The following is a 57671-nucleotide window of genomic DNA, read 5'->3' as shown; positions in this document are numbered from 1 at the left end:
TGAAGCGCACCAGCGAGATTCCCGTGCTCACCGACTTGAACGAGCGCTTCCGCATCATGGACCGCTACCCCGACTACGTGCAGATTCTCACGCTGGCCTCGCCGCCCATCGAGACCCTGGCCGACCCCAAGAACTCGCCCGAACTCGCGCGCATCGCCAACGACGGCATGGCCGAAATCTGCGCCAAGCATCCCGACCGCTTCCCCACCTTCGCGGCGTCAATGTGCATGAACAACATGGACGCCTGCCTCGAGGAGATCGACCGCGCCATCAACAAGCTCGGCGCCAAGGGCATCCAGATATTCTCGAACGTCAACGGCCGCCCGCTCGACGAGCCGGAGTTCCGCCCGCTGTTCGCCAAAATGGCCAAGCTCGACCTGCCCATCTGGCTGCACCCGGCGCGCCCGTCGACGATGCCGGACTATGCGTCGGAGAGCAAGTCGCGCTACGAAATCTGGTGGACCTTCGGCTGGCCTTACGAGACCAGCGCGGCCATGGCCCGCATCGTCTTCTCGGGAATGTTCGACCAGTTCCCCGACATCAAGATCATCACCCACCATTGCGGCGCAATGATCCCCACGTTTGAAGGCCGCACCGGCTTCGGCATGGACCAGCTCGGCGCGCGCACCCCCGACGACGAACGCGACCTCATCAAACACAGCCTGAAGCGCCGCGTCGGCGACTACTTCCGCATGTTCTACGGCGACACCGCATTGTTCGGCGCGCTGGCCCCGCTGCAGGCCGGCGTGGCCTACTTCGGCTGCGACCGCATCCTGTTCGGCACCGACATGCCGTTCGACCCCGAGAAGGGCAACGGCTTCATCCGCGAAACCATTCGCTGCGTGGACAACCTGCAGATTGCCCCGGTCGAGCGCCAAAAGATTTACGAGGATAACGCCCGCCGCCTGCTGAAGCTGCCGAAGAAATAAGGTGTCGGCTTGGTAGCCGCGTCATCCCGGCCCGCCGGGATGGCGCGGGCCTTCCGCCCAATCGCCCCGCCCGCCCGACCGACCACGCGTCACAGAGCCGCGCGCGTCAGCAAGCGGACACGGTTGGTAATAGCAACATCTCCACTCGGCACAACCACACTTCCGCGCCGCCGCCAACTCCGTGTAGAATGGCAGAACTATGGCGCTACTGGATCAACTGTCACAGGAAATGACCGCGGCCATGAAGGCGCGCGATGAAGCCCGCCTCTCGGCGCTGCGCATGATCAAATCCGCGCTGATGAAGCAAAAGGCGGATTCACCCAAACCCCTCGACGAGGCCGCCGAGATGGCCGTGCTCAAAATGCTCATCAAGCAGCGCATCGACGCCGCGGAAATGTATCGCGCCAACGCCCGCCCCGAGGCCGCCGCCAAAGAAGAAACCGAGCGCGCCATCATCGAAGCCTACCTGCCCGCCGGCGCCAGCGAAGCCGAGATCGAAGCCGCCCTCGCGGAGGCGCTAGCCGAAGTCGCCGCAGCCAGTAATCCGCCGGGCAATACAATGAGCATCAAACAAATGGGCGCCGTAATGAAAGCCACCCAAGCCCTCCTGCAAGGCAAGACCGTAGACGGCAAAGCCCTCAGCGAAAAAGTCCGCGCGCGGCTGTCGGCATAGACTCGTGCAATTCAGCCAGTCTTCGTTTCCCTTGTCAAGTAATTCGCGCAGTTCAGGCCGTCCCCATTTATTCCACTCACAGACAAATACAAAATGGACGGCGCGCTGCGCGGCGGCGCCTGTGCGCGGCTCGCGTCCCGGCAGGATGGGACTGCGCGCGGGCCTTCGGCAGAGTGGAAGCTGTGTTCATTGCTCCGTGAACCCCGGGCTTACGCCCGGGGCTACTTTCTCACCGCCCCTACCGGGGCTCCGCGCGGTGTGAAGATAACGTCTCGTCCCCGGCTTTCCCGGCATCAGGAAGCCCGGAGGCAGACGGGATGTATTTCTTGATTAGGACAGCAATCTGATTTGGAACTGTGTGTGCCATGGCGCGGGTTGCTCGCGTGATCGCCGGCGGCGGACCGCATCATGTTGCGCGGCGGTTTGCCTGGTGGGGCAGGCATTCCTGCCTGCCCTGTCTTTCATCCCGAGGGGACAGGTCTGGAGACCTGTCCCTACTTAAATCGTTTCCGCTGCCGTGACAGTGCCACGACCGTGAGGGAGTGGAGGTGGGTTCTCCTCCGTTACGAAGGCCACCACCGCTCCCTGACGGTCGCGGCACTGTCACGCGGCGCACGGCGGGAGTAAAAACTAGAGCGCGCGGCTGCGGCGGGGGCCAAGAAGGATTCGTCGAATAACGGAATTTATCTGGAAAATTTGGGCGCGGACGCGCGGATGGATGATTCCGCCAGATGGTCGCGGCGCGACGCGGAATTTTGCTCCTGCCGCAGGCCGGATTTCTGGGCACGTTAGTCGAAACTGTGAAAGTGGATACTTCGGGCTGGGCCGATTTTTCCGCCAACTTTGCAGGCTGAAAACGGGCGCGAAGTTAAGGCATTTTTATTGCTTCGGCGAGCGCAGCAAGTCCTTCAATTCGTCCATGAATTCCTTCACGTCTTTGAAGTCGAGGTAGACCGAGGCGAAGCGCACGTAGGCGACCTTGTCGAGTTCGCGCAGCCGGGTCATCAGGATTTCGCCGATCTTGGTCGAGGCCATCTCGCGGTCCGGCGACTCCATCACGCGCATCTCGACGGCGTTGACGACCTCTTCGAGCTGGCTCGTGCTGACCGGGCGCTTCTCGCAGGCGCGCAGCAGGCCGGCCTGGACTTTCTGCCGGTCGAAGCGCTCGCGACGCCCGTCTTTCTTGACGATCATGTAGGGTATCTCGTCGATGCGCTCGTAGGTGGTGAAGCGCCGCTCGCACTTCAGGCACTCGCGGCGGCGGCGGATGGACTGCGCCTCCTCGCTCTCGCGCGAGTCCACGACCTTGCTCTCCACGTGTTCACAAAACGGGCACTTCATTCCGGCGGCCTCTCCTCATAGATCGAATGGATGCAGCTTCGTTCCTCTTCGTTCGCTTCGTTCTTTAGGCGGGCCAGTATAGCATAGGCGCGCCATCCAGCCCGCTTTCGCAGGAGTCCGGCAAAGGCGGAGAGCCGTCCTACGATTTTCATGGCAACCCTGTGAACAGGGGTTAGAATGAATAGAGGGATCGACAGCGCACTGCAGTTCCGCCACGCATGTAGGTGCCGTGGTCGCCCTTGGTGGAGGAAGGCTTCCATGCTGCGCAAGCTGGCTCACATCGTTCTCTGCTTCGCTCTACTCAACACCACAGCGCTCTCGGTCGCACAGAACAATGCTGCCACGGTGCCCGGTGGGGAAGCCGGGACCATGTCCTCCGAAGCCTCCAGCATTGACGCCTTGCTCACAAAATCCTTCCTGGAAATTTTGGGGGTGGCCCCCACCGTCCGCTTCACGTCGCAGCAGTATGTGCAAGTTCGCAAGCGCATGGAGAGCCGCGAGAAGACCCGCAAGGACGAACTGCAAGCCGCCATCAAGAGTATCGACGATGAGATCAAACAGGGTGAGCGCGACCTGAAGAAATTGAACGAGCAGTCCTCGTTTGATACCGATGAGATCGCCCAGCAACGCAATGTGATTCACTGCGCCATGCAGCGATTGCGCACGAAGCAGGCCGACACGCGCATTGCGCTCGAAACGGGCGTCCCCATTGAATATGAGAACCTCTACGCAAAACTTGAACTGCTCGAAAAATGGCCCGCAGCGCGCATGGAGATCGCCCGACAAGTGGAGCGCGGACAGGCTCGCCAGCGCCGCTGGGGCGACGTGGAGGACATCGGCTTCCGCAACAGCGCCAAGAATCAGGAAGACGACATCAAGGACGGGCAGGAAGCGATCCAGCAGATGAAGCAGTCCGGCCTGATGCCCAAGGCCATCGAGGACGCGGAGATCACTGAGTACGTCAACCGCATCGCGCAGAACATCGCGCGCAACTCGGACCTGAAAGTTCCGCTGAACGTAACGCTGCTCAACTCAAACGAGATCAATGCCTTCGCGCTGCCCGGCGGATTTCTGTTCATCAATCACGGGCTGCTGCTCGAAGCCGGGAGCGAGTCGCAGTTCGCCGGCGTGATCGCGCATGAGATTTCTCACAACGTCGCGCGGCACGGGCATCGCCTGTTGAAGCGCGCCACCATATCGAGCGTCATCTATCAGGCCGCGCAGATCGGCGCGCTGATCTTCACCGGCGGCGCTGTGGGCATCGGCGCTTACTACGCGCTGCAATACGGATTCCAGGGCCTGGGGCTGATCCTCAGTTTACAACTGCTGGGCGTGAGCCGCGACTTTGAACTGGAGGCCGACCAGCTCGGCGTGCAGTACGCGTGGAAGTCCGGCTATGACCCGGAGGGCTTCATCGAGTTCTTCGACATCATCGCGAAGAAGGAAGGCTACGTCGCCAAGACCAGTTTCTTCCGCACGCACCCGGCCTTCTACGACCGCATCGTCGAGAGCAGCCGCGAGATCGCATTTCTCGCGCAACCAGACCAGTCGATTGAGAATACCGCCGAGTTCGACCGCATACGCGTAAAGCTAAAGAAGCTCTCGACCGACCTGGACAAGGAAGAGAAGAACCGACCGACGCTCTACAAGCATATCCCCGGCTGTGAACCCAGCAGCACACAGACGCCGCCCGAAGCGAGGCCGCAGTTCGGCGGCGCGAGACTCTGATGGCACATGGTGAGATAAGGCGGGATGGTCAGCGAAGAAGCCTTATTAGTTCGCGCAAGCTGATCCTGCTGTTGATCGGTCTGGGCGTGGTCGCCTATCGCTTTCACTTTTATCCTGCGGATCAAACCGTGCACGATGTGCCCGCGACAACCCGCACCTCTGCCAGCGCGAATGCTTGTGGCGATTCCGGGGATTGTTTCTCCGGTCCGGTAACGCGCGTAATTGACGGAGACACCCTCGACATTGCTGACCGCCGCGTGCGATTGGTGCTGGTGGACGCCCCAGAGCGCGACACATCCGAGGGCCCCGCCGCCACGCAACTACTTGCGCGACTGTGTCAGCCGGGTACGCTTGCGGCGGCATGGCCCGATGCCCGCCAGCCCCGCGACAATTACGGACGCACGCTAGCCGTGGTGCGCTGCGGCGATGAAAATGTTAATGCGCGGATGATTCGCTCCGGGCACGCGCAACTGTATCGGCGATTCTGTCGCGCCAGCGCCTTTGGCGCGGAACCGTGGGCGCGGAAACTCGGCTGCCCATGATGCCGCTCTTGAATTTGCTGGAGCCGCCCGTTATGTTCAATAGGTTCGTTGTTAATGGATGGCGTAGCCAGTGCCAACCAATTGCGGAGACAGCTTGAAAATTCCCGTCGAGATTAGCGTGAATGGCGTGCGGCATCGCTCCGAGGTGGAGCCGCGCCTGCTGTTGGTCCATTATCTGCGCGACGGGTTGGGCCTCACGGGCACGCACATTGGCTGCGAGACCGGACTGTGCGGCGCCTGCACGATTCATCTGAACGGCGAGGCGGTGAAGTCCTGCCTGCTCCTGACCGCGCAAGCCGACGAATGCGAGGTGCGGACCGTTGAGTCGCTCGCTGTAGCCGGCACGCTCGATCCGCTGCAGCGTGCCTTCAAGGAAGAACACGGCTTGCAGTGCGGTTTCTGCACGCCGGGAATGCTGATGGCCGCTCACGATCTGTTGACTCATCATCCACATCCCTCCGACGATGAAATTTGCCGCGGCATCGATGGCAATCTCTGCCGCTGCACTGGATACCAGATGATCATCGCGGCGGTGCGCCGCGCGGCCCAATCCCTGCCTGCGGCGGCTCCCAGCAAGGCAATCGCGAGCAAGAAAGACCAGGAGGCCAGTAAATAACCATGGCCACCAGCAAGCGTCCCGCCCGCAAAACCAATTCCGCGAAGCGAAGCAACGGCGCATCCCCTGCAAAGACAGCGGCGACTCGCTCCGCACCATTCTCCGGCCAGTCCATTCTGCGCAAGGAGGACCAGCGCCTACTCACCGGGCAGGGACAGTTCGTCGATGACATTCGTCTGGCCGACACCGTCCACATGGCGATGCTGCGCAGCCCCTACGCGCACGCCCGCATCGTACGCGTCGATGCCAGCCGTGCTCGCGCGCTACCGGGCGTACTCGATGTTCTGACCGGCCCGGACGTGAAGGATGCGCTCGGCGTCATTCCTGTCCTGGCGCGCATGCCTGATTTCAAGTACCCGCTGCATTACTTCCTTGCCGTGGACCGCGTGCGGTATGCGGGTGAACCAGTGGCCGCCGTGGTGGCCGAAGACGCTTACACGGCGCGCGACGCAGTCGAATTGATTGATATTGAGTACGAGCCGCTGCCGGTAGTGATCGACGCCGAGAAAGCCTTGGAGAAAGACGCGCCGCGCCTGCACGAAGAACTGCAAAACAATGTTGGCGGAACCTACTCCGTAGTTTCCGGAGATGTGCTGGAAGCATTTCGCCACGCCGATCACATCGTGAAAGCGCGCATCGTGAATCAGCGGCTGGCCCCCTCCGCCATGGAGTGCCGCGCGGTACTCGCGAGTTTCCAGCCAAGCGACGGCACGCTCACGCTGTGGACTTCCACGCAGATCCCGCACTTGTTACGCAATTTTCTCGCGATCACTTTGCAGATTCCCGACAATCGTATGCGCGTGATCGCGCCGGACGTCGGCGGCGGCTTCGGCAGCAAGCTGAACGTTTATCCCGAAGACGCGCTCGCGCCATTTCTGGCGATGAAGCTGCGTCGGCCCGTGAAGTGGGCCGAGTCGCGGCGCGAGAATATGCGGACCACCACGCATGGTCGTGCTCAGGTGCAGAAGGTGGAGATGGCGTTCGCCAAAGACGGGCGCATCCGCGGCATGCGCTGCCGGAGCATCTTTGATGCCGGAGCCTACTTCCATATGTTCACCGCCGTCGGTCCCACTTCCACGGCGAACCTCGGCTCGGGCTGCTATAAGATTCCGGCGTACTCCTTCGGCGTAACTGAAGTCTTCACCAACAAGATGTCTACTGACGCCTATCGCGGCGCGGGGCGGCCCGAGGCGATTTTCCTGATCGAGCGCATGATGGACATCGCCGCGCAGCAGATGGGTATGGACCCGGTGGCGCTGCGCCGCAAAAATTTGATCACTCCGCAGGACCTGCCGTTCATCACGCCGACGGGCCGCGTCTATGATACGGGCAACTACCCGCGCGACCTGCGCTCCGTGATGGATGCGGCGGGCTACGACGATTTGCGCCGCAAGCAGGCGGCGTGGCGCGCCGAGGGCCGGCTGATGGGCATCGGCATCGCCAGCTATGTCGAGAACTGCGGCCCCGGCCCCACCAGCGGCAAGCCTCCCGGCGGAGGATGGGAGTCCGCCACGGTGCGCGTCGAGCCGTCGGGACGCGTTACAGTTCTCACCGGCACATCACCGCACGGGCAGGGTGAAGAGACCACCTTCTCGCAGATTGTGGCCGATGAGTTGGGCGTGCCGATGGATCGCATCGCGGTGATCCACGGCGATACTCTGGTAGTGGCGGCCGGCATCGGGACATTCGGGAGCCGCAACACATCGGTGGGCGGCAGCGCGATCCTGCTCTCCTGCCGCAAGCTGAAGGAGAAGATCACCGCCATCGCCGCGCACCTGCTGGAGACTAAACCTGAACGCATGATCTGGCGTGGCGGAGAGTTGCTCGTAAAGGGCGCGCCGAGCAAATCAATAACCATTGATGAGGTGGCGCAAGCAGCGTATCGCGCACGCCATCTGCCGCGTGGCGTCGAACCGGGCCTGGAAGCCAACAGCTTCTACAACCCGCGCTCGCTCACCTTCCCCAGCGGCGCGCACCTGTGCGTGGTGGAGGTGGACCGCGACACCGGCGAGGTGAAGCTGCTCGACTATTACGCCGTTGACGATTGCGGTCGCGTGATCAATCCGCTCCTGGTGGAGGGGCAAATTCAGGGCGGCATCGCGCAGGGCATCGGCCAGGCGCTCTACGAAGAGATGCTCTTCGACGAGAACGGGCAGATGCTGACCGGCGAGTTCATGGACTACGCGCTGCCGCACGCCGCGCACACTCCGCCCTACCACTGCACGCGCAGCAACACGCCGACCGAGGCCAATCTGCTCGGCGTGAAAGGCGTGGGCGAGTCTGGCACGATCGGCGCCACGCCCGCCGTGGTCAACGCGGTGATGGACGCCCTCGCGCCTTTCGGCGTGCGCCACATCGACATGCCCCTGAAGCCCGAAAAAATCTGGAAGGAGATGAGAACAGCAGAAGACAGAAGTCAGGAGACAGGAGTCAAAATATGAGCGCACCCAATCTTCATCAAGGCGCATTCATCGCACGCAGATTGACGGCGTGGCGACCTGGTTTTCATTCTGTCTCCTGTCTTCTGTCTCCTGTCTTCTAGCTCTTATGTTCCCCGCGCCATTCACTTACGTCCGCCCGGCCAGCCTCGATGAGGCGTTGCAGTTCCTCGCCCATCATCCCGAGGACACCAAGGTGCTCGCAGGAGGGCAGAGCCTGATCCCGCTGCTGAAGTTGCGGCTGGTCTTTCCCCGCTTTGTGCTGGATATCGGGCGGCTCGAAGAGTTGCACGGCATCCATGAACACGGTGCGGCGATTGAGATCGGCAGCTTGCTGCGTCATGTCGAGATCGAGCGGTCGGAGCTGCTGCGTCGCGCCGCGCCACTCTTGGCGGAGACCGCCGCGGAGATTGGCGACGTGCAGGTGCGCAATCGCGGAACCATCGGCGGCAGCCTCGTCCACGCCGACGCCGCGGGGGATTTCCCCGCCGCCGCGCTCGCCTTGGACGCGCAGATGGTGATTCGCGGCAAGGCCGGCGAACGCGTGGTGGCGGCACAAGACTTCTTTGTGGACTTGATGACCAGCGCGCTCCAGCCCGATGAAATCCTGACCGCGGTTCGTCTCTCGGACATGCGCGCGCGCTTCGGCCCGCGCACCGGAACCGCTTACGTGAAGTTGCGCCAGCAGGCCTCCGGCTTCGCCATCGCCGGCGCCGCGGCGCTCATTTCATTGGACGCATCGAAAAAAATCACGCACGCTCGCGTGGCCATCACCGGAGTCAACGGTGTTCCCTACCGCGCGATGACGGTGGAAGCAAAGCTGCTAGGTGAAGTGGCTGGCGATTCGTTAATTGCCTCCGCGTCGCAACATGCCGCCGACGGCATTGACCCACTCTCCGACATCCACGCCAGCGCGGACTACCGCCGCGACATGGCTTGCGTGATCACCCGGCGCGCGCTGCTGAAATCTCTTGCCCGGACTCGAGGTTGAATGATGGGAAGTGGTTTCTCAATTCCCGATAACCATGTATTTTCTTTCGTTGTTCTTACAAATGCAACGAAAGTGCCAGACTTTGCGAGTCCGATCGAATTGGGCAGTGAATTCTGCGTCCTTTGCAATCCCCATAATGATATCGGAATAGATTGGGTTCCCTGGGTCGGACACGAACGGTCCCGCCAGATTGCAACCAGCAACTTCGCACTGGGCATTGTAAGGGAAATATCCAATCCGGACCCGCTTTACCAGCATCTCCACAAATTGCAAGTGGAACTTCACATGCTACTCAGTGCAATCTTTCTTCAAGGTTTTCCAGACTATGGAAAGGGATTCTTCATAACGGGAGCGAAGTATGGGGGAGACTTATACAATGTGTCATCAAGCGACCGTATTCTTGAGCGGAAGAATCCATACGTTTTCGCCAAACCTTTGAACGTCGACCAAATTCGGCAGGCCATTGGAATGCTTCCAGCGATAAAATCCGTTTACCAGAGCGATGATACATTTCGATTAAGAAGAGGGTTTGGTGCGTGGCGCATTGCAACTGAGGAAAAATTCGGGGATGAAAGATTGCATCAGTGTATAAGGTCGCTGGAAGCATTGGTCCCTCCCGACAAAGGATGTAACGCCAATGGATTTGCAAACCACTGCGAGCTTTTTACTGGACGATCCGGCACCTCACACCGGTTACTACAGGACCTGTACAGAATACGTAACCACACGGAGCATATGATAGAGATAGCTGAGGTGTTCTTTGCGGACCGTCCTGAAAGGGACCGAAAACGGCTTGTATGGCAGCGCGTTGTTCAGGCAGAACTTCTGACTTCAAATGTCTATACTAAAATTTTTTCCGAGCCATTACTGTTTGAGCAGTTCGGGACAGACTCGCAGAGAAAGTTGTTTTGGCTGGCAGCCAAGAAAACTCCTACTTTATGGCGAAATCAAATAAACCTGCTAGAAGTTTTAGACGAAAACTTTGATTTTCCATCAAGCTTCGATCTGGAGTCTACTCAATACTGAGCCTGGCCGATAGCATCTTGCAATCTAACCACAGTTGCTAGCGATACTTGGTTATCTTATGAACAACGCAGCACGGGTTGAGGTCGAAAGAATCGGGGAACAGATTCGCCGCGCCTACGAAGGGCCGTCGTGGCATGGGCCAGCGGTGAAGGAAGTGCTGGCGGGCATCACGGCTAAACAGGCGCATCAGCGGCACGGCAATGCACACTCGATTATTGAACTCGTGCTGCACATCTTGGCGTGGAAGTCGATCGTGCGCAGCCGCGTGCTGGGCGAGCCAGCCGGAGAGATTCCCGCGAACGTGGATTGGCCCAAACCGCAGGGCGAGGGGCAGGTGGCGTGGGACGCAGCGCTGGCGCGGCTGGAGAGAAGTCAGGCTGAGTTGCTGGATGTGCTGAGTGGTATCGAAGATGCTCGGCTGGCGGAACCGCTCGCGGGCACGCCGTGGAAGTTTGGTGATCTGGCGGCCGGCGTGGTCGACCACGACGTCTACCACGCCGGGCAGATCGCACTGCTCAAGAAACTCTAATCCAAATAACGCTTCACGGCGTCGTCCCACTTGTTCTGCGCCTTGAGGATGAACTCGATGGCCTCGCGGACCGCGCCGCGACCGCCGGACTTTTCTGTCACGATGTGGGCGACCTTCTTGACGTCATCGCAGGCGTTGGCCGGGGCCACGGCGAGGGCGGCGCGGCGCATCATGGGCAGGTCCTGCCAATCGTCGCCGATGTAGCAGAGGATCGCATCGGTCAGCTCGTGTTCGTCAAGCAGCTTGATGTACGACTCGATCTTGTTGTGGCTGCCCTGCTCGACGATGCTGATGCCCAAATCCTTGGCGCGCCAGGTAACGCTGTCGGAGGCGCGGCCGGTGAGGATGCCGGTGCGCAGGCCCACGCGATGCGCGAAGGTGATGGCCACGCCGTCAGAGACGTCAAACGTTTTCATCTCGCGACAGCCGCCGCTGCCGTCGGGGATCAGATAAATCCGCCCGTCTGTCATCACGCCATCGACATCCATGAGAATGAACTCCACGCGCTTGGCGCGCTCCACGGCGTCGGGAGTTTGGAGTTGTAGAGGCATGGATGACCTTCAGGAAGTAGAGGAAGCAAAGGAGGCAGAGAAAGCAAAAGATTGCTTGCTCGTCATCTCCCGCGTTTCGTGCTGTTGCGTTTCCTCTGCCTCCTCTGCTTTCTTTGCTTCGTTCTTTAATCCTGTTCTCAAATCCACTGCGTTCTCCACAGATCGTGCAGGTGGAGCAATCCTTCGATGCGGCCGCGCGCATCGACTACCGGCAACGCCGTAATCTTCTTCGACTCCATCAGCTTCAGCGCGCGCGTGGCGATCTCGTCGCGTCCAATGGTCGTGGGATTCGCCTTCATGCAATCGCGCGCCGTGCGGCCCCGCCAGTCGCCCGGAGATTTGGGGAACCAGCGCCGCAAGTCGCCATCTGTGATGACGCCAGCCAGGCGTTTCTGTTGATCCGCCACCAGGGCCAAGCCAAATCCTGTGCGGGATATTTCGGCGATGACCTTCGCCATCGGCGTGGTTTGCAAGACAATCGGCACCGCCTTGCCGGTGTGCATCAATTGCTCGACGCGGCGGATGCGGCGGCCCAGCTCGCCTCCCGGATGCAGCTCGGCGAAATGATCCTCGCGGAACCCTTTGCGCTCCAGCAGCGCCACAGCCAGCGCGTCGCCGAGCGCCAGCGACGCCGTAGTGCTGGCTGTGGGTGCGAGGTTCATCGAGCAGGCTTCCTTGCGGATGCTGACGTCGAGCAGCACGTCAGACGCGCGGGCCAGCGTGGACTTCAGGCCGCCGGTCATGCCGATCAACGGGATGCCCAGCCGCTTGATGCGCTCCAGCAGGCGCAGCAACTCCTCGGTCTCGCCGCTGTAGGAAAGCGCCAGCACCAGGTCGCCTTCGACGAGTTTTCCCAGGTCGCCGTGGATGGCCTCAGCCGGATGGAGAAAGAAGGACGGTGTGCCGGTGCTGGAAAATGTTGCGGCGATCTTCTGCGCGATCAAGCCGCTCTTGCCCATGCCAGTTACGATCACGCGGCCCTTGGTGGCGGCGAGCAACTCAACGGCTGTCTCAAACTCACCATTCAAGCGGCGCAGCAGCGCGGAGATGGCCGCGGCTTCGGTGCGCAGAACTTCGCGCGCGGTGGCGATGGGTGAGGCGAGTGACGAGCGACGAGTGACAAGTCGCGAGCGCGCCGCTCGGGACTTTATACGCTTTGATGCTGGTCTGGAAATCTTGTCACTCGTCACTTGTCACTCGTCACTTTTGCAGGGGTCCGCTTGCTTACGCGCGCGGCACTGTTACCGCCAGGGCGCCGGAATCACAGCCAGGGGCGGACGACACGATCAATCGCCAACAAGCGTTCGAGCAGCGGCTCCAGTTGCGCAAGCGGCAGGGCATTCGATCCATCCGAGAGCGCCTCGGCGGGGTTGTCATGGACTTCCATGAAGATGCCGTCGAGGCCCGCCGCCACGCCGGCGCGCGCCAGCGGCTCGATGAACTCGGGCTGCCCGCCGCTGGCATTGCCAGCGCCACCGGGCAACTGCACGCTGTGCGTAACGTCCAGCACCACGGGATAGCCGGTCTTGCGCATGACGGGGAGCGAACGCATATCCACAACCAAATTATTATAGCCGAATGATGACCCGCGCTCGGTGAGGATGATCTTCTTGTTGCCCGTGCTGACCACTTTCTCGATGGCGTGCAGGAATTCCTGCGGCGAGACGAACTGCCCCTTCTTCAGATTCACCACCGCGCCGGTCTGGCCCGCCGCGACGAGCAGATCGGTCTGGCGGCACAGGAACGCGGGAATCTGGATCACGTCGCAGACCTCCGCCACGGGCGCAGCCTGCCCCGCTTCATGAATGTCGGTGAGGATCGGCAGGCCCGTCTCATCCTTCACGCGCTTCAGCGCGGCAAGACCCTTCTCCAAGCCAGGCCCGCGGTAAGAGTGCACGCTGGTGCGGTTGGCCTTGTCAAACGACGCCTTGAAGATATACGGCACGCCCAGCCGCTTGGCGATGGCGCTGATCTCGCGGGCCATGCGCAGCACATGCGCGTCGCTCTCAATCACGCACGGCCCCGCGATCAGGAAGAATGTATTGCCGTTGCGCCAGGGCATATCGAATTGCGGTTTGGATGGTTGCTCCATCATGTCCTCGAACCTTGAGTATAAACGAGAATTATTTTGCTGCAGCATTTCCTGCGGCACTGGATAATCGTAAATGATGAAAGTCTATACCTATTCCGAGGCGCGCAAACGTTTAGCCATTGTCCTGGAACAGGCAGGGAAGGAAGGCGAAGTGCGTATTCGGCGACAGGATGGACAAGTGTTCGCGGTGCGGCCCGAACGCTCGAAATCCTCCCCGCTGGACGTCGGGGGACTGAACCTGCGCCTGACCCGCAAGGAAAATGTGAATTACGTGCGCGCCGGAAGAAAACCCGTTCCAGAAGTTCGTCCGCTTGCATCCCGGTCAGCCCGACCGAAGCGCCGCTCTAACTTACACGCGGATGTTGGATAGCGTGCCATTCATGTGCGGGTTTTACGCTTTAAGTCTGTTGCAAAGCCATGCCGCCTCATGGCCTCTTCCAGCGGGATGGATTTTCCGTCTTTGAGATAACGGGCATATGCCTGCTCAGCGAAATGAACGTCCTCTATGTCCTCCAAGTGCCGCAGGATGGCCTCGCGGGCATAATAGGTCTTGGTGCGACCGGTGCGCTTGGCGAGCCGCTCCAAACGCTTTTCAATATTAACCGGCAGTCGAATGGCAAGCATGATGAGCCTCCTTGCTATACAAGTATAGCAGAACGCTCCGATATATTTGGCCAGTTCTAATCCACCGCAATGACGGATTGGGTCTTAGGCGTAGTCGATGACTCTGTGGCCGTGCCCTCCCGCTGCGCGCGGTGCTCGTTGGAGGCGGCGATGAAGGCCGCGAAGAGCGGGTGCGGCTCCAGCGGTTTCGACTTGAACTCAGGATGGAACTGGCAGCCGACGAACCAAGGGTGGCCCTCAACCTCGACGATCTCGACGTAGGTGCCGTCGGGCGTGGTGCCGGTGAGCTTCAGGCCGTGGGCGACGAGCGTCTCTTCGTACTCGCGGTTGAACTCGTAGCGGTGGCGATGGCGCTCGGAGATTTCGAGCGACCCGTAGGCGCGGTGCGCGGTGCTGCCGGGCGTGATCTTGCAGGGCCACGCGCCCAGGCGCATGGTGCCGCCCAGCTCATCGACGCCGCGCAGCTCACGCAGCTTGTAGATCACGCGGTGCGGCGTGGCCGGGTCGAACTCGGAGCTGTCGGCGCCTTCGAGGCCGCAAACGTTGCGGGCGTACTCGATGACGGCGGTTTGCATCCCTAAGCAGATGCCGAAGTAAGGAACCTTGCGCGTGCGCGCATACTCGATGGCGCGGATCATGCCCGCCACGCCGCGCTTGCCAAAGCCGCCGGGCACCAGGATGCCGTCGTAAGATTTAAGTTGCTCTTCCCAGTTCTCGCCTTCGACGCCTTCGGCTTCAATCCATTTCAAATCTACTTGCAGATTATTGGCCAGCCCACCGTGGATCAACGCTTCCTTCAAGCTCTTGTAGGAGTCTTCATAGTCGACGTACTTGCCGACAATGCCGATGGTTACCGTGCCCGCCGGATTCTTTATGCGGTGGACGATCTCTGCCCACTTCTCCATGCGGCGCTCGCCTGCCTGCAGGTTCAGATGGTTGAGAATGATCTCGTCGAGGCCTTCGCTGGCGAGTGAGAGGGGCACTTCGTAGATGCACTCGACGTCGCTGGCGGTGATCACGGCTTCCTTGGCCACGTTGCAGAACAGCGCGATCTTCTCTTTGAGTTCCGGCGACAGGTAGCGGTCCGTGCGGCAAAGCAGGATATCGGGCTGGATGCCGTTTTCGAGCAACTGCTTCACGCTGTGCTGCGCCGGCTTGGTCTTCAGTTCGCCGGCGGCGGCGATGTAGGGGACCAGCACCAGGTGCAGAAAAACCGTGTCCTGGCGCGGAAGTTCCTGGCGCATCTGGCGCAGCGACTCGATGAACGGCAGCGATTCAATGTCGCCGACGGTTCCGCCGATCTCTACAATGACCACATCCACGTCGGCGGAGACTTTCTTGATGGCCGCCTTGATTTCGTTGGTTACGTGTGGAATCACTTGCACGGTTTTGCCGAGGTAGTCGCCACGGCGCTCCTTGGTGATGATCTGCTCGTAGATACGGCCGGAGGTGAGATTATTGTCGCGAGTGAGGCGCGCATGGGTATAGCGCTCGTAATGGCCGAGGTCGAGATCGGTCTCGGCTCCATCGTCGGTGACGTAAACCTCGCCATGCTGGAAGGGGCTCATGGTGCCGGGGTCAACGTTCAGGTACGGATCAAACTTCTGGAGCGTGACCTTCAGACCGCGGCTCTCCAGCAGCGAGCCGACCGAGGCAGCCGCCAGACCTTTACCCAGCGAGGAGACCACCCCGCCCGTTATAAACACATACTTGGGTTTCATGAAACCTCCCGAAACACTCTAATCGCTACGGCCTGCCAGGCCCTTTCCCAGGTGGGGACACCGCTGAGGACGATTCAATTTTAGGTGGAATTGAGCCTTGCCAGTCAGCACTGTGGCCAGGATCATAGGAAACTTTACCTTCAGAAATGGAGGCAGGCAAAAAGGAATTCTAGCACATCTACAGGCAAGCCGGGACCGCTTCATTTGCCGTTGTAAAAAATATATATATTTTACTTGCGCGCCGCTGAGGTAAGCGGTACGATGAGGCCAACTCGGAAGCCCAAATGGGGGCCAAATGGCGATAGCCCGGAAGACAAGCCGTACACTCATCTTCATGCTGGCGGTGATTTGTGTCTCGCGTTTTGTTGCTTGGGGAGCCGAGCCGGAAGTCGCAATTGATGAAGAGCAGATTGGAGTTCAGGCCGATTCCGACGTGCTCGAGCCGACCACACAACGGCCTATCCGCGTGGAAGTACCGCTGGTTCTGGTCCAGGTCAGCGTGGTTGATCCTTACAACCGATTTGTAACCGGGCTCGACAAGGAACATTTCCGCGTATTGGAAGACAAGCAGTCCCAGGACATTCAGCACTTCTCGAATGAAGACGTGCCTCTCTCTGCCGGAATAATTTTCGACGCCAGCGGCAGCATGTCAGACAAGCTGGACAAGGCACGCATGGCGGTGATGCAGTTCTTCCGCAGTTCCAATCCGGAAGACGAGTTCTTCCTGATCAGCTTTAACGACCGCCCCACGCAACTGATGGATTTCACTTCGGATGGCGGAACCCTGCAAAGCAAGCTGAATTTCGCCGAAGCGAAGGGCCGCACCTCGCTGCTGGATGCCATCTACCTGGGATTGCATGAGATGCGCAAGGCCAAGCATTCGCGCAAGGTGTTGCTGGTTATTTCCGATGGCGGCGACAACCACAGCCGATATTCCGAGAGTGAAATCAAGCGCGCCGTACGCGAGTCGGACGTGCAGATTTACGCCGTCGGAATCTTTGAGCCGTACTCCAGCCGCAGCCGCACGCCGGAGGAATTGGCCGGTCCCGGCCTGCTAACGGAAATCGCGGAGATGACTGGCGGTCGGCAGTTCCCTGTCGAGAATCCCAATGATCTGCCCGACATTGCCCGCAAGATCGGACGCGAGCTGCGCAACCTTTACGTTCTGGGCTACACTCCCACCAATGACACCCGCGACGGCAAATGGCGCAAGATTCAAGTGCAGTTGAAGCCGCCTCGCGGTTTGCCCCCATTGCAGCTTTTCAATAAAGCTGGTTATTATGGACCTCAGGAGTAATTCGGAGCCACCGCTCCAGCTCCTTTCGACTTGACGAAAAATTAAGCATTCATGGTCATGTCGCGCGAGGGCCTTATGGGTCGGCTCAGACGGTTCCTACTTCTCATCGTTTCATTTCTCTGCTTCAGCCTGACTCCGTCCGGATCGCCTCCTGCTACTGCGGGACAATCACAGCCCATCCCCCCAGCACCCTCTACGAATGAATCCTCTACGGCGGTAGTGGATGTCCCGGCAAAGAGAAAAACGGCAGGGGAAGAGACAGACGATTACGTCATCAGCGTGGAGGCGGAACTGGTGGTATTGCATGCCACCGTTACTGACAAGAATGGCAAGCCAGTCGCCGACCTCAAGCGGAACGAGTTCCGCGTTTTTGAGAATAAAGTCGAGCAGAAATTGAAGGTCTTCAAGCGCGAGGACATCCCGGTCGCCGTGGGCATCCTGGTGGACAACAGCGGCAGCATGCGCGACAAGCGCAAAGGCGTGAACGCCGCCGCACTGAAGTTCGTCAAAAGCAGCAATCCGCTCGACGAAGTCTTCATCGTCAACTTCAACGAAGAGTCCTTCCTCGACGCCGAATTCACGGGCAACCTGATCCTGCTGGAAGAGGCGCTCGAGAAGATCGACGCCCGCGGCGGCACCGCCTTCTATGACGCCATCGACATGTCGCTCGACCACCTGAAAGAAAAAGCGACGCTGGATAAGCGCGTGGTCATCGCCGTTACCGACGGCGAAGATAACGCCAGCAAGGGCACACTCGAGCAACTTGTCCAGAAAGTGAATCGCGCGAATGTGATGATCTATACGGCTGCGCTGCTGGGTTCAGATGACAAGCGCGCCGCCCGTCGCGCCAAGCGCGCGCTGGAGGCCATCGCCAAAGCCAGCGGCGGCACCGCGTTCTTCCCCAAGAATCCCGCCGAAGTCGAGCAGATGGCCACCATCATCGCCGACGATATTCGTAACCAGTACGTGCTGGCCTACACCCCCACCAACGCCGCCAAGGATGGTTCGTTCCGCCGCGTGGAGATTCAGCTCAACGCCCCTAAGCGCGGCAAGCTGAACATCCGCGCCCGCACCGGCTACTACGCCCCCACCGCGCAAGCGCCCGCTCGCTGATTCCCCGCCGTTCAGCTTCCAAGCCGCTAATAAAAATTACCTTGACACGGCCCCGGGGGGGGGCACTCGTCACGACTTAACCCCCTTGGTCAGTTCCATATTATTTGAGATATGCTGGAGGTAAGAATGTCGTATAAGGGTAACCTGCGATCCACTGCTCATGTATCAAAAAAGAATAGATTGAGATTTTGGATGCTTGTCCTTACTTCACTCTTGCCATTTTCCCATGCCCAAACAGATTGTCCAGGGGTATTTGTCGGGATTGGCACGTTTCGAACGAATGGAAATCATGTTCAGGGTAAGTCCGTGTTTTGGTCATCAGATCCCAATCGAATATTTTGGACGGCAACTTTTAGGGCGAGGCTGTACTTTATCGGATCTAGTGGAACTGTATTAGTCGCTACCGGCAGCACAACCAACGCGCAAATAGCCGGATCAGACACTGCAACTACCGGGGCGGTAGTCAATCTAAACGCAGCACTAGAACCGCGTGGAAACGGAAGCTATCAACTGGTCGTTGATGCTGGTGCTACGACCCAATGTCAAGGGAACAGCCAAACTTATCCATTAATCTCAGTCACTCCACGTCCCATCCAACGGCCGACGATAGACACGAGCGGAATTAACGGAGTGCTGGAGGAAAACGGAAATGAAAAGTCGCAATGTGTTCTTAAGAGTATTCTGTCTCCTACTCGTTTTTGTGTTCTTGGGGCTACCTGGATTTGGCTATCCGGTGGGGGGCAAGCCGCTGGGCCGTCTTCTCAGTGAAGCCGATGAAGTCGTCGTAGCTAAAGTTCAGAGCGTTGTAAGGTCGGGTGACGTGATCGACGTTGCACTCCTGATTGCCAGATCGATAAAAGGGGATGCTCAAATAAATGCGACTTTCATCGCTAGCTGGTCGGTATCGTCGAACGATCTTGGCAACGAAACCGGGTTAGCTGGAAAATCAGGGATTTTCTTCCTTAAGAAGAAGACAGAAGTTGCTTGGAAGATACTTCCCGTCTTGAACGGTTCCATACCCCTTGATATCAGCTTTATCAACCTGCCAATTAAGCCACTTTCCTGCGCGGCAAATGCAACACCGCTAGATAAGCTAATAGAGGAAATTGTTTCTGGCATAGTAGATCCTAGTACCCCAAGGGCAGGAGAAATGTTTCTCGCGGCGCTCGGGGACATTGATCCAGTCCGGCTTAAGGCGGTCGGAAATGGGCTCTTGAATTCTTCCATCCCATCTGTCAAAGCAATAGGGTTGGGGCTTCTTCTCGACAAGGGTGACCGAAGCGCATTGTTAGGATTAGGCAACGGACGAGAGATGGGGCTCAGCTCCGAGCAGATGAGTACTCTGGCAAGATCAGTTGCTCGTTATCGTGATTCTGACGCAGCTGCAATTCAATCGCTTGGTACCATGGCTGGCGGCGCAGAACCTTTAAGGTCCGCAGCAGTCGCCGCACTGAGGGCAATTCACACCAGGAAAGCTCTTCCTTTTCTTGCCGAACTGCTTAACGGCAATTCGTCCGAGTTGCGCTACGCAGCAGTGGCGGGCATAGCATCGTTCGCCAATGGCCTCCCCGTGCAAACTCTTGAAAACTACACGAGCATGGCTTTTGCGTCGTCAAATCCCGCCGTTGTGTATGCCAACGAAGAAACCAGGCTGCATTTCCCGACAGTAGATACGTTCCTCCAAGACGAACAGAAGTACATTAGCTTTTGGAAGAATTGGTGGGCAGTAAATAAAGCGGAAATAGAAGCGAACAAATAAGTCCGAATGTGAAATCGAAGTGCCCCAGATGGAAGCTTCCCAGCCGTTCACTTCAGAAATCTTTGCGGCCGTCCATGGCGCGGGCCATGGTGGCGCGGTCGACGTACTCTAATTCGCTGCCGACGGGGACGCCGGTGGCGATGCGCGTGATGCGCGCGCCTAGCGGTCTCAGGAGTTTCGCCAGATACATGGCGGTGGCTTCGCCTTCCGATGTCGGGTTGGTGGCCATCACCACTTCTTGAATGCCACCCTGCTTCACGCGCTCGACCAATCCTTCAATGCGCAACTGGTCCGGGCCCACGCCGTGCAGCGGTGAGAGTACGCCCATCAGCACGTGATAGCCGCCGCGGAAGTGGCCAGTCTGCTCGATGGCCACGATGTTGGCGGAATCTTCCACCACGCACAGCACATGTGGGTCGCGCGAGGCATCATTGCAAATCCCGCACGGACTCGCCTCGGTGATGTTGTTGCAAATCTCGCACAAGCGGATCGACGATTTCAATTCACGAATGGCGTCGGCCAGCCGGTCGGCCTCGCCGTCTTCCACCTTCAGCAGATGAAACGCCATGCGCTGCGCCGACTTCGAACCCACGCCGGGCAGGCGCTTCAACTCGTCAATCAATTTGGCCATCGGCTTGGCATATTCTGGCATAGTGAGCGGCTCTTCTCCTGACTTCCAACTCCTGGCTTCTGTCTTCTGACTCCTGCTTTACTCGAACAGCCCTGGAATCTTTAGGCCGCCCGGCAACCCGCCAGCCAGCGCCCCCGCCATACCACCGAGCTGCTGCTTCAAGGCCTCGTCCACTTTGCGCAGGGCATCGTTGACCGCGGCCTGGATCAGGTCTTGCAGCATCTCCAGATCATTGTCCTTGGCCACCTGCGGATCGATGGTTACCTTGAGCACGCGCTTGGAGCCGTTGACTTCCACTAATACCATTCCCCCGCCGGCCGAGCCTTGCGCGCGCAGGGTCTCCATCTTCTGTTGCATGTCCTCCTGCATCTTTTTCAACTGGCCAAGCATCTGCTGGGGATTAAACAATGTATTACTCCTCGGTCGTTTCGGCGTTATCCGCGCAGGCGGCGAATGCCCGTAACAGGCTTGCCGAACACGGTCTCAAACTCTTGTATCTCCGGGTCCTGGCGGACGCGCGCCTCCATCTCCGGATCGACCGCGCCTGCCTTGCCGGTCGTACGCGGTGGCTGCTTTCCCGCAGTGGGTGCCGCGCTGGACATAGTTGCGGCGAGTTCCCGCGCCGTCTTGGCGGCGGCCACGAAACTCAGTTTCACGGGCCGTCCCACTGCCTTTGCCACCAACTGTTCCAGCAGCTTGCGATCTGCATCTGGAATTACAGAAGCCATGCCCGCGCTGGCGGTGTGGATGCGCACTTCATTTTGCGCCAGAACCCAATCGGCGTCGGCCAGCATTGAGGACAGCATCAATTTATTTTTCTCTTCCAGCTCCTGCAGCACAGCGCCCTTCCAATCCTCCGCCGTCGTGCCTGAGGTTGGCTCTGCGGATTGTGCGGGGGCGGGACCCGTCACGGGAGTACTCGGCGCGGAGGAAGCCGGCGACTCGACCACTGCCTCCAAACTCTGCCGCTTGCGAAGTGTGTCCTGCTCAAACGGGCTGGCGGCTGAAGTGCGTGGCGCACTCGGCGGCGCACCACCCGATGGCCGCGTAGATGGAGGACCTGACGGGCTGGGCAACGGCGGCTTGGGAGAAGAAGGCCCGGGAGCCACTCCATCCAGTCGTGCGATCAACTCTTCCAGAGCGACCAACCGCTCGGCGTCTACCAACTTCAGCAGGCCCAGTTCCATGGCGAAGCGTGGTTCCGCCGCATGACGAAGCTGTTGGTGTAGTTGCAGCAGGATGTCGAGAAAGCGCATCAAGTCTTCCTCGGAGAACTCTGTAGCGAGATCAGCCAGCCGTTGGCACTCCTCCGGAGAGGTTTCCAGCAGATGTGGCGCAGGCCCGGCCAGCTTGGCTACCAGCATGTTGCGCACGGCCCGAACAAGCTGAGATGAAAAATGCGGGAGCTGATAGCCTTCGTCAACGAGTTGCGCAATGACACCGAGCAAGCTCTCGCGCGACTGTGCGCGCACCGCCGCAAAGACTTCCTCCACCATATGCGACGGCACCGCGCCCAACAGTCGAAGTACAGCGTCGCCTTTGAGGTTGGCTCCAAACGCGGCGATGGCCTGTTCGAGTCGCGAGAGCGCGTCGCGCAGGCTGCCGCCCGCCGATGCCGCGATGGCGGCCAGCGCCTGTCCGTCCGCCTCCACTTTTTCGGCGGCGCAGATGGTGCCGAGATGTCCGAGAATCTCCGCGAAGCTGCCCGCGTGAAAGGCGAAGTGCTGGCAGCGCGAGAGGATGGTCTCCGGCAGGTCGTGCAGTTCGGTCGTCGCCAGGATGAAGATCACGTGGGCGGGCGGCTCTTCGAGCGTCTTGAGCAGCGCGTTGAAGCCTTCATTGGTAATCTGGTGCGCTTCGTCAATGATGAAGACCTTGTGTTTGTCGCGGGCTGGGGCGTACCGGGCGTTGTCGCGCAACTCACGCACGGCGTCGATGCCGCGATTGGAGGCCGCGTCAATTTCGATCACATCCAGGCTCCGGCCGGCGGCGATCTCCGTGCAGGACGGGCACTCGCCGCACGGCTCGGGCGGCTGGGACGTTTGTTGCCCTGGGATGATGCAGCGATGGCAGTTCAGCGCCTTGGCCATCAGTCGCGCCATGGTGGTCTTGCCGCAGCCGCGCATTCCGGAGAAGATGTAGCCGTGCCCGGCGCGATTCAGGCGCAGCGCATTCTGCAAGGTCTGCGTGACGTGCCGCTGCCCGATCACTTCAGAGAAGCGTTGCGGTCGATAAGTGCGAGCAATGACCTGATGCACTGGGTTTGATTCCGTTCAGAGAAGATTACCGGACTGCGCGCTGCATAATTATTCTGATCATTCTTACTGGTCACCGCGAAGCGACCATCGGAAGCTTTGCGCACGCCCCCACGCAGTGGGCCAGACTTCGGGACGCACCGTGGCACACGGAAGATCCTGGTACCGTTGCTTCCTTCCGGACCTAGCGGGATTGGCAGGTTTCTGTTGCACGGGGCCCGAAGTCTGATCGATTGCGTGCTGCGGAAGCGCAAGGGCCTGCTCCCACTGTTCATGGTAGCACCCGCCGCGCCCGGCTGGCAATGAATGAGGCGTCGTCTCGATTCCATTGATACAGATTTAGCTGAGTTGCCGTATAGTTCATGCTGAAGCAAGGGAAGTCCTAATTGATGACCTCGCAGGAAGCTCGCCAACTAGCCCGGGACTTGTTCCTGAAGACGCTGCCGCACCTGGATGTTGGCACGAAGATGCGTGCTATGGCGCGCCTGCGCGATGGCGTGCTGGAGATCGGGAGCGCCCGCATCCCGCTGCACTCCGGCCGCCCCGTGCGCGTGATCGCCATGGGCAAGGCCGCCATCGAGATGGCGCACGCCCTGGCGGAGATCATGGAGGGCGTGCCACTTCGCGGCGTAGTCGCCGCGCCAGCCCTTCCCACCAAACCAGTTCCTGGCTTCGAATATTTTGCGGGCGGCCACCCCTATCCCAACGAACAGAGTTTCGCCGCCGCAGTGGCGATGCTCTCATTGCTGCGAACGCACGGACGTGGCCCTGACAGCCTTGTGATTTTTCTAATTTCAGGTGGCGGGTCGTCCTTGGCGGAATTGCCCATGGATCCCACCTACTCGGTCGACAATTGGAAGACCTTTTACGCGGGGCTCGTAACCTGCGGCGCGAGCATTCAAGAGATCAATACAGTTCGCAAGCATTTTTCTGCGATCAAGGGAGGAAGGCTGGCAAGAGCCGCTGAGCCCGCTGAGCAAGTTACTATATTCGTGTCCGACGTGCCGGAGATGATGTCGTCCGTGGTAGCTTCCGGACCGTCCATGCCAGATGAATCGACATTGGATGAATGTGAAGCGGTGCTTTCCCGATACGTTCAATTCAAAAATTACCCGATGATTTTCCTACCACGAGGCCTACACAAGAACGAACCAATCGTGCCGTTGCGTGAGACTCCAAAGGATGGCCTCAGTTGCTTTGCCCGCAGTTCCTACTATTGCCTGCTGTCCAATTGGGATGCGCTTAATCTTCTCGCGAACCTGCTTTACGAAAATGAAATCATCGTTCGCACGGTGACAAGTTGTGATGATTGGGAGTTTGAAAAAGCCTCGGATTATCTATTGACTCGCCTGTCGGAACTTCGCTCGACCCATCCCGGCCAGCCCGTGGCGGTGGTCAGCGGAGGCGAATTGAGCTGCCCCGTTACCGGCGACGGAATGGGCGGGCGCAATCAGGCATTTGTGCTGGATTGTGCGCAGAAGATTGCCGGCTATGACATCGTGGTCCTTAGTGCGGGCACCGACGGAATCGACGGCAACAGCCCGGCGGCTGGCGCTATTGCCGATGGCGAAACGATCAAGCGCGCGAAGACGCTGGGCATGCACGCGGCGAGGTTTCAGGAAGAATGCGACTCGTTTCACTTTTTTGAGAAACTTGGCGACACCATCATCACCGGGCCGACAGGAACAAATGTCCGCGACCTGCGCCTCCTGCTGGCATACTGAAAAATGAGAACAGCGCCGCGACCGGGAGGGAGCGGTGGTCCTATACGCCGCCATCATTCGAGCGACCGCTCCCTTCCGGTCGCGGCTCTGTGGGGCATTTCAACCATGAAGATTTCTGCCGTCATCATCACGCTGAATGAAGAGCGCAATCTGCGCCGTGCGTTGTCGTCTGTCAGCGGCGTGGCCGACGAGGTGGTAGTCGTCGATAGCGGCAGCACCGATCTCACACACGAGATTGCCGTGCGAGGTCGCGCGCGATTCATCAAGCACGTCTGGGAAGGATATGCCCGCCAAAAGAACTTCGCTGCCGCACAGGCAGCCCACGATTGGGTGTTGAGCCTGGACGCCGACGAGGCGCTCTCGCCCGCCTTGATTGAGGAGATCAGGACTCTGAAGCAATTCGCGAATGATGAAGCGGCGGGGTATTCCATGCCTCGGCTACCGCACTACTGCGGGCGCTGGATACGCCACTCCGGCTGGTACCCGGATCGCAAGGTGCGCTTGTACGACCGCCGCCGCGCGTGCTGGGTGGGCGAATATGTTCATGAAAGCGTGGTCGTCGATGGTGAAGCAGGCGCGTTGCGCGGCGACCTGCTGCATTACACCTGCGACACCATTGAGCAGCACCGCGGCACGGTGGATCGCTATACCACGCTGGCCGCGCAGGAGGCTCACGCGCGCGGCACACGCGGGGCGCTGACCCGCATGATCCTGCTGCCGCCGTGGAAGTTCCTTGAGACGTACCTGCTGCGCGCTGGATTCCTTGATGGCGCCGCTGGGCTGACCATCGCGCGCATGGCCGCCTACTATGTTTATCTGAAATACGCGAAGCTCCGCCGGTTGCAGCGCCCCGGATGACCGTGAATAGATTATTGGCATAAAAGTGAAATGGCCTATCGCACAAAAACTCGATCCGGCAAGCCTAAAGAGCCGCCAACCGGGAACGCCGTTTACGAGATGGCCGTGAAGGCGCTGGCGCGCAGGACGCGCTCCACGGCGGAGATACGCACGTTTCTCGCGCAGCGCGGAGCCGGCGAAGCGGATATTGGAGACGCCATCGTTCGCCTGCGCGACCACGGGTATCTAGATGATGAGCGCTTTGCGCGCCTATTTGTGCGCTCGCGGATCGAGAATGAAGGTCACGGTGCAGGGCGCGTACGGCGCGATCTGGCGAAGAAGCGAGTGGGGCGCGAGATCGCCGACCAAGCGGTGCAGGCTGGCTATGAGCCGCTGAATGAGCGCGACCTGCTGCGCGACTACCTACGCCGGAAGTTGCGGTTGGCGAAGCCGCCCAGCAAGGCCTCCGCGCTGGCCACGCTGTACCAACGCTTGTTGCGCGCGGGTTTTTCGTCTGCCACAATTGTGAAGGAACTCCAGGGATTGAATTCCGCAAAACGGCGTGGCGCGGACGGCCCGTCGATTGACCCCGACAAATGGCGGGAGTGGATCGAGTCGCTCGCCGATTCTACGGATGAAGATGTGGAAACAGAATAGTATTGCGGCGTATGGTTGGTGAAGGAGTCTTGCTTGGAACAATTGAGTGGATCGGACAGATCGTCTCGATGGGTGGGCATTGGCACACTAATCCTGGCGTGTTGCGTGATGACATCCGTGGCTGCCGTAGCACAGAAAAAACCGTTGCCACCCGGGCTGCTGAATGCACGAGTGGCCTTCCTGACTGGCCAGCCGCGGATCAATCCACAGCTTCCGCCAGCCGAGGAAGCGCTGCGCAAATGGGCGCGTTGGGAACTAACGTACGACAGTGAAGTCACCGACCTGATTTTGTTGATTACTGAAAAATCAGACCCGGACATTTTCCTCAATCCCGCCGCCGCTGATCTGGCAAGGCAATACAAACCCGGCGTAGCGGTATTCCTGCATGTGATCGACCGCACAAATGGAACCGTGGTTTGGACCGAAGCAATAAAAGGGAAGGTGTCCGATCCAGCCGCGGGTAGAAAGCTAGTCGAGAACCTTCGCAAGCGGCTGCCGAAGAAGTAGAACGACAACCGAGTCATTCACTACTCACTCATGCAAAGCATCGATAGAAACCCGGTGAATACACAGCTATGAACGGAAATCAGATTCGCAAGACATTCCTGGATTACTTCGCGGAGCGTGGCCACCGCGTGGTCAGAAGTTCGCCAACCGTCCCGGCCAATGACGCTACGTTGCTGTTCACCAACGCGGGCATGAATCAGTTCAAGGACGTGTTTCTGGGACTGGAGCAGCGCGACTACATGCGCGCTACCTCTTCGCAGAAATGCATGCGCGCAGGAGGCAAGCACAACGATCTGGAGAACGTCGGGCGCACGCGCCGCCACCACACATTCTTCGAAATGCTCGGCAATTTCTCCTTCGGTTACTACTTCAAGAAGGAAGCAATCGAGTACGCATGGGAGCTGATTACCGGCGTTTACGGCATACCCAAAGACCGGCTGACCATCACAGTTTTCCGCGAGGACGACGACGCGCTGAACCTGTGGTCGAAGATCGCGGGCAAGCCCGCCAGCAGCATTTTTCGTATGGATGAGAAGGATAACTTCTGGTCGATGGGCGACACCGGCCCGTGCGGGCCTTGCTCGGAAATGCACTATGACCTGGGCCCGCAAGCGAGTGACTGGGGACATACTGACTGTCAGTTTCCATGTGAGTGCGGACGTTACGTCGAGATATGGAACCTAGTCTTCATGCAGTACAACCGCGATTCGAATGGCACGATGGTACCACTTCCAAAGCCGTCAATTGACACCGGCATGGGCTTCGAGCGACTGGCGTCCGTGTTACAGGGAAAACTGAGTAACTACGAGACAGACCTGCTATGGCCGTTGATCGTCGAGGCAGGAGAAATGGCAGGAGTCGAGTACGGCGAGAAGGCGGAGAACGACACTTCGCTACGCATACTCGCGGACCATGCCCGCGCCGCCGCGTTCCTCATTACCGATGGCGTGCTGCCCGCCAACGATGGCCGCGGCTACGTGCTGCGCAAAGTCCTGCGCCGCGCCGCGCGTCACGGCGGACAGTTGGGATTGACCGACCCATTTCTCTACAAGCTCACCGGCAAAGTCGCCGAGATGATGTCGCCGGCCTACCCGGAGCTGATCGAGTCATCTGACCGGGTGGCCACGGTGGTGAAGTCGGAGGAGCAGCGCTTCGCGCACACCCTGACAATTGCGCTGAGCGAATTCGAGAAGGTCGTTAAGGACGCCGCGAAACCCACCGGTGATACGAAGGTCGTGCTGCCGGGAGACAAGCTGTTCCGCCTCTATGACACCTTTGGGATGCCGCTCGACTGGATCAATGAGATGGCCGACGAGCGCAACTTCACCGTCGATGAAGCCGGCTTCCAGGCAGAGATGGCACGCCAGCGCGACCGCGCGCGCGCGAGTTGGAAGGGCGCGGAGAAGGCCGTGCTATCGCCCGTCTACACGGAGATATTGAAGCAGGGACAAACAATATTTGAAGGCTATCAACAGACCGAGTCTCAGAAATGCACAGTGGTCGCATTACTGCTGGATAGCAAATCGGTGAATGAGCTTCCCACCGGAAGCAAGGCGGAGTTGGTGCTGGATCACACACCGTTCTACGCCGAGTCAGGCGGGCAGGTGGGTGACACGGGCAACTTAGTTTCTGAAGTAAGTGGCGATGTGGTCGTTACGGTACAAGACACTTATAGGCCTGTCTCGGGGCTTACTTCTCATCGCGTCGTTACCAAAGCAGCAGTACACGTTGGGGATGCGGTTTCCGCGGTGGTGGATGTGGACCGTCGCCGGGCGACGATGCGCAATCACACCGCGACGCACATTTTGCACGCCGCGCTGCGGCAGGTGCTGGGGACGCACGTGAAGCAGGCGGGCTCGGTGGTCGATCCGCAGCGACTGCGCTTCGACTTCTCGCACTTCGCCTCGCTTGATCCGGTAGAACTTGCTGAGATCGAGAACCTCGCCAATCAGGAGATCCAGAAGAACAATGCGGTCGAGACGGCGGTGATGGACATTGACCGCGCGGTCGAGGGCGGAGCGTTGGCCTTCTTCGGCGAGAAGTATCCGGACAAGGTCCGCGTGGTCGCGGTGCCGGGCTTCAGCAAGGAGCTATGCGGCGGAACGCACGTCCAGCGCACCGGGGAGATCGGCCTGCTGAAGGTGGTCCACGAGGGCAGCATCTCGGCCGGCGTCCGGCGTATAGAGGCCGTAACCGGAGCGGGCGCGCTCGACCAGTTCCAAGAGGTAACCCAAATGGTTCGAGGGCTGGCCGCTGCCATGAAGACGACTCCGGCGGAGCTGTCGCAGGCCGTCGCCAGGCTGACCGAGAACCAGCGGACCCTGGAGAAGCAAATTGAAACTCTGCGTATGAAGCTGGCCAACGCGCAGCTAGTGGACATCGACTCGAAGGTCCGGTTGGTGAAGGATGTGCGGCTGCTGGCAATCCGGTCGGATGGACTTGGACGCCCTGAAATGAGGAACTTAGCGGACTCCATGCGGCAGAAGCTGGGTTCTGGAGTGGTGCTGCTGACCTCCGTGGCGGACGATAAAGTCGCGCTGATCTCAGCCGTCACTCCGGACCTAAACAAGCGGGTCCATGCCGGTAAGTTCGCACAGGCAATTGCGCAGAAACTGGGCGGTACCGGCGGCGGACGGGCAGACCTAGCCGAGGCTGGGGGGAAGGACGTTGCCCGACTCGATACCGTCCTGAATGAAGCCGCTGACGTACTGGCCGGAATGCTATAATGGGCGTGTTCTAACCGTCTATAATCACAAGCGGTTGGAGCTTTACGGACTGAATCATCAGCCCAGACATTGGCAAGAGGTATTGGCTAGTATGCGCCGCCATCGAATACGGAAAGGGCATAGCCCCTCACGTGTACGCGCTTGGGCAATCGCCACTTTGGCGATTGGTCTGATTGCGTCCAGCATTGTGCCTGGACAGGCGGCAGAGAACATCTCCGGTTTTGTCGACTCCGCGGGGCGCGTGGTCTTCGTCAACGAACCCGCGGAATCATCGGCAACGCCCAAAGTGCACACTTCCAGCAAAACTGGGGCTACCGGCCGGAAATTGCTGGCCAAGACATCCGACTCTGCTAAATCTTCCGACTCTGCGGCGTTTGCGGCAGAACCCGCCGCCGTACCCGATGAGTTAATCATTACCGAAGCACTTGGCGACCCGAGCACTGCGCCAGAATCCTCATCCCAGGATATTCCCACAGTTCCTCGTGGACGCGACTACATCGCAGAGCTCGTAAGCGACGCCGCGCGTCGACACCAGGTGGATGCCGACCTGGTCCACGCCATTGTTCGCGTGGAATCCAACTACAACCCTTACGCTGTCTCCAATAGAGGCGCGCGCGGCCTGATGCAACTGATCCCGGCGACGGCCCGTCGCTTCGGCGTGATGGATTCTTTCGACCCACGCTCGAATCTGGACGGTGGCATTCGCTACCTGAAATATCTGATGGGTATGTTCAAAGGCGATGTGCGACTCTCGCTCGCGGCATACAACGCCGGAGAGATGGCGGTAACTCGCAACGGCGGCGTGCCCCCTTATCGTGAGACGCAAAACTATATCCGCAAGATCAGCGAACTGTATTCCATGAGTACCGTCGCTGCCGCTGCGGGAGTACCGCCGGAACCGCAAATTTTCAAGTATGTGGATGATAGCGGAGTCATTCACTTTTCCAATACGGACCGGCCATAGAAGTTGATCTCGCAAGCCGGAGCAGGCTCCGACGAAGCCTAATGATGCGGATTCAATCCCATAGCTTTGAGTCTACCGGTCGCGGCGGCAGGTTGCGTCCGGCACTGCCAGTACTGTTGCTGGCGGCCTGGATCATGGCCGGGATAACGCCATCGGCGCAGGCCAGCGGCGCGCTCGACCGTGCCAATAATTACTTTGAGGAGGCGCGCAAGAAGCATTCCGAGCTTCAGAAGACCTCGATGTCCAACCGGACCATCGAAGATTACAGCAAGCTAATCGACACCTTCCGCCGCGTCTATCTGACCGCGCCCACCTACGGCAACTCCACGATCAGTCTGATGGCCATTGGCGAGCTTTCCGAGGAGATGGCTCGCCGCTGGAGCGAGCCGATTCACTTCCAGCAGGCCATTGAGGCCTACTCGTTCCTGTTGCGTGAATACCCGCAGAGCCAGTTTCGCTTCGACGCGCGGCTGGCCATTGCGCGCATCTATCGGCACGACCTCCACCAGCCGGAAAAAGCGCTGGAGCAGTTCGGACGCTACGTGGCCGACTACCCCAACTCCGCGCAATCGAAGCTAGCCAGACAGGCCGTCTCGCAACTGCGAGATGAGATCGGCCCGGCAGCCGATGCCGCGGAGAATCGCGCTCACACCGTCAGCCAGACCAAAGAGGGTACGCTCTCCAGCAAACTTCCGGCCCTCAAACCAGTTGCAGACAAACCAGCCAGCGAGTCCCCCTCGGCCGGGAAGTCAGCGAAGGATGACCTGTCCACAATCACCGACATTCGGTACTGGACCAACCCGGAGTCCAGCCGCGTGGTGGTGGATGTAGGTCAATTGGAGGTGGGGCAAAAACTGAAGTATCAGGCGGCGCAACTGAGCACTCCGCCGCGGCTCTACATTGATCTGCAAGATACCAGGATCCCCCAGCCCGTCGGCGGGCGCACGCTGGAGGTAAACGGTGACCTGCTGAAACGCGTGCGGTTGGCCCAGTTCGACAAGCGTGTCTCGCGACTGGTGCTGGACCTGGGAGCGGATACCGATTTTCAGATCAGCGAGATGACCAATCCCTATCGACTGGTGATTGACGTGCGCGGTCGCGTCTCTGAGATTGACGCGGCAATTCCGGTAGCGGCGAATTCTCCCGCACCCGCCCTTCCCTCCGTGCCTGTGCTGATGGCCAAAGCAGAGCCGGCTGCCGTCGCGCCATCCGCTATAGATCAGAAATTACGCGCCGCCGCGCCCATTCGCGGTGGAACGCATTCACTGACACGCGCGTTAGGGTTAAAGATCGGTCGCATCTTCATTGATGCTGGGCACGGCGGGCACGATCCCGGAACCATCGGACCAGGTGGGCTGACCGAGAAGGAGTTGTCGCTCGATCTGGCGCAGCGCGTGGGCAAGTTGATAGAGGAGAAGCTCGGCAGCGAGGTGGTTTTTTCCCGCGCTGACGACAGCTTCGTACCATTGGAGGGCCGCGTGGCCCTGGCCAACAAGGCCGAGGCCGACCTGTTCCTTTCCATCCATCTCAACTCCAGCACCGCAAAAAATGCCGTGGGTATTGAGACGTATTACCTCAACTTCACCTCCGACCCCGAGGCGCTCAAGGTCGCTGCGCGCGAAAACTCCGGCGCGCAGGAGACCATCGCCAATTTACAGGGTATCGTGCGCAAGATCGCGTTGCAGGAAAAGCTCGATGAGTCCAAGGAGTTCGCTGCTCGCATGCAGTCCTCGCTGCGCAAATCGCTAGCCAAGGGAATGAATCGCAAGACAGCCAATCAGTTTGACCGCGGCGTGAAGACCGCGCCCTTTGTGGTCTTGATCGGCGCCAACATGCCTTCGGTATTGACCGAAGTTTCCTTCCTGAGCAATCCGGCCGAAGAAAAACGGCTGCGCACGACCGAGCATCGCCAGAAGATCGCCGAAGCACTGTTTGCCGGTGTCTCCGGCTACGTGGACACGCTCAGCGGCGTGAAGATCGCTCCGCGCCTGCCCGCACCTGGAAACAGGAAGTCTCCGGCGAAAGCCGTATCCCCCACTCCCATGAAAACTCCCGATACGGAAGATCTCGCCGCGCGGCGCTAGCATATGTGCCGGGGCCGTGGGACAGAGCCGGAGTGTCTCCGGCGTGATTCTCCAGATTGAGATTCCATGCCATCTCCGGTGATATTATCAAAACCATGCCTGTAACCACCGGGACGAACGTATCCTCCAAAATTTTTCGCCGACTAACCGCGCGCACACTGCTGCGCAGATGGATCGCCAAACTGGACGTGCCGGGCTGGCGCACCTTTCTGATCTCCATGATGGCATTGGCGCTGGCGTTTGTGCTGGCTATGTACTCCAGCGTGTTCGCGCAACAAGGCCGGGTAATCGCCACGGGGCTCTGCGCGGGAGCGGCATTGTTGCTGGCCGGCTATGTGGCCTTCACGGCGATTCCCTACCTCGCCCGGCGCACCCGCATCGAGTGGCTGCATGTGAGCCTCGATTACAAGCTAACGCGCGAGGGCTGGGCATTCATCGTACTGATTCTGCTACTGGCCATCGCGGGGCTGAATACAGGCAATAATCTCCTTTATATGATTCTGTCCAGCCTGCTGGCTGCGATCCTGATGTCGGGCATTCTTTCATTGGGCGTGCTGAGCGGCGTGGGTGTCGACATTGAGCTTCCGCAGCATGTTTTCGCGCGGCAGCCCGTGCGTGCGCGAGTACGCCTGTCGAATCTGAAAAAAGTTTTCCCGTCGTTTTCGCTCACCCTGAGAGGCTCGGCTGGATTGGCTGGCGCGAGCATAAGCAAAGGGGCGATGGCCATTGACTGGAAGCACGTCTTCGCGCAAGGGCTGCGCTTGGGCAGCGTGGCGGCTACCTTCACGGTAGTCGTTTTGCTGGCTCTCTGGAAGGTAATCGCAGATTTCTATCGGTTCAGCATCCTGGCGTTGGTCGTGGTTGGATTGCTGACGCTGGGGGCCTCGCTGATACTTGCCATGGCGGCGCTAGCACTCGCACAATGGAAAACGCTTGCCGGCGCCAGATCGCAAACTGCGGCGAGACCCGCCCGCAGAGGAACGAAGCCATCGGCGATTGGTGACGTCCAGGCCAGGCGGGGTATTCTCGATCAGCCGCTCTACTTTCCCTTCTTGCCACGGGGCAGCGCGATTGAGCGCCAAGTCGAGATAGAATTCCCGCGCCGCGGCCATTATCGCGATGACCATTTCGATTTGAGTACACGGTTCCCCTTCGGGTTCCTCGACAAGACTATGCACTTGGGTCTCTCGCGTGAACTTCTAGTGTATCCAGCCGTTCGCCCTAACGAAAAACTCATCGAGATACTGCCCATGCTCAGCGGTGAGCTGGAGGCATTCCAGAAAGGCATGGGGCACGACCTGTACTCGATCCGCGAGATGCTCGGGTCTGATAGCGTCCGCCATGTCGATTGGAAGGCCTCGGCGCGGTCGGGCTCATTAAAGGTCCGCGAATTTGCACGGGAGGACGACCGGCGTGTGCAATTGGTGCTGGACCCGCGCATAGGCAAAGTGGGAGACGCGCCGGGGACGTTCTCCGCTGAGGCGCTCACGCAGTTTGAGGCAGCGGTGGAATTCTGCGCATGTCTCGCTTGGCATTTTCACGAGATGGACGCGGAGTTTCAATTTGTCTGCGGAGACTTTCGGACACCTGTAGCGCGCGCCAGCGAAATTATCTACGATATTCTGCGGCATCTAGCGGTGACCCAGCCGTCGGTCGAAGCGCCAGATTCCGCTCTCGCCGTCTCCGAGCAGGACAACCTCTTCCGCATCATCTGCGCAAGTATGAAAAAAAATTCGCTGCCGGCATCGCCGCAATCGTACCTGGTCTACTTCGAAGCCTTAGCAATTCCCCCGGCAAGAAACTAACTCTTCTCCTGCTGGTTACCCTCGAGCACGATTTTCGTTGCCCGATTTTCGTTGCCATTGACCCTTAAAATAGCTATACTTGCAGAGTTATGCCGCCCTCTTTACGCCAATCCGAAATGAGCAACCCAGGACGCCAGGCCGTGGGCGTGGAACCCGTGTTGCTGGATGAGATGTTCACCGAGGTGAATGGGCTGTCTCCGCAGCGCGAGGCGGCGTTTTTCTATGGCCTGTTTCTGCGTGGCCACTCGCTTGACAACCTGCGCCGAGACATTGATGTCGATCCCGTACTGTTGGCCAAGTGGCGCGTGCTGCAGGCGCGCGAACCGCTCTACCGCGAGGCCATCGAGATTATCGTCCCCTACCGCAAACGTGTGCTGGCCATCTTCGAGTCGCTCATAACCTCCGAGCGCAGCCAGTCTCCTCGCTACCAGTAAGCCTCCGCACGCTACCGCGCCAATCGAGCATCACTCCGTTTTAGCGAAGTGATTTACGGGGCCGTGGCCGCCGCCGATGCCGGGGTTTGTGGCGATGGCGCGGTGGATGAATTGCTTCGCGACGCCCACCGCTTGCACCAACTCCATGCCTTTTGCAAGCAATGCTGTGATGGCCGCCGAGTAAGTACACCCGGTGCCGTGCGTGTGTAGGGTATCAATGCGCGGGGCAGCATAGAGGTACACCTCGCTCTCGTGGTAGAGCAGGTCGTTTGACTCCGTTGACGGCGCAGACGATAAGCGGGCAGGGCGGTGTCCCCCCTTAATCAGCACAGCTTTCGCGCCCATTGCAAGTATCGCGTGCGCGGCCTGCTGGCTGAGTGACTCGTAATCATCGCTCTCGAATTCACGCAACCCCGCCAGGGCCAGCGCTTCGTGCCAATTGGGAGTTACCAGAAACGCGTGCGGAAGAAGCTGGTCGAGCAGCACGGCGCGGGCATCATCGCTCAACAGCGGCGCGCCGTGCTTGCTGATCATCACCGGATCAACCACCAGCGGAAACGCGAACCGACTGGCCCGGCTGGCGACGGCGCGAATCACATCCGAGTTACCCAGCGAGCCCGTTTTGGCCGCGCCGGGAAGCATGTCCTCGAGCACAGCGTCGATCTGCTCAATGACTAACTCAGCGGGAGTCACTTCCACGCGACTCACTCGCCGCGTATTCTGCACAGTGAGAAGCGTGATCGCGCTCGCGCCATACACGCCAAACTGATGAAACGTCTTCAGGTCAGCCTGAATGCCCGCCCCGCCAGAAGGGTCCGAGCCGGCAATGGTCAGCGCAATGGGTGTGGGGTGCAAGATGGAGTAATTACTTGCGAATGGAGCGGAACACGTCCTCAGCGGGGATCGACTGCATCTCGCCTCGCTCAAATGCGTCGATGCGACTTTCCGCTTCGGCTGCCCACAAGGAATCTATTTCCTGTTGAGCCGATGCGTCCAGGCTGGACAGGATTTTCTCGGCGACCTGGGCGCTTTCCTCCGGCGGGAGTGAGAGTACCTGCTGGAGAAGTTGTTGGCCCTGGTTAGACATTCTGCGATCTCCTTCCGAACCTATTCTAACACCGGCATGGCCGATTCCTTCAGCCGCCGATCTGGAACATGCCGCGGTTCTTGGTGGAGAGGCCTTCGTGCAGGCGATGGCCGACGGGCTTCTGATGCACGGCCTTCAGCAGTATGTCGCGCACGGCGTCCTGGCCGTTCTGGCGCAGTTGCTTCTTGATGTCCATCTCGTCGTCGTTGAGCAGGCAGAGATGCAGCTTGCCCTCGGCCGTGAGCCGCATGCGGTTGCAGCTTCCGCAATACGGCGCCGAGACCGGGCTGATGAAGCCCACCACGCCGCGCGCGTTGGGCAGGCGGTAATTGCGCGACTCGTCCGAGGCGTCGCCGCTGGGCAGCTCCGTCAGCGGGCCGTGCGCAGCCTCGATGCGCGCGCGCACTTCGTCATTCGAGATGTAATTGTCGCGGGCCACCTGCGCGGTCTCGCCGCTGCCGAAGGGCATCAGTTCGATGAAGCGGAAGTGCCAGTCGCGCGAGAGAGTCAGCGCAGCCAGCGCGGCGACGTCCTGGTCATTGTAGCCGCGGGTTACCACGGCGTTTAGCTTGATCGGCGTCAGCCCGGCGGCTTCGGCGGCCTCGATGCCCCGCCAGATATCCTCGAGCTTGCCCCAGCGCATGATCTTGGCGAGGCTCACCGAGTCGAGCGAGTCGATGTGGATGTTCACGCGGCGCAGGCCGGCCGCGACCAGCGGCTTTGCCAGGTCGGGGAGCAGGATGCCGTTGGTGGTCATGGCCAGCTCACCTGCGCCGGGAATGGCGGTGATCTGGCGCACGATGTCGAGCAGGTCGGGGCGCAACGTGGGCTCGCCGCCGGTCAGGCGGAACTTGCGAAAGCCGGCGTCCACGGCGACGCGCACCACGGAGGCGATTTCGGAGGGAGTAAGCAAATCGCTGGGCGGCAGGAATTTCAGCCCGTGTTCCGGCATGCAATAGACGCAGCGCAGGTTGCAGTGGTCGATGACGGAGATGCGCAGATAGTCGATCACCCGTCCAAACTGGTCGCGGAGCCCTGCCAGAGGCCCGGACGGCTGGGTCGAATCGTTGGGCTGGGTGGCAGTGATCTGTTGCAGGCTCATCTCTCTACTGACTCCGCCCGAGGGCAAAGGCTACCCCAATATGCCGAGGATCGAGTACTCCGCTATTGTACCGTTTCTGGCCCAAAAGGCTACAAGAGGACAAAAGGAGGGCGACAATTAAGCGGGGCTGGGTTATTGCACCAGAAACAAAAACGCAGCTCTCCGGGGATCCCCGAGAGTGCTGCGTCTCCATAATATTTCGATTGGGTTCTGCCAGTTGTGGCTGTGTGCCGAAAACTAGGTGCTAAACGAGCTGCCGCAGCCGCAGGTACTCTTCACGTTGGGGTTAGAAAATTTGAAGCCAGCACCTTCCAACGACTCGACGTAATCGACCTGGGTATTGTCGAGGTAGAGTAGGCTGGTCTGATCGACGAAGACCTTAACGCCGTCGAAGTTGTAAATCTTGTCCATGCTCATTTCGTCATCGCCACCCTGCTCGAACATCATCGAGTAAGAGAAGCCCGAGCAGCCACCGCCCACCACGCCAATGCGCAGCCCCGCCGGAGCAGGCTCTTGCTGTCCCATAATCTCTTTTACCTTGGACACTGCCTCTGTTGTAAGACTTATTCCCACGCTAGCCTCCTTGGAATATGCCGGGCGTCGAGCCGGGTGATTCCGCGAACTCCCTCGATTGGCCCCGCAAAGGGGATAATCCACCACGAACACAGTCAACCTGTATTCTACCGCTTTCAGCCGCATCCACGCAAGCGGCCTGTGTCACATGGCGCTACAGTTTTACCGTAGGGCAGACAGGATGGCGACACTACACGAAGACCGCCCAACGGTATCACTACCCGCTCTGGTTTAAGTGCAACCATGCCGATTACTCGCTTCGGATCGCTGAGTTGACCGGAATGGCTGGGGGCACTGGAAACTGTTCGTTGTATACTTTTCGGGAAGAATCTCATGCACCGAAGGATTGGACAGAATGGGACGATCTCAGGTTTACCGAACACGATCGCTGTGCGTGGTTGCGATCCTTCTCTTCTCCAGCGGGTCTGGCGGGCTCTTGTTCGCAGAAGTTTCGTCGAAGACTATCAACATCAAATCAACGCCTGTCCAATACCGGGTGATCCTGCCAAAGAACTACGATCCGGCGCAGGCCTATCCAGGAGTACTGGCTTTTGGCGGCGGACCGCAGACGATGGACGTGGTTGAAAACACGATCCGCAGAAATTGGAAGAGTGAGGCGGAACAGCGCGGCTACATTGTGGTGCTACCGGCTGCGTTCGGCGGGCAACTTTTCTTCCAGGGCGGTGAGCGCATCTTCCCTGAGTTTCTCGACAAACTTCTCGTGGACTATAAGATCGAGGATAACAAATTCCATATCGCGGGAATTTCCAACGGAGGCATCAGCGCGTTTCACATCGCGGCGCTGTACCCCAAGTACTTCATCTCCATAACGGCGTTCCCGGGATTTTTCCCCAACGTAACGGAAGAGCGTGTGCGGGCAATCGCTGACATGTGCATCTACATGCATGTCGGAGAATTTTACCAGATGGGTTGGACCCCCAGGATTCAGCAGCAGGCCGAGGTATTCCAAAAGGTGGGGCTAAACATTCACTTCACTATCGAGAAGGGCCAGAAGCACCGGTTGGAAACTTTCGCCGACAAGAATGCCTATCGTCTCTTCGATCAATTCGAGCAAGCCCGCCAAGGCTGCGCGCTCCCATAAAAAACATGCACTAGAACGAGAAGCGCATGGAGAACTGTAGCTGGCGCGATGTCGTCGAAGTCCTGGTGATCTTTCCTGCCGTCGAGGTTCTGTTGCCCAACTGGCCGGAGAAAACGTTGCTCGATGGCGCGGCAAAGTTCGGGTGATTGGGCACGTTGAACACGTCAGCACGGAATTGCAGGCGGCGCTTTGAGTCGAGCAAAAAGTCGCGGGTGATGGCGATGTCCGTGCTAAAGATGCTTGGCGCGGTGAGCGTGTTGCGGCCTGTCGAACCGGTCCGGCCCGCCAGCGGCGCGGAGAACATGCAGGGGTCGAAATACTGGTCTGGAGTGCCCAGTGCGGTGCCGGCGGCGACCAATCCGCATCCCGCCGATGTCCCGCTGATGGGATTGTTGTCCGCGCTGGGAAGCAGGTTGGGACGATTCGCCTGGAACAAGTATCCGCGGTAGCGCACGTTTGAACCCACCGAGAAAGGCGCGCCATTGCGCATGCTGACGATCCCGTTCATTCGCCAGCCACCCAAAATTTTTCCGGCCACGCCGGTATTCAGGAACGGCTGCCCCGCGCCGAACGGCGAATTCAGGAAGTAGCTCAACACCAGACGCTGGCGGATGTCGAAGTCTGACAGTGCGCGGTCCATGGTGCGGTCGAGGCCATACTGCCCCGTGTTGGTCTGTTGGCCGACGGAAGAGTCATCCACCGATTTGCTGTATGTATAACTGGCGCTCACCGTGAAGCGCGAGCCCACCGAGCGGTTCACCGAAACCTGCAGCGCATTGTAGAACGACTGAGCATCGGAGCTGATCATAGTGATCGACCCAAACGCCCGATTGACGCCGAGCACCGGGCTGTTCGACACGTCCTGCGGGAAGAACAGCGCGCCATCGGGATCGACCGTGGGCACGGGGAACTGATTGGCCTCATAGCGCCGCAGCAGATGATTGCCGCGTGAGCCGACATACGCCGCGGTCATCTTCAATCCGCCGGGCAGCGGCTGCTGCACGCTCAGGTTGTAGCGATAGACCACGCCGGATTGCATTCCGTTGTAGTCCATCACTTGCACCAAATAAGGGCCGCTCACCGGTCCATTCAGGGCTAAGGGGAAAATTGTGGAAGTGTCGAGGTTCGGTACCACCGAGATTCTATAAAACGGGTCAGAGCTGCGCCGAGAGCTGGCCACGTAGGCCACAAGCGGGTCGTAATGCACGCCGGTTCCGCCGCTGATCAAAGTCTGGCGGCCTGCCCAAGGCGACCAGGAAAATCCGAAGCGCGGCGCCAGATCATCGAGCGAAGGATTGCCATTATAGAACTCACCGTACTCAACTTTAGGGTCGCGCACGAAATCAATCAGGTGAACTTTTTTGTTTGTCAGGTCGGAGATGGTCCCGACAAACTCGTAGCGCAAGCCGTAGGTCAGTTGCAGCCGCGGAGAAACTTTGAACTCATCCTGCGCGAAGAACGAAAAAAGATTCTGCCGAAAGAGGCGGTGGTTGTCCGAGCCCTGTTGCGCCACGAACAGGCTGGTGCCCACGGGGCCAGCTTGCAGAAAGCCCTCGAGGTTATTGAACGACCACAACGCGCCTTTCTGCCAGTCGCTGTAAACATCCCAGCGGTTGCGGTGCATCTCGCCGCCAAACTTGATGGCGTGCGAGCCCTGCTGCACGATCCACTGATTGCCGAACTGGAAAGAGTCCAAGCTGTCCGAGCGCGGAATGTTGGTGACAAGGCCGAAGTTGCTCATGCCGGGAATGGTCATCTGACCGAAGATGGGCCAGCTCGGGACAAAGCTCAGCGAGTCAGGGATGGTCAGTTGCTCCACGCCGAAGGAAACATCGGTGGGACGCGTGTAGCCGAAGCGAAATGTGGTCAGCGCGCGCAGGCTCAGTATATGCGTGCCCACCGCGGTCAGATATTGCTGGCGCGTCTTGCTGGAGGTCAGGAAGAGGTGCGAGCCCTGAGACTCGTCGCCCTCGGCATCGGAAAAGGTGTAGCGCGCGAACAGGCTGTCGCGATCCGTCAGCTTCTGATCCATGCGGACGTTCAGGTAATTCTCTCTGGTGGGCAGCGACTGCGGGGCAAAGTTTCGTCCAATGCCACCGCCTTCGCTGGACCCATTGGGGACCGGCATCAGATTCAGATACGGTCGAATCGTGGGGGCAATATCGCTGCGGGTGCGAATGGCGGCGTCGGGCCAGAAGCTCACATTGGTTTCGGTCAGACGGTCGCGCAACCCTTCGTAGCTGACCAGGAAAAACGAGCGGTCCTTCTGGATGGGACCGGTGAGCGTCCCGCCGAATTGATCGCGCCGGAAGGGCGGCGGATTGTCGCCGTCATCGAAGAAATTGCGCGCGTCAATCTTGTTGTTGCGCATAAATTCAAAGATGGTCCCGTGAATTTCCGGCGTGCCCGAACGCGTGATGGAGTTCATGATACCGCCGCTGGAGCGCCCATACTCGGCGTTGTAACCTGTGCTGAATACCTGCACCTGGAACACGGCGTCCGAGCCAAGCTGCACACCGGCTGCGCTGCGCGGCGGAAAGTTTTCCGAGTTCATCGTGGTGGTCCCGTCGAGCATCACGTGATTTGAAGTGGAGCGGCTGCCGGACATCGAGAGGCTGCCGCCGCTGGTTCCGCGCGACGCCGAAGCCGTGGATGTGTCGCTAACACCCGCTTGCAGCGTGGCCAGTTGCGAGTAGCTGCGCCCGTTCAGCGGGAGCCCGGAGAGCTGGCTCTCGCTAATCATGATGGGCGCGCTGGCCTTTGGTGGTAGTGGAGCAGGAGCTGCCGCGGTTGATGCTTCCGGCTGGGCCGCGTCCTTGCCAGCCTCCTGTGACCATGCTGTCCCGGCCAACAGAAAACATACCAGCGCCGCCATCCTTACAGCAGGGAAGGGCCAGCGGCTCGATGCAAAACTTACAGGCATTGTAGATTCCATGATTTCCTCACAAATTTTCCGAACAAGCTTGCAGCAGGACATGAATCACCACGAGGTCAACTGTTGCGCTCTTTGGCTGTAGGACAGGCCATTGCTATTAGGCGATTCCACCCAGCTATCTCTTCATCTTATCGTACCCGCGCCAACCTCGCCAACACGAACCTGCCGGGAGTTGTCCTGATTTGGCCAAAACGGCTTTATGCTTGTTAAGATTAGGTGTACCTTTACATGCTTAAGTGTTCCTGAAGATTCACAGGAAATGGGAGTTCCCTCGATGAAAGCAACCAAGCGAGCGGCAACGGCGCGACGGGCATCAGCCACACCCTCGCCGACATCCACGCCACTGGTCGCGGTGATCATGGGCAGCAGGAGCGACTGGCCCACCTTGGCGCGTGCGTCGGATATGCTAACGCATTTCGGCGTGGCGCACGAGTGCGAAGTGGTCTCGGCGCATCGCACGCCGCTATGGCTGGCGCAGTTTGCCACGCAGGCCGAAGCGCGAGGAATCGAAGTCATCATTGCCGGAGCTGGTGGAGCAGCTCATCTGCCGGGCATGGCCGCCGCGCACACACCCGTGCCGGTATTGGGAGTCCCGGTGGAAAACCGCGCGCTGAAGGGCCTCGATTCTCTACTCTCCATTGTGCAGATGCCCGCCGGTGTTCCCGTCGGCACACTGGCAATCGGTCCGGCTGGCGCAGCTAACGCGGGCTTGCTGGCCGTAGCCATCCTCAGCAACTCGCGGCCCGCGCTACGCGCCAAGTTGCATGAGTTCCGCGCAGCGCAGACACAAAAAGTTCGTATGGAAAAGTTGGAATTCCCCGGCATTTCTCGCACTAGTTTTTCCGGCCAACCACCCCGCAAACCTGCCGCGCCCAAACCTCGCGCCGCCGAGAAAAGATAATGGCGCGTACTCCCTTCCCTCCATTGCTACCCGGCTCGACGATCGGCATGCTCGGCAGCGGGCAGCTCGGGCGCATGTTCGCCTTCGCCGCGCATCGGCTGGGTTATCACGTGCATACGTTTTCGCCTGACGCCGACAGCCCCATGGGTCAGGTCTCGGACGCCAAGTTTATCCACCCTTATAGCGATCTCGATGCGGTTAGAAAGTTTGCACGAACTGTTGACGTGGTTACCTACGAATTCGAGAACGTCTCCGCCGAAGCACTCGCCGCGGCAGGCGAAGTCGTACCCGTGCGTCCTTCCGTCAACATTTTGAGGACCACGCAGCACCGGCTCCTCGAAAAAAGTTTTCTAGCTGACAAAGGATTTCCGGTCGCTCCGTTCCGTGCCATCAGAAATGGGGGTGATCTAAAGCGTGCGGTCGCGGATTTGGGAACGCCTGCGGTGCTAAAGTCGGCGCGCTCGGGGTATGACGGCAAGGGCCAGTGGCGCGTGGAAAGCGCGGTTGAAGCGCAGGCGGCGTTTCATGAAGCAAAAACTGACGAACTTATTTACGAGACATTCGTCGATTTTGCAATGGAACTCTCTGTCGTCTTGTGCCGCGACTCCCACGGCAACTGCGCCGACTGGGGAGCGATCGAAAACGTCCACGCCAATCACATTCTGGATATCTCGATTTCGCCGGCGCGTGTGTCCAGCGAAACAGCAGGGACCGCAGTGGAGTTCGCGAAGCAAATCGCGCAACAGCTTGATCTGGTGGGAACGATGTGTGTGGAGTTATTCCTCACGCGCGATGGAAAGCTGTTGGTCAATGAACTGGCCCCACGTCCACACAACTCCGGGCATATGACCATTGAGGCCTCCGTAACCAGCCAGTATGAGCAGCAATTGCGGGCGATCTGCGGCCTCTCCCTCGGCTCAACGCGCATGTTGGGCGCGGCAGCCATGGTCAATCTGATGGGTGAGCTTTGGTCGGAAGGCGAACCGGACTGGGCGGGCGTGTGCGCGCGACCGGAGCTGAAGTTGCATCTCTACGGCAAGAAGGAAGCGCGTCCGGGACGCAAGATGGGCCATCTGACAGCGGTGGTCCGAGACATCGAGTCAGCGATCAAGATGGTTATGGATGCACGCTCCGCGCTGGCGCGCGCGACAGAGCCGCGACCGTGAGGGGGTGGACCGGCTGGATTTTTAGCGACCTGGAATTATGAGTGCCCCGCAGCCAGAAGTGACCATCGACCCGACCCACTACCTCACGGTCGCGGCTCTGTCAAAAACCGAATGCCCAGCGCAGGCCGAGCAGCATTACCACGCCGACGAACACCAGCATGGCCATCTTGATGTTAGGCTCGTGATTCACTTCGGGAATAAGGTCGCTGGCTGCAACATACAAGGTAACGCCGGCGGAGATGGGCAGCGTATAGGCGACCTGACCACTCAGCGGAGCCATCACCAGCGCGCCCGCCACGGTGGCTGCGCCGAGCAGAGCGGCGGCGGTCAGCGCGGTCTTGGTGCTGGCGCCCGACGCTTTCATCACCGAGCTGACGGCGAAGCCTTCCGGCATCTTGTGCAGGAACACGGCGAGAAACACCACCCAGCCCAGCCAGTCCGAAACCAGGAACCCGGAGACAATCGAGACGCCATCCACAAAGGCGTGGATCATCAGGCCGAACAACACCGTCTGCGCGCGATTGTGTCCACGCATTTCTTCCTTGTGAACTTCCTCACCAAAATGGAAATGGCCGCTTAAAGTGTGCTCGAAAAAGTGAATGAGCAAATATCCACCGAGCATCCACCAAGCCGCTTCCGGCCCTAGTAGTTTATAGCTTTCCGGAAACATTTCGAGGAAGGACGCGCCCAGCATGAAACCCGCCGCGAGCGCAACGAACGAGCGGAGAATGATCGGCTGCCAGCCGCCACGCGCGACGGCCCAGCCGCCGAAGATGTTGGCAGCGGCGGCGATCAGGCCGAGCAGCAGGCCGATCCACGGAAATGAAAGTTCGTTGGTTGGCATGAGTATTGCGTTAACAGAGCCGGGCGCGTCAGCAAGCGGACCGGTCAGATTATTCCACACGCCGGATCTATCATGGACTGCGGTCGGCGAGTCATCCAGCATTCGTTGTACATCGGGCAGGTCCGCTCGCTTACGCGCGCGGCTCTGTTAGCCGCTATGACGGATGTGCATGATATCGCCGTCCTTGACAATATATTCCTTGCCCTCGAGCCGCAGCAATCCCTTGGCCTTGGCTTCGGTAAATCCGCCCAGCTCAATCAAGGTATCCCAGGGAATGACTTCGGCGCGGATGAAATGTTTTTCAAGATCCGAGTGAATGGCACCGGCGGCCTGCGGCGCGGTGGCTCCGCGCGGGATGCTCCAGGAGCGGTCTTCTTCTTCGCCCACGGTGAAGAAGACAATCAGTCCCAGCAGATCGTGCGCGGCCCGCACGATACGGTCGCGGCCCGGCTCCTTCAGACCATAGGAGCCCAGAAACTCGATGGCTTCCTCAGATGGCATCAACGCCAACTCGGCTTCCAGTTTTCCGCTGACCACAACGCCGGACGTATTGGGCCGCTTCCAAAGCGGCTGGTTCTGTGGGTCGTTGAGAATCCTGGCTTCGTCGCTGACCTGATCCTCGCCCACGTTGAAGACGATCAGCATGGATTTCTCGGAAAGAAACGTGTAGCCACGCAGACGCTTGCGCTCATCATCGGACCATTGCGCGGCACGCAACGGCTGGTTGTCTTCGAGCACTGTCTTGGCGCGCTCCAGCAACTCCTGCTCCCGAATCAGCTCCGGCGTGCTGCCCTTCTTGCGATCCTTCTCGATGCGCGCGAGGCGATTCTCGACCACGCTCAAGTCAGTAAGGATCAGCTCCAACTCAAGGTCGGTAATGTCGCGCGCCGGATCGAGCGTGCCTTTAATGTGAGGGACAGTATCGTCGGCGAACATGCGGACGACCTGTAATAGCGCGTCGGTCTGTTTGAGCGAAGTCAGGTACGCGGTCTCGCGCATGGTGTCCGCGCCAACGGGTCCCATGTCCACGCACTCAACCGTGGTGTAGGTTAGCTTGTCAGGCGGGATCAGCTTGGCCAGTTGATCGAGGCGCGGGTCCACCACGCGCGCAATACCCACCTGCGCCTCTTTGTGGTGAGACTCCACCACCGGCGCGTGCGTAAGCACACGAAAGATGGACGACTTCCCGACTTGTGGCAAACCTATGATTCCTACGCGCATAAGTGAATCTATCAGGTTACAGGAAGAAGAAGCCGGAATGCAAAACCGGAACAGAGCCGCGACCGGGAGGGAGCGTTCCCTGGAGTGAACGAAGCAAGGCTGGATTGCGATCGAGGACCAGACTTCGATTCGGCGGGTAGCGGAGACTGCTGGGGCGACCGCTCCCTTCCGGTCGCGGCTATGCTTAAAACGACCAGCGGACCAAAGCGGCGCCCACGGTGTAGCCAGCGCCGGCGGAAGCGTAGAGGACCAGCGATCCTTTTTTCAAGCGACCCTGGGCGATGGCGTCGGCAGTGGCCAGCGGGATGGTTCCGGCGGTGGTGTTGCCGTAGCGGTCAATGTTGATCAGCACTTTTTCGGGGGGCATGCCGAGGCGTTCGCGGGTGGCCTCGATGATGCGGATGTTGGCCTGGTGCGGGATGAAGATGTCGATGTCATCGCCGGTGAGCCCGTTGCGCTTCAGGAGCGTATCACAGACTTCATACATCTTGCGCACGGCGAACTTGAAGACCTGCGGACCGTTCTGGTGAACAAAGTGAAGCTTCTTCTCGACCGTCTCCACTGACGATGGCATGCGGCTGCCGCCAGCGGGCATGTACAGGTCATCGGCGCCGCTGCCATCGATCTCATAGTTGAAGTCGATGAGACCATCCTCGCCCGGCTCAGCCGCCTCGATCAGGATGGCTCCGGCGCCATCGCCGAAGATCACGCAGGTGGAGCGGTCTTTGTAGTCGATGATGCTGGACATCACGTCGGCACCCACCACCAGAACTCTCTGGTGGCGTCCGGAGGTGATGAACTGCGCGCCGGTAGCCATGGCGTAAAGAAAGCCGGAGCAGGCCGCGGAGAGATCAAAGCCCCAGGCACCGGCAGCTCCTAATTTGTTCTGTAGCAGGCAAGCGGTGGAGGGAAAGAACATGTCCGGCGTTACGGTGGCCACGATGATGACCTCGACATCCCTGCCCGATAGGCCACGCTGCGCGAGCGCGCGCTTGGCGGCCTCGAAGGCTAGTTCGGAGGTGCCCACCCCATTCTCCACAATATGCCGCTCGCGGATGCCGGTGCGCGCGAGAATCCACGCGTCTGTTGTCTCGACCATCTTTTCCAGATCGGCGTTGGTCAGCAGGCGAGGCGGGGTGTAGGTTCCCAGGGCGGAAATTTTGGCGCGCTGGACATTATTTCCAACAACATTTCCAACAACACGTCCAGCTTCACGGCCATTGGGGGATTGGTTCAGGCTCATGGAATCTCTCTAAAACTAGTTATCTAAATCCATTGTCTACCCAGACCAGGCTGGCTGGGAACGAACTCCTTACTTTATTTTCCTTTCCTTGAAAAAGCAAGCGGAGCCACCAATTGCCGCAGAGATGACGAATCCGGGATTCATCTATCCCGTCGCCTAAGACGAACCAAGTACCTAACTAGCGAAATGCACGCTATCGTTGTCCGCTCCAAAGCCGGAGGATATAATCATCAGGACTATCATTGAATGCACCTGTCAGGTCTAATACGACGATGGCCATTAGCGAAGATCGCTCGGAACTCGAACGCAAGATCAAGGAACTCTCGGTCTTTAACGAGGTAGGCAAGGCCCTGACCTCCACCCTGGACCTGAGCGAAGTTCTGCGAACTGTCATGGAGAAGATTAGCGCCTTCTTCAAGCCCGATACGTGGTCGCTAATTCTGGTGGACGAGGAATCCGGAGACCTGTACTTTGAGATCGCCATCGGCGAGGGAGCCGAGACTTTAAAGGAAATCCGCCTTCGTCCAGGCGAGGGCATAGTCGGCTGGGTAATTGAACATGGAGAACCAGTCATTGTCCCCAAGGTCGCAGAGGACCCCCGATTCATAAAGCGCCTCGACGAAGTTACCAAGATCGAAACCCGCTCGGTGGTCTGCTTCCCGGTGAAGGGACGCGATAAGGTGCTGGGCGCCATCGAGTTGATCAATTTTGCCGACGACCTAAACCTCAGTGAGGATGATCTGTTCCGGCTGATGGCACTGGCGGATTTCGCCGCCATTGCGATTGAAAATGCCCGCTACGTGAAGCGCATCCACGAATTGACCATCACCGACGACTGCACCAAGCTATACAACAACCGGCATTTGCACTCGATACTTGATGCCGAGGTGTACCGCTCGACACGCTATCACTATGAGTTTTCGCTGATCTTTATCGACCTGGATTATTTAAAGCGCGTGAACGATACGCACGGACATCTGGCTGGCAGCCGCCTGCTGTTGGAGCTGGGGCACAGTATCAAGGCTCATCTGCGCCTGATCGACTACGGTTTTCGTTACGGGGGCGACGAGTTTGTCATTCTACTCCCGCAGACCCCCAAGCGCAGCGCCGTCAATGTGGCGCGCCGCCTGCACAAGCTCCTCAACACCCAGACATTCCTGAAGGAACAGGGCCTGAACATCGCCATCACCGCCAGTTTTGGCATCGCATCCTTCCCGGAAGACGCCCAAGACAAGGAAGCGCTGATCCGGAAAGCTGACATGGCCATGTATCAGGTAAAAGAAACTACCCGCAACAATATCGCCGTAGCTGGCTTGGGCGTCCTGCCGCAAACCCCGCAGCTCCGTGCTCCCTTCCGGCAGGCACTAGATGCGGGTGGCTCATTTTCGCTCGCGATCAGCAAGATACATTCCCTTTAAACGAAAGTAAGCGCCCCAACCGTGCGCGGCGCGCTTGCGCTCCTCCTCGGTTACCTGGCGACGGACTTTACCCGGCACGCCCATCACGAGGCTGCCCGGCGGAATGACGGCGTGTTCAGGCACTACAGCACCTGCGGCGATGACCGAACCCTCGCCAATCTCTGCGTCATTCAGCACAATGGAACCCATGGCGATCAGGCAATGTGAGCCGATGCGGCAGCCGTGCAGCAGCACGCTGTGGCCCACGGTGATGTGATCGCCGAGAATCGTGGGATAAAGGCCTTCCTCAACATGCACCACGGAATTGTCCTGAATGTTGGTGTACGCGCCGATACGGATGTGATTCACGTCGCCGCGCATGACGACGTTCATCCAGACGGAAGCGTGCTCTCCGATATGCACATCGCCAATCACCTGCGCCGATTCATCCACATAAGCCGTGGCGGCCACTTGCGGAATCATTCCCTGAAAGGTGCGAATCATAAAATCGTCTATCTCCGGTTTTTCTTTTGATTAAGCCAGGTCCGCATCGTCGCGCCAGCTTGATGGAAGACGCTTCAGCCAATAATCCCAGGCGCGCTGCTGCACAAGTGGCGAGTGAAAAACTTTGGCAGCACGCTGTGCTTCTTCCGCGTCAATGAAGATGATGCGGCCAAGTTTGGTGGCCTCCAACTGCACGCGCGCATTCTCGTCCAGATAGAATGCCGCCATCACCGCCAGCGTGAGATTCGCGCCCACCACGGCGCAACCATGATTGCGCAGAATCACACCTGATCCCTGGCCCAGCGCGGTGGCTAGAGCAGCGCCTTCCGTCGGCGTGGAGACCAGCAGATTGCCGCCTGCATCATATTCGTCAAACCAGGCCACCCCATCGTGAAACATTGTACCGGCGTGGATGACCGGACGAATGATCACGCCGCTCGATGCAAAGGGCAGCACGTTGCGGCTGTGCGTATGCACAACGGCCTGCACGTCGGGACGGACCGCGTAGATCGCACCGTGAATCATGCGTTCGGCATAAGGCCTCTCGCTCGATTGCGTAACGGGTGTGCAGTCCAGCCGGTAGCGCATGATATCGGCGGCGCAGACATTCTGCGGTGAACGCGAGCACGAGAGCAGAAACTCCTGTGGGTCACGTGCGCTGCGCGCCGAGACGTGTCCCAGCACATCGATGATGCCTTCGTTGGCCAATATGCGATTGGCGGCGACGAGCGGCTCGACGAGTTGGGTTTCAGAATCCGCCATGCATGAATGATTTAGACCAGGAAAAATTAAGGGACGATGAGCCGCGGCTCTTCTTTGGCTTGGGCCTGGGCATGGGCCTGCTCCGGGAAAGTGAGTCGCAGGAAGTCGATGAAATAGCGGCCTCGCGGACGCCCATTGGTATTCACGCAAGCCATGCGCAGCAGAAATACCAGTGAACGGATCAAGTCGCCAGTCTTCACCGCCGCGATGTTGCCACGTTCCTGTTGTTGCTTTTGCAATCCGTCGATGAACAGCTTGACCTCGCGGAACAGTCCCAGCGCTCCGGACTCCTCCGGAAGTGACTCGTAATAGATGCCGCTCTGCTCGGTCTGATAGGTGCGCACCAGCTTGTCGAGCGCGTCGATGATCTCCTGATCCACCGTGCGTGGATTCTGCAGGGCGTAGTGCATGATGTGATAGCCGATCTGCCCGATGAACATCTCGAATTCATAAACGAAGTTGTCGCTCAACGCGACATCCTTGAAGGGCAGTTCGTCCAGCTTGGTGGGCTTCTCGCGCTCGTACTTGCGGCTCTCGCGCAGGTAGGTGCAATCGAGTGGGCAATCGATGGAGACTTCGCGCTCCGTGCCGCAGCACTGCGCGCAAATATTTCCATTCACGCCGGGACAAGCGCGCTTAGGTTTGCGTTTCTGACAGATCGCACAGAGTGTTTCAGCAGCCATAAACCGGCATTATAGCATTGTTATACATCATGGGCCGGGGGTGCTTCGGGTATAATCGGCGAATGTCGGCGACATCGCAAATCCACCCGGACTTCGCTAGTCATTGAAAGGATCAAAATGAAGCGCACATCATTATTGCTCAGCGTAGCGGCCATCGCCACCACCTCGCTTGCTGTCCAATCGAAGGCCCAGTCAAGTTCAACCAACGATCCCGCGAGGCAGTTCATTGGCACCTGGAAGCTGATCACCACCATCCAGCGCAAGGCTGACGGCACCTCCGGCCCCAATCCTGTCTATGGCCCGAAGGGCATCGGATACATCATGTATACCGAAGCGGGCCGCATGTGCGCTACATTGACCGACCCCACTGTCGCGAACTGGAAGACACCCGGCAAGCCCACCGAGGCCGAGGCCAGGAACGCCGTGGATCACTTCCACGCCTACTGTGGCAGGTATACCGTGAACGGCGCGGGCGGCTACGTCACTCACCATGTGGAGATGGACAACATTCCCAACGATGTGGGCATCAGCCGCAAGCGCTTCTTCAAATTTACCGGCAACCGCCTGCTGCTTACCGCCGATCCGCCGCCCACCGGCACTACGGAATACACTCTCACATGGGAGCGCGTAGAAAACTGATGCCAAGCGATGTTGACCAAACCTGTAGGGTTGTAACATTAGTTGGGAGAGAGTTTGCGTCTTTCAAATCCCACGATTAGGTGGAATCGAGAGCAGCAGGGCGATTATTAACAGCTCTTTAACATTTGGTTACAACTTGGTTTGAAAACGGTGAGGTAGCGGCAGATTTGGCATGATAATTGGAAACCATTTCCTCTGGGACTCATCTTCCTTGCTCTGCCAAACCAGTTCATCATATAGAAAATAGGATAGTTATAGCCAAGTCAGCTCTGGATTGGTTCGCAATGATGGATACCGATCTCCCCATTTGATGAGGGCTGACAAGATTTCTCCTATTGCATCCGGTGACGTCCATGCGGAGCACGGAGCCGCAGTGAATTCTCGTGTTACGATTTCTTTTGCATGCCATCCTCAAGAAAATCCAAGCCCGAACTCTCACCCCGACTCGTGACTATTGCAGCTATTGATGCTGGCTCCAACGCCATTCGTCTGCTGATTGCCAAAACCAATTCCAATGGTCAATATCGCGTCCTCAAGAATGAACGCGTAGCGCTGCGTCTGGGCAGCCATGTCTTTTCCAACCGCCAGTTTGACGAGGAGACTGTGCACCGCGCAGTGGAAGTATTCCGTCGCTTCAAGAGCTTGATGAACCAGCATGATGTTCAGCGCTACCGCGCCGTGGCCACCAGCGCCACGCGAGAGGCTCGCAACCGCGGCGTGCTGGTGGACCGCATCTACCGCCAAACCGGCATCCGACTCGAGGTGATCGACGGCTTTGAAGAGGCCCGGCTGATTCGCACGGCAGTGCTTTCCACGCTCGATGGCAAGGTGGTTCCGCGTGTGGTGATCGATCTGGGCGGCGGAAGCATGCAGATCAACCTGCTGGAGAATGGACAGTTGCGGGACTCGGCCAGTCTCTCGCTGGGGACTGTCCGCTTGATGGAGAAGTTCGGCATCGAGGACGCACTCACGCCGGAGCAGGTCCAGTGCATTCAAGAACGAGTGGAGACACAGCTGCATCGTTTCTTGCCGCAGGTCAGCAAATTCGCCGGACCAAGGACCGTTCTGTGTGGCGGTAATGCGGAATCGCTCGCGCTGCTGGCGCCGGGCAAGCATTGGCAAGGAATCGGAACCCTCGATTTTTCATCCTTACGCCGACGGTTGTCGCGGATTACGTCCTTTAGTGTCACGCAGCGCATGGCAACTTATGAAGTCCGCAAGGACCGCGCGGAGGTTATGGCCATCGCCGCCGTCATCCTTTCTACGGCCGGAAAGCTTTGGGGACTTTCGCAAGCTCTGGTGCCTGGGGTGGGCTTGAAGGAAGGCGTTCTCCTGGATGTGTTCCATTCCATACGGGGCAAGGAAATTGAATCGGTGCGCGACAATGAACTTTTGTTTGTCACCCGCAAATTCGCCACCCGTCTTGGGTACGACCAACCGCACTGTGAGCACGTGGCAGATCTCGCAGTATCGCTATTTGATCAATTGAAACCGCTGCACCGGATGGGCGGGCAGATGCGGGTGGTTCTGCAGCTTAGCGCGCTACTCCATGATATCGGCCATGCCGTCGGTCGGGAATCGCATCACAAAGTGGGCGAATATCTGGTGCTTCATGGAGACTTCCCGGGACTCTCCACGTTTGAAAGAAACATGGTGGCGTGTCTGGTGCGATACCACAGCGAATCGGAACCAGAAGCGGGACACAAAGTATTCGCATCCCTCGGAGGAACCGATCAGCGGCAGGTCTTTATGCTGGTGGCTCTGCTGAGAGTCGCCGACCGTCTGGATAGCGATCACCGGCAAAGCGTCGCAACAGTCGCCGTCCGCGCCACGGGAGCGAAGATTGCGCTGACGCTGGCTATGAAGCGTGCGTCGCAACTCACATTGTGGAACGTGGAAAAAAGCAGCAAGCTGTTGGAAGAACAGTTTGAAAGAAAATTAGTCGTCATAGAAACGAAACGAGTCCGCGGGTGATCCACCCGAAGATCAATCAGAGGGAAGCCAAAGAAAGAAGGAAGACAATCCATGAAGCGGTATGGCGAACACCGTTATCCGGGCAAACTGTTCATCGTAGAAGGAATCGATGGCTCGGGAAAATCGACACAGCTTTCACTGCTGCACCAATGGTTGCGTGCGGAGGGCTATGGCGTGGTCCACAGCGAGTGGAACTCTTCACCTCTGGTCAGTCGAACCACCCGGCGCGGCAAGCGTAAACACTTGCTCACGCCCGCGACCTTCAGCCTGATCCACGCCACGGATTTCGCGGATCGAAACGAGCGCAATATTTTCGCACTGCTCAAGACCGGTGCCGTAGTGCTCTGCGACCGCTACATATACACTGCATTCGCCCGCGACGGCGTGCGCGGCATGGATGCGCGTTGGCTCCGCGAGCTTTACAGCTTTGCCGTGAAGCCCACGGTGGCCTTCTATTTTCGCGTCCCGCTGCAAGTGGCGATGGATCGCATTCTGGCGGCTCGCAGCGGCATCAAGTACTACGAGGCCGGAATGGATATGGACTTAAGCCCGGATGTGGAGGAAAGCTTTCGTCTATTTCAAGGGCGGATTCTGGAGCAATACGAAAAGATGATTCCCGAGTTTGACCTGCAGGTCATTGACGCCACTCTGCCGATTGAAGTCCAACAGGAGCAGATGCGGCAAATTGTGAAATCCAAACTGGAGCAGGCCAAGCGCCTGATGGTGGCCCCATGAGAGAAACCTACGGCTCCGTGTTGCCGGGCATGAATTTATCCGGCATGGCTGGCAAATTGATCGTCATCGAAGGCACCGATTGCGTGGGCCGCACCACACAGATCAATCTGTTGCGCCCCTGGCTGGAGCAGGAAGGCCACGCCGTTCTGGTTACAGGCATGACCCGCTCCACGCTCGCGGGCAGAGGCATCAAGCGGGCCAAGGAAGGCAACACGCTGGGCCGCATTACCTCCACGCTGTTTTATGCCACGGACTTCGCCGACCGGCTCGAGAACGAGATCGCGCCCGCTCTGCGCGCCGGGTTCATTGTCCTCACCGACCGCTACACTTATTCGTTAATGGCGCGAGCGATGGTGCGCCAGTTGAATGTCACCTGGGCAAGACATCTTTACAGCTTCGCGTTGAAACCCGATGCTGTTTTCTATCTCCGCATTAATGTCGAGAACCTGTTGCCTCGCGTCGTCTTTTCCAGGGGATTTGACTACTGGGAGTCCGGCATGGACCTGTATGCCAGCGACGATCTGCACGAAAGCTTCTGCAAATATCAAACCGCGCTGATGAGCCAATTTGACAAGCTGACCGACGAGTATGGCTTCGAAGTCATCGACGCGTCGGCCTCGGTGGAGAAAATATTCCGGCAGTTGAAAAAAGGGTTTCGCCGCGTGCTGGACTCCGGGCGTGGCGTGCCGTCCGGCGTATCTACACAAAAGACTTCGCAAGACGAGGAGGAATTGACACCGCCCCCGTCCGCAAAGCCTGCCCCTTCGAGCATCGTGGAACCGGACAAATCGTAAGGGGTAACCGCATGCGTTTGTCGCGGCTCAGATATTTTCTACCTAATGGAGCGGACAATCTCGGGTGTAAGCAACCACATAAGCCGACCTGCCGATTCTTCGACGGCCTCATCAAATCGGATGAGACAACAACCGCCTTTTTTCAGACTCAAGCCTGCCGCACCTGTAGCTCCGATCAGATGCGCCGCCAGCGTACTCAGCCCCGTCTCATGACCCACCAGGATTATGCGCTGGCATTCGGGGTACTTGCTGATAAAGCGCAGGATATTCTTCAAAGTTCCACCAGGACTCAAGTCGGAACAGATGGCAATCGACCGAGAGGGTGGCAGTTCCATGGCCACGATCTCTGCCGTTTCCTTTGCTCGTATCAGCGGACTTGTAACGATCCAATCCGAGCGTGCAATCAGCCGGCAAAGTCCTTTGGAAATCTCCCGCATCTTCCTCTTGCCCTTGTCTGTGAGCCTTCGCGCAGCATCATCGTGGGGCTGCGCGGGATTGCTGTCCTCTGCGCTTCCATGTCGAATCAGTATTAGTTGAATTCCCTGAGATTCCGAGATCACCATTTGTTATCGTCTGATCCGGGAGTACCCCAATGTTACACCGTTGCAGTAATACCAATGAAGTTCCCGACAAGAGCCAGCATTGGCCTTCCTAAGAACAATTTGCGTCGAGTTTTGGAGCAGGCCGGAAATGGCCCGCATCTGTTTGAAATTGTTGGTCGGGGCGATAGGATTTGAACCTACGACCCCCTGCGCCCAAGGCAGGCTCCTCCCTTCTTTTGGTTCTCTCGCTTCCATCCCTTTCTTTTTATTATCAGTAACTTGGGGAGTCTGCCTTTCGCTCAGTCAGCAACTCCAATCGCTTCCAAACATGGGGTTTTGATACGGTATTGATACGGGCCGTCTGCTTTTGGCGCAGGACCCGCTTCTCCAAACATTCTATGCGCTTTCACTCTTTCCGCCTGTTTGGAAAATCTGCCCTCAAAAAGCGGAACTGGAAGGCCGAGCAGATCCTGCGACGGCAGTCCAATACGAACAGTTCTGGCGGCGAAATTCCGATTTGATCTATGGTCCTTGACCAACTTCTGCATAGCCGACTACTCGGGAGTTGACAACAGCAGTTCGGCGAATCAAACGGAGAGCTATCAATTCGGGTTGCGGGTACCCGCGCCGCATATACACCTGAGTAAGTCGGAACGGCTCATATTTCCCCCAGGAAGTTAACTATACAATTCCCCTTTTTAAGGTAACGGCAGCAGCGGCTTCTGGCCGACGGGTAGCTGTTGATTGAAGACCGTCAGTATCCCATTGATTTCCGCATGTTCACCCATCAAGGAAGCAAGATCCAATGCATCCCTCACGCCCCAAAGTTTAACGGCATGTGCGTAGGTTCCCGGGCTCACTTGGTGCTTTCCAATCAGCTCGCGGCCAATTTGGATGATGAGCGCTTCCTTCTCGCCCAGCCCCGTGACAGGCTTACGAAAGCGGACGACATCAATGATCGTTGGCTCCAAGCCCTGCTTGCGTGCTTCGAGTTCATGGAGCGTCCACTCCACCTGCTGGTCTAATTCGCGGGCGGTCGCCAGGATCGCCAATTCCAACAGCCGCCGCCCGATGTTCGCTTCCAAAAACTTGCCGCCACCTGCATGCATCTGAATTTGTCCAGGTCCCGTCCCGTAAGGCGCCAGCGTCCGTCCGGGAGTTCCTGGCCGCTGCCCTTTCTTTTGGACAAGGCGGCTTCTGGAGTCTGGGTAGATATCCGCCGGCGATTTAATAATAGTGATCGGCAACGGTACAATTTCTTTCCAGTCTAACGGAAGGTGCTGATCGACCCACATCAGCGGAGTCTCGTTGGCACGCGTCGCCATGGTAACGACCATATCCACAAGATTGCTCTTCCCTAATGCTTTCAGCGCTTGTGCGAAGGTCGCGGAGGAGACGCTATGCTTTTGGGCCATTTCGCGGCCGACTGTAATGATGGCTGTCTCTTTATCACCCAGCCCGGTGACGGGTTTTTTATAACGGACGATATCGACGATCGGCAATTCCAACCCTACCCGAAGCGCTTCCTCGGCATGGAGCGTCCACTCGAAGTTCTGCTCCGATTCGCGTGCCGCGGTTATGATGGCCAATTCCGTCAGCCGGCGCCCGAGGGGGGACTCATATCGGACATCATCCGTTACACTGTGCAGCTGTATCCCGGCAACTCCCTGGAGTCCGGCAAGCGAATTAGTCTTCGCGAAGGCAGCGTCGTAGGCCTTTTTTCGCTTTTCGTCCAAGTCTTGCTTTTTGACCAGCGGAAGACGGTTGCGTGATTCAGGATAGACGTCCTTGGGAAGACCATCCGCTGTGGCGGAGGGGGCGCTGCCACCCTGCCCAGGGGAACTTTGCGCGACCATGATCCTGAGGCCAAACCCGGCCAGGGCCACCACTCCAATAAACGCTGAGACTGCCTTGAAGTAACTAGTTTTCATTGGACTCCTTCTCCTCACTCAACCGGCAATTTCCTTCTTCCCTTCACCTGTACGGTAGAATATAACACCTTTCCAGCCGTGCCCTAGAACAATATTGGGCGCCTGCGTGATCCACTGTTGGCAGGCCGATTCTAAACTAGAACCCATCTCATAAATTGGTGTAAGCCCTTTAATTGCAGTTGATTGGCACGTCGCAATTCCTGGAACCCCAGATTTTGTTGGGTTTCTGAAGGGTGGGGTGCCCGAAACCATTGTCTAGCAATGCCATTCTAATTTTTATGAGATGGGTTCTAGTCTTGTCATTCGTGCTGAAGAAAATTCAGACGTTCAACCATCTGCCGAATCGGCTTATTGCCCGCTGAAGCACATTCAAGTCACCAAGCGGGATAGAAGGTATAGGGAAATTATGGATGTGCCGTACCGAGTTTTTGAAACAACACTGGATGGAGGAAGCCCTACAGTTAATCTTGGCGAAGGACAAGAGGAAATCGTTTGTTAATAAGAGTTAGCTTTGTGCTTGACAATCCAAGCACGGGAATTGAGAATGTAGGCAATGCGCGCGGACAGGAAGTCCGCGCAGACATTGACCGATTACAGAACTCATAGCTCTCGGTGCTTGGATTGACTGGAAGGAATTACTCTTTGAAGAGTGAGAGTAAGTCATATTGCCAAGTTCGTGCAACCTCTACTTCGTAATGATTTCGCAGTTTACGGTATTAGATGACAGGAGAACGAAGCGATGAAGAAAGCAACACTAGTGTTCGCTCTGCTGTGCAGTCCTCTGGCCGCTCAGGCGCAGAACGCGAACGTGGCGGCGCGGCTGGGCTATCCGCAGACGATTTTCTATAACGGCAAGATTGTCTCGATGAACGACGCTTCGTTCGAGTCGAAGATCGGCACGGTGGCGGAAGCGCTGGCCGTGCGCGACGATAAAATTCTGGC

The 57671-nt window shown here is 58.7% G+C and carries 53 protein-coding genes, 1 tRNA gene and 1 other RNA gene (1 of these 55 running past the window's edge); 31 read left to right on the top strand and 24 right to left on the bottom strand.

The annotated features are described in order from the left end of the window. A protein-coding gene (locus tag EXQ56_00275) for an amidohydrolase (GenBank protein MSO18895.1) crosses the window boundary here: on the top strand, window positions 1-929 show its 3' portion. The gene continues 85 nt to the left of window position 1, outside the view; the window shows 929 of its 1014 coding nt (coding positions 86-1014); the start codon falls outside the window, past its left edge; its stop codon occupies window positions 927-929. Window positions 930-1128: 199 nt separating this feature from the next. After that, on the top strand, window positions 1129-1602 hold the full coding sequence (locus EXQ56_00270) for a GatB/YqeY domain-containing protein (GenBank protein MSO18894.1): 474 nt from the start codon (window positions 1129-1131) through the stop codon (window positions 1600-1602). Window positions 1603-2481: 879 nt separating this feature from the next. Here EXQ56_00270 and nrdR read toward each other — a convergent pair. Further along, the gene (gene nrdR / locus EXQ56_00265) at window positions 2482-2943 is read right to left on the bottom strand and encodes a transcriptional repressor NrdR (protein ID MSO18893.1); all 462 of its coding nucleotides are present in this window, start codon (window positions 2941-2943) and stop codon (window positions 2482-2484) included. A 177-nt stretch (window positions 2944-3120) separates the two neighbouring features. Here nrdR and EXQ56_00260 point away from each other — a divergent pair, with 177 nt between their 5' ends. The 7 genes from EXQ56_00260 to EXQ56_00230 all read left to right on the top strand — a co-directional run bounded on the left by EXQ56_00260 (window position 3121) and on the right by EXQ56_00230 (window position 10813). Further along, window positions 3121-4671, top strand: coding sequence for a hypothetical protein (locus EXQ56_00260; protein MSO18892.1), 1551 nt, complete (start codon window positions 3121-3123; stop codon window positions 4669-4671). Continuing rightward, on the top strand, window positions 4671-5213 hold the full coding sequence (locus EXQ56_00255) for a thermonuclease family protein (GenBank protein ID MSO18891.1): 543 nt from the start codon (window positions 4671-4673) through the stop codon (window positions 5211-5213). Before EXQ56_00260 ends, EXQ56_00255 begins: the two co-directional genes overlap by 1 nt. Before the next feature lie 94 nt (window positions 5214-5307). Beyond that, window positions 5308-5829, top strand: a complete 522-nt coding sequence (locus tag EXQ56_00250; GenBank protein ID MSO18890.1) for a (2Fe-2S)-binding protein — start codon at window positions 5308-5310, stop codon at window positions 5827-5829. A gap of 2 nt (window positions 5830-5831) precedes the next feature. After that, complete coding sequence (locus EXQ56_00245) at window positions 5832-8270, top strand: xanthine dehydrogenase family protein molybdopterin-binding subunit (GenBank protein ID MSO18889.1); 2439 nt, start codon at window positions 5832-5834, stop codon at window positions 8268-8270. A gap of 106 nt (window positions 8271-8376) precedes the next feature. Beyond that, entirely contained in the window at window positions 8377-9258 is an 882-nt protein-coding gene (locus EXQ56_00240) for a xanthine dehydrogenase family protein subunit M (protein MSO18888.1), read from the top strand. Further along, window positions 9259-10284, top strand: coding sequence for a hypothetical protein (locus tag EXQ56_00235; protein MSO18887.1), 1026 nt, complete (start codon window positions 9259-9261; stop codon window positions 10282-10284). 58 nt (window positions 10285-10342) lie between these two features. Then, window positions 10343-10813: a DinB family protein gene (locus EXQ56_00230; GenBank protein MSO18886.1), complete on the top strand. Its 471-nt coding sequence runs from the start codon at window positions 10343-10345 to the stop codon at window positions 10811-10813. On the opposite strand, the gene EXQ56_00225 is transcribed toward EXQ56_00230, so the two are convergent. The 3 genes from EXQ56_00225 to EXQ56_00215 all read right to left on the bottom strand — a co-directional run bounded on the left by EXQ56_00225 (window position 10810) and on the right by EXQ56_00215 (window position 13459). Next, window positions 10810-11364 carry a 3-deoxy-D-manno-octulosonate 8-phosphate phosphatase gene (locus EXQ56_00225; GenBank protein ID MSO18885.1) on the bottom strand — a complete coding sequence of 185 codons (555 nt, stop codon included), beginning with the start codon at window positions 11362-11364 and terminating at the stop codon, window positions 10810-10812. The two genes, EXQ56_00230 and EXQ56_00225, sit on opposite strands and share 4 nt — an antisense overlap. A gap of 137 nt (window positions 11365-11501) precedes the next feature. After that, window positions 11502-12455, bottom strand: coding sequence for a KpsF/GutQ family sugar-phosphate isomerase (locus EXQ56_00220; protein MSO18884.1), 954 nt, complete (start codon window positions 12453-12455; stop codon window positions 11502-11504). A 170-nt stretch (window positions 12456-12625) separates the two neighbouring features. Further along, the gene (locus EXQ56_00215; GenBank protein ID MSO18883.1) at window positions 12626-13459 is read right to left on the bottom strand and encodes a 3-deoxy-8-phosphooctulonate synthase; all 834 of its coding nucleotides are present in this window, start codon (window positions 13457-13459) and stop codon (window positions 12626-12628) included. A 73-nt stretch (window positions 13460-13532) separates the two neighbouring features. Between EXQ56_00215 and EXQ56_00210 the strand changes: the two genes are divergently transcribed. After that, the gene (locus tag EXQ56_00210; GenBank protein ID MSO18882.1) at window positions 13533-13826 is read left to right on the top strand and encodes a type II toxin-antitoxin system Phd/YefM family antitoxin; all 294 of its coding nucleotides are present in this window, start codon (window positions 13533-13535) and stop codon (window positions 13824-13826) included. 8 nt (window positions 13827-13834) lie between these two features. On the opposite strand, the gene EXQ56_00205 is transcribed toward EXQ56_00210, so the two are convergent. Continuing rightward, entirely contained in the window at window positions 13835-14080 is a 246-nt protein-coding gene (locus tag EXQ56_00205; GenBank protein ID MSO18881.1) for a ribbon-helix-helix protein, CopG family, read from the bottom strand. A gap of 56 nt (window positions 14081-14136) precedes the next feature. After that, the gene (locus tag EXQ56_00200; protein ID MSO18880.1) at window positions 14137-15801 is read right to left on the bottom strand and encodes a CTP synthase; all 1665 of its coding nucleotides are present in this window, start codon (window positions 15799-15801) and stop codon (window positions 14137-14139) included. A 334-nt stretch (window positions 15802-16135) separates the two neighbouring features. Here EXQ56_00200 and EXQ56_00195 point away from each other — a divergent pair, with 334 nt between their 5' ends. From EXQ56_00195 to EXQ56_00185, 3 genes are all read left to right on the top strand, one after another. Further along, entirely contained in the window at window positions 16136-17098 is a 963-nt protein-coding gene (locus tag EXQ56_00195) for a VWA domain-containing protein (protein ID MSO18879.1), read from the top strand. A gap of 75 nt (window positions 17099-17173) precedes the next feature. Beyond that, entirely contained in the window at window positions 17174-18211 is a 1038-nt protein-coding gene (locus EXQ56_00190; protein ID MSO18878.1) for a VWA domain-containing protein, read from the top strand. Window positions 18212-18860: 649 nt separating this feature from the next. Next, the gene (locus EXQ56_00185) at window positions 18861-19970 is read left to right on the top strand and encodes a HEAT repeat domain-containing protein (protein MSO18877.1); all 1110 of its coding nucleotides are present in this window, start codon (window positions 18861-18863) and stop codon (window positions 19968-19970) included. A 52-nt stretch (window positions 19971-20022) separates the two neighbouring features. Here EXQ56_00185 and recR read toward each other — a convergent pair whose 3' ends face one another. From recR to ffs, 4 genes are all read right to left on the bottom strand, one after another. Next, window positions 20023-20622, bottom strand: a complete 600-nt coding sequence (gene recR, locus EXQ56_00180; GenBank protein MSO18876.1) for a recombination protein RecR — start codon at window positions 20620-20622, stop codon at window positions 20023-20025. Window positions 20623-20679: 57 nt separating this feature from the next. Next, a complete protein-coding gene (locus tag EXQ56_00175) occupies window positions 20680-21009 on the bottom strand; it encodes a YbaB/EbfC family nucleoid-associated protein (GenBank protein MSO18875.1) in 330 nt (109 codons plus the stop codon). Between the two features lie 26 nt (window positions 21010-21035). Then, window positions 21036-22859: a DNA polymerase III subunit gamma/tau gene (dnaX, locus tag EXQ56_00170; protein MSO18874.1), complete on the bottom strand. Its 1824-nt coding sequence runs from the start codon at window positions 22857-22859 to the stop codon at window positions 21036-21038. Window positions 22860-22981: 122 nt separating this feature from the next. Further along, an RNA gene (gene ffs, locus EXQ56_00165) (signal recognition particle sRNA small type) lies at window positions 22982-23080 on the bottom strand. A gap of 162 nt (window positions 23081-23242) precedes the next feature. On the opposite strand from ffs, the gene EXQ56_00160 reads away from it, so the two are divergent. The 9 genes from EXQ56_00160 (at window position 23243) to EXQ56_00120 (ending at window position 34594) form a co-directional block, all read left to right on the top strand. Further along, window positions 23243-24580 carry a DUF4147 domain-containing protein gene (locus EXQ56_00160; protein MSO18873.1) on the top strand — a complete coding sequence of 446 codons (1338 nt, stop codon included), beginning with the start codon at window positions 23243-23245 and terminating at the stop codon, window positions 24578-24580. A gap of 105 nt (window positions 24581-24685) precedes the next feature. Next, complete coding sequence (locus EXQ56_00155) at window positions 24686-25438, top strand: glycosyltransferase family 2 protein (GenBank protein MSO18872.1); 753 nt, start codon at window positions 24686-24688, stop codon at window positions 25436-25438. A 30-nt stretch (window positions 25439-25468) separates the two neighbouring features. Further along, window positions 25469-26074 carry a hypothetical protein gene (locus EXQ56_00150; protein ID MSO18871.1) on the top strand — a complete coding sequence of 202 codons (606 nt, stop codon included), beginning with the start codon at window positions 25469-25471 and terminating at the stop codon, window positions 26072-26074. Between the two features lie 105 nt (window positions 26075-26179). Beyond that, entirely contained in the window at window positions 26180-26581 is a 402-nt protein-coding gene (locus EXQ56_00145; protein MSO18870.1) for a hypothetical protein, read from the top strand. A 68-nt stretch (window positions 26582-26649) separates the two neighbouring features. After that, entirely contained in the window at window positions 26650-29307 is a 2658-nt protein-coding gene (gene alaS / locus EXQ56_00140; GenBank protein ID MSO18869.1) for an alanine--tRNA ligase, read from the top strand. A 91-nt stretch (window positions 29308-29398) separates the two neighbouring features. Continuing rightward, a complete protein-coding gene (locus tag EXQ56_00135; protein ID MSO18868.1) occupies window positions 29399-30271 on the top strand; it encodes a lytic transglycosylase domain-containing protein in 873 nt (290 codons plus the stop codon). A 41-nt stretch (window positions 30272-30312) separates the two neighbouring features. Continuing rightward, a complete protein-coding gene (locus EXQ56_00130; GenBank protein MSO18867.1) occupies window positions 30313-32355 on the top strand; it encodes an N-acetylmuramoyl-L-alanine amidase in 2043 nt (680 codons plus the stop codon). A 56-nt stretch (window positions 32356-32411) separates the two neighbouring features. Further along, on the top strand, window positions 32412-34160 hold the full coding sequence (locus EXQ56_00125; GenBank protein MSO18866.1) for a DUF58 domain-containing protein: 1749 nt from the start codon (window positions 32412-32414) through the stop codon (window positions 34158-34160). A gap of 170 nt (window positions 34161-34330) precedes the next feature. Then, entirely contained in the window at window positions 34331-34594 is a 264-nt protein-coding gene (locus EXQ56_00120; GenBank protein MSO18865.1) for a hypothetical protein, read from the top strand. Between the two features lie 30 nt (window positions 34595-34624). Here the strand turns inward: EXQ56_00120 and thiD are convergent, their stop codons facing one another. The 4 genes from thiD to EXQ56_00100 all read right to left on the bottom strand — a co-directional run bounded on the left by thiD (window position 34625) and on the right by EXQ56_00100 (window position 37482). Continuing rightward, on the bottom strand, window positions 34625-35449 hold the full coding sequence (thiD, locus tag EXQ56_00115) for a bifunctional hydroxymethylpyrimidine kinase/phosphomethylpyrimidine kinase (protein ID MSO18864.1): 825 nt from the start codon (window positions 35447-35449) through the stop codon (window positions 34625-34627). A gap of 10 nt (window positions 35450-35459) precedes the next feature. Further along, window positions 35460-35681 (bottom strand): hypothetical protein, encoded by a 222-nt coding sequence (locus EXQ56_00110; GenBank protein ID MSO18863.1) that lies wholly within the window; start codon window positions 35679-35681, stop codon window positions 35460-35462. Window positions 35682-35730: 49 nt separating this feature from the next. Next, window positions 35731-36783 (bottom strand): GTP 3',8-cyclase MoaA, encoded by a 1053-nt coding sequence (gene moaA, locus EXQ56_00105; protein ID MSO18862.1) that lies wholly within the window; start codon window positions 36781-36783, stop codon window positions 35731-35733. A 237-nt stretch (window positions 36784-37020) separates the two neighbouring features. Then, window positions 37021-37482 carry an iron-sulfur cluster assembly accessory protein gene (locus EXQ56_00100; protein MSO18861.1) on the bottom strand — a complete coding sequence of 154 codons (462 nt, stop codon included), beginning with the start codon at window positions 37480-37482 and terminating at the stop codon, window positions 37021-37023. Window positions 37483-37792: 310 nt separating this feature from the next. Here EXQ56_00100 and EXQ56_00095 point away from each other — a divergent pair, with 310 nt between their 5' ends. After that, the gene (locus tag EXQ56_00095; protein MSO18860.1) at window positions 37793-38458 is read left to right on the top strand and encodes a hypothetical protein; all 666 of its coding nucleotides are present in this window, start codon (window positions 37793-37795) and stop codon (window positions 38456-38458) included. Between the two features lie 10 nt (window positions 38459-38468). Here EXQ56_00095 and EXQ56_00090 read toward each other — a convergent pair whose 3' ends face one another. Next, a complete protein-coding gene (locus EXQ56_00090) occupies window positions 38469-41393 on the bottom strand; it encodes a TonB-dependent receptor (protein ID MSO18859.1) in 2925 nt (974 codons plus the stop codon). Window positions 41394-41667: 274 nt separating this feature from the next. On the opposite strand from EXQ56_00090, the gene purE reads away from it, so the two are divergent. Then, window positions 41668-42294 (top strand): 5-(carboxyamino)imidazole ribonucleotide mutase, encoded by a 627-nt coding sequence (purE, locus tag EXQ56_00085; protein MSO18858.1) that lies wholly within the window; start codon window positions 41668-41670, stop codon window positions 42292-42294. Beyond that, window positions 42294-43460, top strand: coding sequence for a 5-(carboxyamino)imidazole ribonucleotide synthase (locus tag EXQ56_00080; protein MSO18857.1), 1167 nt, complete (start codon window positions 42294-42296; stop codon window positions 43458-43460). Before purE ends, EXQ56_00080 begins: the two co-directional genes overlap by 1 nt. 100 nt (window positions 43461-43560) lie before the next feature. Here the strand turns inward: EXQ56_00080 and EXQ56_00075 are convergent, their stop codons facing one another. From EXQ56_00075 to EXQ56_00065, 3 genes are all read right to left on the bottom strand, one after another. After that, window positions 43561-44304, bottom strand: a complete 744-nt coding sequence (locus tag EXQ56_00075) for a ZIP family magnesium transporter (GenBank protein ID MSO18856.1) — start codon at window positions 44302-44304, stop codon at window positions 43561-43563. 147 nt (window positions 44305-44451) lie between these two features. Then, a complete protein-coding gene (gene ychF / locus EXQ56_00070) occupies window positions 44452-45525 on the bottom strand; it encodes a redox-regulated ATPase YchF (GenBank protein ID MSO18855.1) in 1074 nt (357 codons plus the stop codon). 184 nt (window positions 45526-45709) lie between these two features. Then, complete coding sequence (locus EXQ56_00065; protein ID MSO18854.1) at window positions 45710-46768, bottom strand: ketoacyl-ACP synthase III; 1059 nt, start codon at window positions 46766-46768, stop codon at window positions 45710-45712. 272 nt (window positions 46769-47040) lie between these two features. Between EXQ56_00065 and EXQ56_00060 the strand changes: the two genes are divergently transcribed. After that, window positions 47041-48186, top strand: a complete 1146-nt coding sequence (locus EXQ56_00060; GenBank protein ID MSO18853.1) for a sensor domain-containing diguanylate cyclase — start codon at window positions 47041-47043, stop codon at window positions 48184-48186. Here EXQ56_00060 and EXQ56_00055 read toward each other — a convergent pair. The 3 genes from EXQ56_00055 to EXQ56_00045 are packed head-to-tail and all read right to left on the bottom strand — an operon-like array spanning window position 48148 to window position 50051. After that, window positions 48148-48669, bottom strand: a complete 522-nt coding sequence (locus EXQ56_00055) for a gamma carbonic anhydrase family protein (protein MSO18852.1) — start codon at window positions 48667-48669, stop codon at window positions 48148-48150. The two genes, EXQ56_00060 and EXQ56_00055, sit on opposite strands and share 39 nt — an antisense overlap. Window positions 48670-48699: 30 nt before the next feature. After that, entirely contained in the window at window positions 48700-49431 is a 732-nt protein-coding gene (locus EXQ56_00050) for a class II aldolase/adducin family protein (protein ID MSO18851.1), read from the bottom strand. A gap of 26 nt (window positions 49432-49457) precedes the next feature. Next, the gene (locus EXQ56_00045) at window positions 49458-50051 is read right to left on the bottom strand and encodes a hypothetical protein (protein MSO18850.1); all 594 of its coding nucleotides are present in this window, start codon (window positions 50049-50051) and stop codon (window positions 49458-49460) included. A gap of 180 nt (window positions 50052-50231) precedes the next feature. Between EXQ56_00045 and EXQ56_00040 the strand changes: the two genes are divergently transcribed. The 4 genes from EXQ56_00040 (at window position 50232) to tmk (ending at window position 54256) form a co-directional block, all read left to right on the top strand. Further along, on the top strand, window positions 50232-50753 hold the full coding sequence (locus EXQ56_00040) for a hypothetical protein (protein ID MSO18849.1): 522 nt from the start codon (window positions 50232-50234) through the stop codon (window positions 50751-50753). Between the two features lie 402 nt (window positions 50754-51155). Beyond that, window positions 51156-52727 (top strand): Ppx/GppA family phosphatase, encoded by a 1572-nt coding sequence (locus EXQ56_00035; protein MSO18848.1) that lies wholly within the window; start codon window positions 51156-51158, stop codon window positions 52725-52727. A gap of 51 nt (window positions 52728-52778) precedes the next feature. Beyond that, a complete protein-coding gene (locus EXQ56_00030) occupies window positions 52779-53462 on the top strand; it encodes a thymidylate kinase (protein MSO18847.1) in 684 nt (227 codons plus the stop codon). Next, entirely contained in the window at window positions 53459-54256 is a 798-nt protein-coding gene (tmk, locus tag EXQ56_00025; GenBank protein MSO18846.1) for a dTMP kinase, read from the top strand. Before EXQ56_00030 ends, tmk begins: the two co-directional genes overlap by 4 nt. A gap of 38 nt (window positions 54257-54294) precedes the next feature. Here the strand turns inward: tmk and sixA are convergent, their stop codons facing one another. From sixA to EXQ56_00010, 3 genes are all read right to left on the bottom strand, one after another. After that, window positions 54295-54819 carry a phosphohistidine phosphatase SixA gene (gene sixA, locus EXQ56_00020; GenBank protein MSO18845.1) on the bottom strand — a complete coding sequence of 175 codons (525 nt, stop codon included), beginning with the start codon at window positions 54817-54819 and terminating at the stop codon, window positions 54295-54297. Window positions 54820-54971: 152 nt separating this feature from the next. Then, window positions 54972-55046: transfer RNA gene (locus EXQ56_00015), tRNA-Pro, on the bottom strand. Between the two features lie 450 nt (window positions 55047-55496). Next, window positions 55497-56729, bottom strand: coding sequence for a hypothetical protein (locus tag EXQ56_00010; GenBank protein MSO18844.1), 1233 nt, complete (start codon window positions 56727-56729; stop codon window positions 55497-55499). A 739-nt stretch (window positions 56730-57468) separates the two neighbouring features. On the opposite strand from EXQ56_00010, the gene EXQ56_00005 reads away from it, so the two are divergent. Next, on the top strand, window positions 57469-57671 hold a 203-nt coding region (locus EXQ56_00005; GenBank protein MSO18843.1), incomplete at its 3' end, for a hypothetical protein.

The organism is Acidobacteriota bacterium, from assembly GCA_009691245.1.
In the GTDB taxonomy this organism is placed as follows: Bacteria; Acidobacteriota; Terriglobia; order 2-12-FULL-54-10; family 2-12-FULL-54-10; genus SHUM01.
Note: the sequence above shows the minus strand (reverse complement) of the source record. Positions and strands in the feature narration are given on the sequence as shown.

Coding starts and splice junctions, on each gene's coding strand:
- EXQ56_00270 (MSO18894.1), top strand. CDS start 1,129: ATGGCGCTACTGGATCAACTGTCACAGGAAATGACCGCGGCCATGAAG.
- nrdR (MSO18893.1), bottom strand. CDS start 2,943: ATGAAGTGCCCGTTTTGTGAACACGTGGAGAGCAAGGTCGTGGACTCG.
- EXQ56_00260 (MSO18892.1), top strand. CDS start 3,121: ATGAATAGAGGGATCGACAGCGCACTGCAGTTCCGCCACGCATGTAGG.
- EXQ56_00255 (MSO18891.1), top strand. CDS start 4,671: ATGGCACATGGTGAGATAAGGCGGGATGGTCAGCGAAGAAGCCTTATT.
- EXQ56_00245 (MSO18889.1), top strand. CDS start 5,832: ATGGCCACCAGCAAGCGTCCCGCCCGCAAAACCAATTCCGCGAAGCGA.
- EXQ56_00240 (MSO18888.1), top strand. CDS start 8,377: ATGTTCCCCGCGCCATTCACTTACGTCCGCCCGGCCAGCCTCGATGAG.
- EXQ56_00235 (MSO18887.1), top strand. CDS start 9,259: ATGATGGGAAGTGGTTTCTCAATTCCCGATAACCATGTATTTTCTTTC.
- EXQ56_00230 (MSO18886.1), top strand. CDS start 10,343: ATGAACAACGCAGCACGGGTTGAGGTCGAAAGAATCGGGGAACAGATT.
- EXQ56_00225 (MSO18885.1), bottom strand. CDS start 11,364: ATGCCTCTACAACTCCAAACTCCCGACGCCGTGGAGCGCGCCAAGCGC.
- EXQ56_00215 (MSO18883.1), bottom strand. CDS start 13,459: ATGATGGAGCAACCATCCAAACCGCAATTCGATATGCCCTGGCGCAAC.
- EXQ56_00210 (MSO18882.1), top strand. CDS start 13,533: ATGAAAGTCTATACCTATTCCGAGGCGCGCAAACGTTTAGCCATTGTC.
- EXQ56_00205 (MSO18881.1), bottom strand. CDS start 14,080: ATGCTTGCCATTCGACTGCCGGTTAATATTGAAAAGCGTTTGGAGCGG.
- EXQ56_00200 (MSO18880.1), bottom strand. CDS start 15,801: ATGAAACCCAAGTATGTGTTTATAACGGGCGGGGTGGTCTCCTCGCTG.
- EXQ56_00195 (MSO18879.1), top strand. CDS start 16,136: ATGCTGGCGGTGATTTGTGTCTCGCGTTTTGTTGCTTGGGGAGCCGAG.
- EXQ56_00190 (MSO18878.1), top strand. CDS start 17,174: ATGGGTCGGCTCAGACGGTTCCTACTTCTCATCGTTTCATTTCTCTGC.
- EXQ56_00185 (MSO18877.1), top strand. CDS start 18,861: ATGAAAAGTCGCAATGTGTTCTTAAGAGTATTCTGTCTCCTACTCGTT.
- recR (MSO18876.1), bottom strand. CDS start 20,622: ATGCCAGAATATGCCAAGCCGATGGCCAAATTGATTGACGAGTTGAAG.
- EXQ56_00155 (MSO18872.1), top strand. CDS start 24,686: ATGAAGATTTCTGCCGTCATCATCACGCTGAATGAAGAGCGCAATCTG.
- EXQ56_00150 (MSO18871.1), top strand. CDS start 25,469: ATGGCCTATCGCACAAAAACTCGATCCGGCAAGCCTAAAGAGCCGCCA.
- alaS (MSO18869.1), top strand. CDS start 26,650: ATGAACGGAAATCAGATTCGCAAGACATTCCTGGATTACTTCGCGGAG.
- EXQ56_00135 (MSO18868.1), top strand. CDS start 29,399: ATGCGCCGCCATCGAATACGGAAAGGGCATAGCCCCTCACGTGTACGC.
- EXQ56_00130 (MSO18867.1), top strand. CDS start 30,313: ATGATGCGGATTCAATCCCATAGCTTTGAGTCTACCGGTCGCGGCGGC.
- EXQ56_00120 (MSO18865.1), top strand. CDS start 34,331: ATGTTCACCGAGGTGAATGGGCTGTCTCCGCAGCGCGAGGCGGCGTTT.
- EXQ56_00110 (MSO18863.1), bottom strand. CDS start 35,681: ATGTCTAACCAGGGCCAACAACTTCTCCAGCAGGTACTCTCACTCCCG.
- moaA (MSO18862.1), bottom strand. CDS start 36,783: ATGAGCCTGCAACAGATCACTGCCACCCAGCCCAACGATTCGACCCAG.
- EXQ56_00100 (MSO18861.1), bottom strand. CDS start 37,482: ATGCGGCTGAAAGCGGTAGAATACAGGTTGACTGTGTTCGTGGTGGAT.
- EXQ56_00090 (MSO18859.1), bottom strand. CDS start 41,393: ATGGAATCTACAATGCCTGTAAGTTTTGCATCGAGCCGCTGGCCCTTC.
- purE (MSO18858.1), top strand. CDS start 41,668: ATGAAAGCAACCAAGCGAGCGGCAACGGCGCGACGGGCATCAGCCACA.
- EXQ56_00080 (MSO18857.1), top strand. CDS start 42,294: ATGGCGCGTACTCCCTTCCCTCCATTGCTACCCGGCTCGACGATCGGC.
- EXQ56_00075 (MSO18856.1), bottom strand. CDS start 44,304: ATGCCAACCAACGAACTTTCATTTCCGTGGATCGGCCTGCTGCTCGGC.
- ychF (MSO18855.1), bottom strand. CDS start 45,525: ATGCGCGTAGGAATCATAGGTTTGCCACAAGTCGGGAAGTCGTCCATC.
- EXQ56_00065 (MSO18854.1), bottom strand. CDS start 46,768: ATGAGCCTGAACCAATCCCCCAATGGCCGTGAAGCTGGACGTGTTGTT.
- EXQ56_00060 (MSO18853.1), top strand. CDS start 47,041: ATGGCCATTAGCGAAGATCGCTCGGAACTCGAACGCAAGATCAAGGAA.
- EXQ56_00055 (MSO18852.1), bottom strand. CDS start 48,669: ATGATTCGCACCTTTCAGGGAATGATTCCGCAAGTGGCCGCCACGGCT.
- EXQ56_00050 (MSO18851.1), bottom strand. CDS start 49,431: ATGGCGGATTCTGAAACCCAACTCGTCGAGCCGCTCGTCGCCGCCAAT.
- EXQ56_00040 (MSO18849.1), top strand. CDS start 50,232: ATGAAGCGCACATCATTATTGCTCAGCGTAGCGGCCATCGCCACCACC.
- EXQ56_00035 (MSO18848.1), top strand. CDS start 51,156: ATGCCATCCTCAAGAAAATCCAAGCCCGAACTCTCACCCCGACTCGTG.
- EXQ56_00030 (MSO18847.1), top strand. CDS start 52,779: ATGAAGCGGTATGGCGAACACCGTTATCCGGGCAAACTGTTCATCGTA.
- tmk (MSO18846.1), top strand. CDS start 53,459: ATGAGAGAAACCTACGGCTCCGTGTTGCCGGGCATGAATTTATCCGGC.
- sixA (MSO18845.1), bottom strand. CDS start 54,819: ATGGTGATCTCGGAATCTCAGGGAATTCAACTAATACTGATTCGACAT.
- EXQ56_00010 (MSO18844.1), bottom strand. CDS start 56,729: ATGAAAACTAGTTACTTCAAGGCAGTCTCAGCGTTTATTGGAGTGGTG.